This is a genomic window from Frigoribacterium sp. MEB024 (assembly GCF_000878135.1).
GTDB lineage: Bacteria > Actinomycetota > Actinomycetes > Actinomycetales > Microbacteriaceae > Frigoribacterium.
In genome coordinates, this window is sequence record NZ_JXQZ01000135.1 from 1 (window position 1) to 54,559 (window position 54,559).

The window sequence follows — 54,559 nt, forward strand, 5'->3', positions numbered from 1 at the left end:
GCCGTGACCGCACTCCCACCCCGGGGCATCTCCGCCGGCCCCGCCCCGCCGGGCCCGGCCCGGCCCGGCCCCGCCCCGCCCTACCCCGCCCGCTCGTCTGCGGTCGGCAACTCCGGAGTTCGGTTGCGTCGCGCCTCCTGCGGGACGTTCCGGTGGTCGTTCTCCTGAGTTGCCGACGTGGGCGGGGTGACGTCGGGCTGCGAGGGGCGTGACCCGGCCCGGTCCGGCACGGCCCGGCCCGGCCCCGCCTGGCACGGCCCTGCCCGCTCGTCTGCGGTCGGCAACTCGGGAGTTCGGCTGCGCCGCGCCTCCTGCGGGCCGTTCCGGTGGTCGTTCTCCTGAGTTGCCGACGTGGGCGGGGTGACGTCGGGCTGCGAGGGGCGTGACCCGGCCCGGTCCGGCAGGCACGGCCCGGCACGTCCCGGTGGCGGTGGCGGTGGCGGTAATGGTCGGGTTCGGCTCGCGATGCCGCTCGTCTGCGGTCGGCAACTCCGGAGTTCGGTTGCGCCGCGCCTCCTGCGGGCCGTTCCGGTGGTCACTTTCCTGAGTTGCCGACGTGGGCGGGACGGCATGGGGAAGAGCCGAGGTCCCCTCCGGCGGGCGACGAACGGGCGTGCCCGCCGACGCCGGCCGCCGCAGCGGCACCGCATCGACGGGCACGCCCGTCAGAACGCAGGAGGCGCGGTGAGCGCCCCCCTGGCGCTCGTCAGTGGGTCGACGGCTCCGTCTCGATCTCGGAGCGGTCGCCCGACCAGAGGGTGTGGAACGTGCCCTCCTCGTCGACGCGCTGATAGGTGTGGGCGCCGAAGAAGTCGCGCTGTCCCTGGATGAGCGAGGCGGGCAGACGTTCGGACGCGAGCGAGTCGTAGTACGACAGCGCCGAAGCGAACCCGGGCACGGGGATGCCCGAGAGGGCGGCCTTGGCGACGACGCGGCGCCAGGCCTCTTCGCCGTCGCGGACGGCCGCGGCGAAGTAGTCGTCCTCGAGCAGGGTCGCGATCGACGCGTCCTTCTCGTAGGCGTCGACGATGCGGTTGAGGAACTGTGCGCGGATGATGCAGCCGCCGCGCCAGATCTTGGCGATGGCGCCCTTGTCGATGTCCCAGTCGTACTCGTCGGCACCGGCGATGATGGCGTCGAAGCCCTGGGCGTAGGCGACGATCTTCGAGGCGTAGAGGGCCTTCTGCACGTCGTCCTCGAAGCCGTCGCCGGCCTCCTGGATCGTGGGTCGCCCCTGCAGGGTCTTCTGCACCGCCGCGCGCTGGGCGGGTTTCGACGACACGGCGCGGGCGAAGACGGCCTCGGCGATGCCGCCGACCGGCACGCCCAACCCGACGCTGTTCTGAACGGTCCAGACGCCCGTGCCCTTCGAGCCGGCCTGGTCGACGATGGAGTCGACGAGCGGGCCGTCGGTCTTGGCGTCGGTCTGGCGCAGCACCTCGGCCGTGATCTCGATCAGGTACGACTCGAGCTCGCCCTTGTTCCACTCCTCGAAGACCGAGGCGATGGCGGCGGGCTCGTGGCCGCCGACCCGGCGCAGCAGGTCGTACGACTCGGCGATGAGTTGCATGTCGGCGTACTCGATGCCGTTGTGGATCATCTTGACGAAGTGGCCCGCGCCGTCGGCTCCGACGTGCGTGACACAGGGTTCGCCCTCCGCGACCGCCGCGATCGACGCCAGGATCGGGCCGAGCGTCTCGTAGGCCTCCTTCGAGCCGCCGGGCATGATGGACGGACCCTTCAGGGCACCCTCCTCGCCGCCCGAGATGCCGGCACCCACGAAGTTGAGTCCGCGCTCCTTGAGGGCGGCCTCGCGTCGGCGCGTGTCCTGGAAGTTCGCGTTGCCGCCGTCGACGATGATGTCGCCCTCGTCGAACACGTCGGCGAGCTGGTCGATGACGGCGTCGGTGCCGCGACCGGCCTGCACCATGATGATCGCGGTGCGCGGCTTCTGCAGCGAGGCCGCGAAGTCCTCGATCGACTTCGAGGGGACGAACCCCGCGTCGCCGTGCTCGTCCATCAGGGTGTCGGTGCGTTCGGGGGAACGGTTGTAGACCGCGACCGTGTTGCCTTCGCGGCTGGCGAGGTTGCGAGCCAGGTTCGAGCCCATGACGGCCAGGCCGACGACTCCGATGTTCGCCTTGGCGGTGGACTGCGCTGCTGCTCCGTGTTCGGTCACGGTGCCTCCTTCTCGGTCGATGGTGATCGCAGACTATGCCTCGGTGCCGAGCGTCCGACAGGCACCGTCCGTACCCCTCCCGGACGGCTCGCCTAGGGTTGACGCGACCGTGTTCCCGATCGAAGGCCGTCCGTGACCGACCAGCCCCACCCCGCTCCCGTCCCGCCCGTCGTCGTGATGGGGGTCTCCGGATCGGGCAAGTCGACCGTGGGCGAGCTGCTGGCAGAAACCCTCGGCATCCCGTTCGTCGACGCCGACGACCTGCACCCCGAGGCGAACCGCCGCAAGATGGCCGAGGGGCACCCGCTCGACGACGACGACCGGTGGCCGTGGCTCCGCATCGTCGCCGACCGCATCACCGCCGCGGGCGACGACTCGGTCGTCGTGGCCTGCTCGTCGTTGAAGCGGGCGTACCGCGACGTCCTGCGCGAAGGCGACCCGCGCCTCCGGTTCGTGCACCTGACCGGCGTGCGCGACCTCGTCGCCCGTCGCCAGCGGGAGCGCAAGGGGCACTTCATGCCGCCCGGGCTGATGGAGTCGCAGTTCGCCACCCTCGAGCCGCTGGCCGACGACGAGGCCGGGTTCGAGGTCGACGTGCGTCCCGGCCCGGACGACGTCGTGGCGACGGTCGTGGCCCATCTCGAGGCCGTGCGACGAGGCGAGCTCGAACACTGATCGTGCGCCCTCTCGGGCGGACGGACCAACTGACCGTGCGCCCTCGCGGGCGGACGAACCAGAGGAGGCGCGGGTTGGCGACACGCCCGGCCGACGTGTAACCTGGGCAGCTGAACCTCGGCGAGGGGTGCTCCGGCACCCGTGATCGACGCGGTAGGCAGGCGCTCGGTGCTCAGGCACCACTCGTGCAGCGGTGATCGTCCTTCGGGCGGCGCCCCTCGGGTTGCGGGTCCTTCCTCACGCGATGCGCGTTCGAGTTGACACCGACCACACACCCCCGGGCCGTCCGCGGCCCCTGCAAGGAGACGACATGTCCGACCAGAACACCCTCAGCGCCCTCGTGCGCACCAGCTTCGGCAAGGGCGCGGCCCGCAAGATCCGCGCGAACGACCAGATCCCCGCGGTCATCTACGGCCACGGCACCGACCCCCAGCACGTCACGCTGCCCGGTCACGAGACCATGCTGATCACGCGTCGCGCCAACGCCGTCATCACGCTCGACATCGAGGGCACGAACCAGCTCGCCCTCGTCAAGGACATCCAGCGCGACCCGGTCAAGCAGACCATCGAGCACATCGACCTGATCGTCGTCCGCCAGGGCGAGAAGGTCACCGTCCAGGTCCCCGTGCACGTCGAGGGCGAGTCGGCTCCCGGCACGATCCACGTCGTCGAGCTCAACGTCGTCGAGCTCGAGGTCGAGGCCACGCACATCCCGCAGAGCGTCGTCGTCTCGATCGAGGGCCTCGAAGAGGGCGCCCAGATCTCGGCCGCCGACCTCGCCCTGCCCAAGGGCGCCACCCTGGTCAGCGAGCCCGAGACCCTCGTGCTCGCCGTCTCGGTGCCCCAGCTCGACCTGACGACCGACGCGGTCTCCGACGAGGACGGCGAGGCCGCCGAGGCCGAGGGCGACGTCGACTCCATCGAGGACGAAGAGCGCTCCGAGTAACACGGCGCACCCCGAACACCCTGCCGGCGCAGACCCACTGAGAGAACGACGACCACGACGATGGCACTCGACGACCAGTGGCTCGTGGTCGGGCTCGGCAACCCCGGGCCCGGCTACGCCGGCAACAGGCACAACGTGGGGCAGATGGTGTTGGCCGAACTGGCCGACCGTCTGTCCGCCGGCTTCAAGAACCACCGCACGAACGCGACGGTCGCCGAGGGGCGTACCGCCCCCGGCGGCCCTCGCTTCGTGTTGGCCAAGCCCGCCACGTACATGAACGTCTCGGGCGGTCCGACGCAGGCGCTCCTGCGGTACTACGACCTCGACGTGTCGCGGCTGATCGTCGTCCACGACGAGCTCGACATCGACTTCGACGTCGTCCGGCTGAAGCACGGTGGTGGCCACGGCGGCCACAACGGCATCCGCGACATCATCGCCGCCACCGGCTCGAACGAGTTCACCCGGGTGCGGGTCGGCATCGGCCGTCCCCCCGGCAGGCAACCCGCCGCCGACTTCGTCCTCAAGGACTTCTCGTCCACCGAGCGCAAAGAGCTGCCGTTCCTGATCGGTGACGCGGCCGACGCCGTCGAGATGATCGCGACCGACGGGCTCACGGCAGCCCAGCTGAAGTTCCACACCGCCAAGAGCTGACCGGCTCGCCGGATGCCGACCGCCGCGGGCCCGGTGCCGGTGTCGCCGTCAGCGAACCCCGGCCGCGGTGTCGGTGGTGCCGCGTAACATCATGCGGGTGATACTCGCGGGCTTGATCCAGGCGCTCTCGCGCGCCTCCACCTTCTCTGCCGCCCTCGACCGGGCCGCACGCAGCACCGACTTCTCGGTCGTCGACGGCCTCCGCGTCCCGTTGCTCGCGGGGCTGCTCGACCGTCGCGAGGGTCCGCAGGCGATGCTGGTCGTCACCGCCACGGGCCGCGAGTCCGAGGCGGTCCGGGGGTCGCTCGACAGTTACCTGCCCGAGGCCGAGATCATCGAGTTCCCGGCGTGGGAGACCCTGCCGCACGAACGCCTCAGCCCCAGCGCCGAGACGGTCGGCAAGCGCATCCACGCCCTGCGACGCCTCGCCACGTGGCAGCGCGAGGCGGCCGAGGCGCCCGGCTCCGTGCGGCCGATCGTCGTCGTCGCGGGCGTGCGTGCCGCTCTCCAGCCGCTCAGTGACAACCTCGTCGAGCTCGACCCCGTGCGTCTCACGGTCGGCGAACGCGGGCACGACCTCTCGGGCATCGCCGTGCACCTCGTCGACCTGGCGTACGCCCGGGTCGACATGGTCACCCGTCGGGGCGAGTTCGCCGTCCGGGGTGGCATCCTCGACGTCTTCCCCCCCACGGCCGAGCACCCCGTCCGCGTCGACTTCTTCGGCGACGAGGTCGATCAGATCCGTCGCTTCTCGGTGGCCGACCAGCGCAGCCTCGACGGCGAGGTCCCCTCGGTCGAGCTGCCGCCCAGCCGCGAGATGCTGCTCACCGAGGCGGTCCGCCAACGGGCACGAGAGATGCAGCACGAGTTCCCCAGCCTCTCCCAGATGCTCGCGAAGATCGCCGAGGGCATCCCGGTCGAGGGCATGGAGAGCCTGGCGCCCGCGCTCGTGCACCGGCTGGTGCCGGTGACGCACTATCTGCCGGCCGGCGCCTCCGTCGTCGTCCTCTCGCCCGAGCGGGTGGTGTCGCGCGCGCAGAGTCTGGCCGAGACCAACCGCGAGTTCCTGTCGGCCGCCTGGAACGCCGCGACCGCCGGTGCCGAAGCGCCGATCGACCTCGACTCGGGCGACTTCCTCAGCCTCCGCGACCTGCGCGAGGCGGCCGGCGACAGGTCCTGGTTCACGATGAGCGGCTTCGACTCGGGCGAGGTCCTGTCCGACGACGAGGCCGTCGCGTCGGCCGGTGACTACGTGCGGGTCGACGCCGCCGTCGTGCCGAGCTTCAGCGGCCACGCCGAGGGAGCCCTCGAGCACGTCGTCGAGCGCGTGCGTGACGGCTGGTCCGTCGTCGTCACGGCACGCGGCGTGGGCCTCGTCGAACGGGCCCGCGACGTGCTCGCCGAGCGCGAGGTCGCCGCCCGACTCGAAGAGAACCTGCCCGACAGGCTCGAACCCGGCGTCGTCCACCTCGTGGCCGGTGGCGTCGAGGCCGGATTCGAGCTGTTCGAGTCCAAGATCGCCGTCCTCGGCGAGTCCGACTTCTACGGCCGTTCGGCCAACTACGACTCGCGCCAGGTCAAGAAGCTCGCCACCCGACGCAAGAACGTCGTCGACCCCTTGCAGCTCAAGCCGGGCGACGTCGTCGTGCACTCGACCCACGGCATCGGCAAGTTCCTCGAACTCACGAGTCGCGAGGTGTCGAGCGGCGGGAAGAACGCCGTCAAGCACTCCCGCGAGTACCTCGTCCTCGAGTACGCACCCTCGAAGCGCGGCTATCCCGGCGACAAGCTCTACGTCCCGACCGATCAGCTCGACCTGCTCAGCCGTTACGTGGGTGGTGAAGCCCCGTCGCTCAGCAAGATGGGCGGCGGTGACTGGGCGGCCGCCAAGGGCAAGGCGCGCAAGGCCGTCCGCGACATCGCCGTCGAGCTCGTCAAGCTGTACTCGGCCCGCATGGCGAGCAAGGGTCACGCGTTCCCACCCGACACCCCCTGGCAGCGCGAGCTCGAAGAGGCCTTCCCGTTCGCCGAGACCCCCGACCAGCTCACGACCATCGACGAGATCAAGGCCGACATGGAGCGCCCGATCCCGATGGACCGCCTGCTCTCGGGTGACGTCGGCTACGGCAAGACCGAGGTGGCCGTCCGTGCCGCGTTCAAGGCGATCCAGGACGGGAAACAGGTCGTGATGCTCGTGCCGACGACCCTGCTCGTGAAGCAGCACTTCGACACGTTCACCGACCGCTTCGCCGGGTTCCCCGTGCACCTCCGCAGCCTGAGCCGGTTCCAGACCGCGAAGGAGTCGAAAGAGACGATCGCCGGGCTCGGTGACGGCACGGTCGACATGGTCATCGGCACGCACCGGCTGCTCAGCGAGAGCATCTCGTACAAGGACGTGGGCCTCGTCATCATCGACGAAGAGCAGCGTTTCGGCGTCGAGCACAAGGACGCCCTCAAGAAGCTCAAGACGAACGTGGACATCCTGGCCATGTCGGCGACCCCGATCCCGCGGTCGCTCGAGATGGCCGTGACGGGCATCCGCGAGATGTCGACCCTGGCCACGCCGCCCGAGGACCGCCACCCGATCCTCACCTTCGTCGGCCCCGAGAGCGACCGCCAGAAAGCCGCGGCGATCCGGCGCGAGTTGCTGCGCGAGGGACAGGTGTTCTACGTGCACAACCGCGTGTCGAGCATCAACCGCATCGCGGCGCAGATCGCCGAGCTGGTGCCCGAGGCCCGCGTCGCCGTCGCCCACGGTCAGATGGCCGAGTCGACGCTCGAGCAGGTCATGGTCGACTTCTGGGAGCGCAAGTTCGACGTCCTCGTCTCGACCACCATCATCGAGACCGGCCTCGACATCGCCAACGCGAACACGTTGATCATCGACCGGGCCGACAAGTACGGCCTGAGTCAGTTGCACCAGCTCCGAGGTCGCGTCGGCCGAGGCCGGGAGCGCGGCTACGCGTACTTCCTCTACGACGCCGACAAGCCGCTCAGCGAGACCGCGCAAGACCGGCTCGAGACGATCGCCGCCAACAACGAGCTCGGCGCGGGCATGCAGGTCGCCCTGAAAGACCTCGAGATCCGCGGCGCCGGCAACCTGCTCGGCGGCGAGCAGTCCGGGCACATCGCCGGTGTCGGCTTCGACCTGTACCTGCGCATGATCGGCGAGGCCGTCAGCTCGTTCCGCGGCGACGTCGCCGAGGGACAGACCGAGCTGCGCCTCGAACTGCCGGTCGACGCCCACGTGCCCGAAGAGTACGTCGAGAGCGAGCGACTGCGCCTCGAGGCCTACCAGAAGCTCTCGACGGCGAGTTCGCCCACCTCGACCGACGAGCAGATCGATTCGGTGCTCGACGAGCTCACCGACCGCTACGGCGAGCCCCCGGCGCCCGTGCTGGCCCTCATCGAGGTCTCGCGTCTGCGCCGTGCGGCCCAGAAGGCCGGGCTCAGCGAGGTGGTCGTCATGGGCAGCAACCTGCGCGTCGCGGGCATCGACCTGCCCGACAGCATGCAGGTGCGCCTGCAGCGCATGTACCCGGGTGCGCGGTGGTTCGCGCAGGCGAACGCCGTCAGCGTGCCCTTGCCGCGCGCTCACGGGCAGTCGCCGAGCGACGACGAGCTGATCGTCTGGGTCGAGCAGCTGCTGTCGGCGATCTACTCCGCCCCGGTCGCCCGTCCGGCGACCGACACGGCCGCGGCGAACTGACCGTGTCGGCCCGGCGGGCGGGCGGCGCCCCGGACGACCAGGCGCGGGGCGGCCTCGAGCCCGGGGCAGGTGTCCGGCTCGACGAGCTCGTCGGCGTGGTCGACGCCCTCCTCGCCGACGAGGGCGGGTGCGCCTGGAACAGGGCGCAGACCCCTCGATCCCTCGTGACCTATCTCGTCGAAGAGACCTATGAGCTCGTCGAGGCGATCGAGGACGGCACCGTGGACGACCTCCGGGAAGAGCTCGGGGACGTGCTCTACCAGGTGGTCTTGCACAGCGCTCTGGCTGCGCGCGCCTCCTCGGGGTCGTTCGAACTCGCCGACGTCGTCCGCGACGTCGCCGAGAAGGTCGTCCGGCGTCATCCTCACGTGTTCGGGGCGGACCGGGCCGACGGCGTCGACGACATCGTCCGTCTCTGGTCGGCGGCGAAGGCGGTCGAGAAGTCGCAGCGGACGAGTGCCTACGACGGTGTCCCGGTCGGGCAGCCGGCTCTCGCCCGGGCTCAGAAGCTCGACGCGCGTCGGGCCTCCGCGGGCGCGGCACGGCCTGCGTCGGATCATGCGCCGACGGTGACGTCGAGCACGGACGTCCCCGTCGCCCGGGCCGGGTCGAGTGAGCTCGCGTGGGGCAGGGCGCTGCTCGCCCGGGTCGACGAGGCCACCGATCACGGCATCGACGCCGAGCGTGCCCTCCGGGCGGCCGTGCGCGAACGCGAGACACTGCTTCGGCGAGATGAGGCGGGACCAGCCCGAGAAGGACGGGCCGAGGGGTGACGGGCCCGAGGGGAACAGGCCGAGAACGGATCGTCCGAGAACGGATCGTCCGAGCACGGGGCGTCTGACGCAGCCCCGGTCGAGCAGGTGCCCCCTCAACCCGAATGAGGGGGCACCTCGGCGTCGCCTGCTCAACCCGAATGAGCGGCGAGGCCGGCGCTCGTCCACCAGCGGATCGGCCCGAGGGGCAGCGACCCGGCGGAGATCGAGTGTTGTCCTCAATGTAGAGGGTGATTGCTGACATGTCAAAAGACGACATGTCGGTCTACTCGTCGTCCGGTTCGACGGTGTTCGGCGGGGCAGCGAGACCGTCGATCGGCCGACCGGTCGGCCACGGCAGACGTCTGTTATGGTCCACTACGACGACGGCGACCGCGCAGGGCGAGTACGACTCGTCGGCACGAAGGAGCGGCACCATGCCTCGCAAGCCTGACCCCACCCGCAAGCCCGAACTGCTCGGTCAGATCCTCGAGCACCTCCGGGGTCGCTCCCTCGCCACCGTGTCCTTCCGAACCCTTGCCGAGGCCCTCGGGGTCAGCACGTACGTCTTCGTCTACCACTTCGGCAACCGGGCCGAGCTCGTCGCCGAGATCGTCCGTGCCGTCGTCGCCCGCAACGACGGACTGCTCGCGGTCGCGGTCTCCGAGCTCGATCGTGAGGCGTTCGGCAAACACCTGGCGAAGGTCTGGCACGACGTCTCCACCGAACGGGGACGCGACCTGCATCGCCTCGAGCTCGAGGCGGCCCTGCTCGAGACCGTGGCGGGCGAGGCCGATGGCACTGCGCGCGGGACCGTCGGCCGGTGGGTCGACCACGTCGCCGACTGGCTCTCGGCGAACGGAGTCGCGGCAGCCGAGGCCAAGGTCGCGGCGCGGGTCTTCGTCGACGCGTTCTTCGGTCTGCAGTACGACGCCATCGTCTCGGGTGACGGGCGTCGAGCGTCTGCGGCCTACAAGGAGTCGGTCGAGACCCTGGTCTCTCGCGTTCCTCGCGACTGACCCAGCCTGGCGTGGGTCTCGGTCGGGGTCTCCGGTGAGGCGGAGCCGGGCCGAACGCATGGCGCCCGACCCGGCCCGGGCCCTCACCGCAGGGAAGGGAGGGCCTCGAGGTGTGACCGGCACGCAACCCGATTCGCGCCGACCACCCGAGAAAACCATAACGTAGAATGTGACATGCCTGCAACTCGGCACGACCTCGGGGGCTCGGCGTCTCTGGGATGATGTCCTCATGCCGACCCCCGTCAACCCGCCGCGCGGCATGCGCGACCACCTGCCCGCCGACAAGAGGCGCCGCGAGGGCGTCCTCTCGGTCATCCGGGGCGTCTACCGCTCCTACGGCTTCGACGAGATCGAGACCCCCGTCGTCGAAGAGAGCTCGCGCCTCCATTCGGGTCTGGGGGGCGACAACGAGAAGCAGGTATTCGCCGTGCTCCGGCGCGGCCTCGACCTCGACGACCTGCGGTCGGCCGAGAGCGTGCTCGGACTCGCCGATCTGGGGCTCCGTTTCGACCTCACGGTGCCGCTCGCACGCTTCTACGCGTCACACCGAGCCGAGCTCCCGACGGTCTTCCGCTCCGTGCAGATCGCTCCGGTGTGGCGGGCCGAGCGTCCGCAGAGGGGGCGCTACCGCCAGTTCGTCCAGTGCGACATCGACGTCCTGGGCGAGGCCGGGCCCCTGGCCGAGATCGAACTGATCCAGGCCACGACCGCCGTGCTCGACGCCCTCGGTCTCACCGGGACGACGATCCGCGTGAACGACCGCCGCATCCTGCTGGCGATGCTCGCGCACTGGGCCGTGCCCGAGGCGCTCACCGACCAGGCGCTGATCGTCGTCGACAAGCTCGACAAGATCGGCGTCGACGGAGTCGTGGCCGAACTCGTCGACCTCGGCGTCACCACTCCCGGTCTCGGCGAGGCGCTCACCCAGCTGGCCGACGCGTCCTGGGCCACCGGCGAGGCCGACGACGCTCCGTGGCTCGACCGCGCGGCCTTCGCCGACCTGGTCGCGCTGCGCGAGGCACTGCCGGGATCGACCCTCGAGTTCGATCCGACCCTGGTCCGTGGCATGGGCTACTACACGGGCACGATCTTCGAGATCGCCCACCCCGACGTGCCCTACTCGCTCGGCGGTGGCGGTCGCTACGACGGCATGATCGGCCGCTTCCTCGGCAGCGACGTGCCCGCGGCCGGTTTCTCACTGGGATTCGAACGCCTCGTCGACCTGGTGACGCTCGAGGCCGACGGCGACGAGGGTCTCGCGCTGGTCTACGACAAGAAGGTCGAACCGGTCGAGCTGCTCGCCCTCCAGCGTGCGCTCCTGGCGGGCGGTGAGCGACGCGTACGCCTCGAGAAGAAGGCCAAGAACTTCACCAACCAGCTCGACGGCCTGGCGGCGGCGGGCTTCGGCCGGTTCGTGACCGTGCGCGGGGGCGAGTCGGTCGCCGACCTCGAGGTCCGCACGATCGGCTGACCGCCTCCCACCGCTCCTCGCCACGAACCAGAGCAGGAGGCGCGGCTAAGCTGGGCCGCGGACCTCGCGTCCCCAGACGAACGACTACTAAGGAGCTCTCCAGTGGCAGCAATCGACGCCGTAGGCGCCCGCGAAATCCTCGACTCGCGGGGCAACCCCACCGTCGAGGTCGAGGTCTTGCTCGAGGACGGCACGGTGTCGCGTGCGGCCGTCCCCTCGGGTGCATCGACCGGGGCCTTCGAGGCCTACGAGCTGCGTGACGGCGACAAGAGCCGTTACCTCGGCAAGGGCGTGCTCAAGGCCGTCGCCGCCGTCATCGACGAGATCGGCCCCGAGGTCGAGGGTCTCGACGCCACCGACCAGCGCCTGATCGACCAGGCCATGATCGAGCTCGACGGCACCGACAACAAGAAGCGCCTCGGCGCGAACGCCATCCTCGGCGTCTCGCTGGCCGTGGCCCGTGCGGCGGCCGACTCGGCCGACCTGCCCCTGTTCCGCTACCTCGGCGGGCCGAACGCGCACACGCTGCCCGTCCCGATGCTCAACGTGATCAACGGCGGTTCGCACGCCGACAGCAACGTCGACATCCAGGAGTTCATGATCCTGCCGGTCGGCGCGTCCTCGTTCGCCGAGGCGCTGCAGTGGGGTGCCGAGACTTACCACGCCCTCAAGAGCGAGCTCAAGGCCAAGGGCCTCTCGACCGGACTGGGCGACGAGGGTGGCTTCGCGCCGAACCTGGACAGCAACCGCGCCGCGCTCGACCTGCTGGTCGAGGCCATCACCAAGGCCGGCTTCACCCCCGGCAAGGACCTCGCCCTGGGACTCGACGTGGCGTCGAGCGAGTTCTACTCCGACGGCAGCTACACCTTCGAGGGCGAGAAGCGCGACTCGGCCTTCCTCGCGAACTACTACGCCGACCTCGTCGCGTCGTACCCCCTCGTCACCATCGAGGACCCGCTCGACGAGGACGACTGGGAGGGCTGGGCCCACCTGACGAGCGAGATCGGCTCGAAGACGCAGATCGTCGGTGACGACCTCTTCGTCACGAACCCCGAGCGCCTCGCCAAGGGCATCAAGGCCGGCGCCGCCAACTCGATCCTCGTCAAGGTCAACCAGATCGGCACGCTGACCGAATCGCTCGACGCGGTGGCGCTCGCCCAGCGCAGCGGCTACACGACCGTCCTCTCGCACCGTTCGGGTGAGACCGAGGACACCACGATCGCCGACCTCGCCGTCGCGACCGACGCGGGCCAGATCAAGACCGGCGCACCCGCCCGCAGCGAGCGCGTCGCGAAGTACAACCAGCTCCTCCGCATCGAGGAAGAACTCGGCGACGCCGCGGTCTACGCCGGGTACAGCGCTTTCCCGCGCTTCTCCGCCTGACGCGACCCGCGCCTCCTCGGGGCCCGTCCTGCTCGTGCGGGGCGGGCCTCCGTCGTTCCCCAGAGACGTCGTTTAGGCTCGTCGCATGCCCCGTGAGACCGCGAACCGCCGTGTGCCGGTGACCCTGCCGACCGGCGAGACGCCGACGGGCCACTGGCTGCGCTCCATCCGGTTCTCGGGATTCAGCGTGCTCATGCTGGTCATCCTCGTCATGTTCGTCGTCATCCTCGCCCCCTCGCTGCGCACCCTGATCCAGCAGCAGCAGCAGATCGCCGCCCTTCAGGACGACGTCCGGCAGCAAGAGCAGTCCGTCGACGAGTTGAAAGAGGACGTCGCGCGGTGGAGCGACCCGGCGTACATCGAGGCGCAGGCGCGTGATCGCCTGCTCTACGTCTATCCCGGCGAGTACAGCTACCTCGTGATGGGCGACGACGCGGCTCAGACCCCCGGCACGGCTCCGGGCACCGGTACGACGATCAGCGATTCGCTGCAGACGCCCCAGGTCGACTGGGTGGCGGCCATGACGGCCTCGGTGCTCGACGCCGGCCTGAGCGACGAACCCGCGACCGAACTCGTGGCCCCCGACATCAGCGGCAGCCAGGTGCCCGCCCCGACCTCCGAGCAGACAGGTGGCACGCCGTGACCACGCCCCCCTTCGACCCCGTCACCGACCACGACGTCCGCGTCGTGACGGCCCAGCTCGGGCGCCCCGCGCGCGACGTGATCGGCATCGCCGCGCGGTGCGTCTGCGGTGCACCCACCGTCGTGGCGACGAGGCCTCGTCTGACCGACGGCACGCCCTTCCCGACGCTCTACTACCTGTGCCACCCCGGTGCCACGGCTGCCGTGTCGACCCTCGAGGCCACCGGGGTGATGGCCGAGTTCACCGACCTCCTCGAGTCCGACCCCGCGCTACGGAGCCGGTACCAGGCCGCCCACGAGGCCTACCTGGCCGACCGTGAGGGCATCGAGCACGTCGACGAGATCGATCACGTCACGGCGGGCGGCATGCCCGAGCGGATCAAGTGCCTGCACGCCCTCGTCGGCCACTCGTTGGCCGCCGGGCCGGGCGTCAATCCGTTCGGAGACCTCGCCCTCGAGCGCGCGTCGTGGAGTCCCGACGTGTGCCGGTGCCCCGACTTCCTGGCCGACGACCAACCGTCCGTCGCCGCTTCCGCGATCCGCGGGGGAGCCTGACGCGCGTGCGCCGTTCCGGGGGGTTCGTGGTGGCGATCGTGCTGGGGGCCCTGGTCGCGGCCGTCGTGCCGGCGTCGGCCGCGTCGGCCGATCAGGTGCGAGACGCCGAGTACTGGCTCGCCGACTACGGCATCCAGCGGGCGTGGCAGACGACACGTGGTGCGGGGACGACCGTGGCGGTGATCGACACCGGTGTCGATTCGTCGGTGCGTGAACTCCAGGGCGCCGTCGTCGGCGGCACGGACGTCTCGGGGCTCGGCTCGCCCGACGGCCAGACGCCGGTCGGCGAGGACCCCAACCACGGCACGCTGGTCGGATCGATGGTCGCGGGCCGCGGCACCGGGTCGGGCGACGGTGTGATCGGTGTCGCGCCCGAGGCCGACCTGCTCTCGGTGTCGGTGGGCTTCGGCTCGACGGCCGTGGACTCCGACGACCAGATCGCCCGAGCCGTGCGCTGGGCGGTCGATGCCGGGGCGGACGTCATCAACATGTCCCTCACCCGCAACACGCTCGACTGGCCGACCAGTTGGGACGACGCCTTCCTCTACGCCATGCAGCACGACGTCGTCGTCGTCGCGGCGGCCGGCAACCGCGGCAGCGGGACGACCGAGGTGGGTGCACCGGCGACGATGCCGGGCGTCCTGACCGTCGCCGGGGTGGACCGGCAAGGAACGGCGAGCTTCGACGCGTCGAGTCAGGGCATCACGATCGGCGTGGCCGCTCCCAGCGAAGACCTGGTGGGTGTCGGTCCCGGCGACGTCCACTACAGCTGGAGCGGCACGAGCGGGGCCACCCCCCTCGTCGCGGGCATCGTCGCGCTCGTGCGCAGTGCCCACCCCGAGCTCGACGCCGACGACGTCATCAACCGAGTGGTGGCGACGGCCGCCCCGAAGGGCACCACGACCCCCGACCCCCTGTACGGCTACGGGCTCGTCGACGCCGCGGCGGCCGTCACCGCCTCGGTGCCGACGGTCGCCGAGAACCCGATGGGCGACCTGGCCGAGTGGATCAGGGTGCACCGGCGAGCGGACGTGCCGGCGCCGTCGGCGCAGGCGTCGAACCCGGCCGTCGAGGCGCCCGTGCCGACGCCGGTGACCGATCCGGGGCAGCCGTTGGCGGTCCTGCTGCCCACCGTCGAGACCATGAGGTCCACGGGCATCCCCTTGATCGTGTTCACGGTCTTCGGCGGAGCGGCCGTGCTCGTCGCCGTCGGCGCGGTCCGCCAGTTCAGGCGTGCGCGGCGGTCGGGGTAAGGTCGTCTGCGACACCCCCACCTCAAGGAGACATTCGCCGTGCCCAAAATCCTGATCGTCGGCGGCGGCTACGCCGGTTTCTACACCGCCTGGAAGCTCGAGAAATGGCTGCGCGCGGGTGAGGCCGAGGTCACGATCGTCGACCCGTTGCCCTACATGACGTACCAGCCGTTCCTGCCCGAGGTGGCCGCCGGCTCGATCGAGCCGCGCCACGCGGTCGTCGCCCTCCGACGCCACCTCAAGAAGACGAACGTCGTCACGGCGAAGGTCACCGGCGTGGACCACGCTTCGCGGACCGCCACCATCACGCCCGAGGTGGGCGACGCCTGGACGATGCAGTACGACCAGATCGTCATGACGGCCGGTGCCGTGTCCCGCACCTTCCCGATCCCGGGCGTGGCCGACGAGGCCATCGGCCTCAAGACCATCGAAGAGGCCGCCGCGATCCGCGACAAGGTGCTCACGAACTTCCAGAAGGCGGCGAACCTGCCGGCCGGTCCCGAGCGAGACCGTCTGCTCACGGTCGTCGTCGTCGGCGGTGGCTTCGCCGGCATCGAGGTCTTCGCCGAACTGCGCAGCTTCGCCAGCGACCTGCTCAAGAACTACCCCGACCTCACCATCGACGACACGCACTTCCACCTCGTCGAGGCGATGGGCCGCATCATGCCCGAGGTCTCGCTCGAGACGAGCCACTGGGTGCTCAAGAACCTCGCCGAACGCGCCGCCACGGTCCACCTCGACACGCAGCTGCAGTCGGCGGTCGGCGGCAAGATCGAACTCTCCACCGGTGAGTCGTTCGAGTCCGACCTCATCGTCTGGACGGCCGGCGTCATGGCCAACCCGATGGTCCGCGGCACCGACTTCCCGCTCGAGCAGCGCGGACGCATCACCGTCAAGGCCGACCTGCGCATCGTCGACGGCGAGACCGTCGTCCCCGACGCCTGGGCCTGTGGCGACGTCGCCGCCACCCCCGACCTCACCGGGAAGGGCGTGGGCGGGTTCTGCGTCCCGAACGCCCAGCACGCCGTCCGCATGGGCAAGCGCCTCGCGAAGAACATCGTCGCGTCGCTCCGTGGTGAGGGCCTCGTCGACTACAAGCACGAGAACCTCGGTGCCGTCGCCGGCCTCGGTCTGAACGTCGGGGTCTTCCAGAGCGGCAAGTTCGCCATGAAGGGTTTCCCGGCCTGGGCCGCCCACCGTGGGTACCACGGCATGGCCATGCCGTCGTTCGAGCGCAAGTTCCGCGTCGTGGGCGGCTGGTGGAACAACTTCTGGTTGGGGCGCGACATCGTGTCGCTCGACAACCGTGAGCGTCCCCGCGCGGCCTTCGAAGAGTTCGCCTCGCGTCCCAAGCCGGCCGTCGAGGCGCCCGCCGAGGCGACCGCTCCCGCATCCGTCGGTGCCGGCCAGCCCGCCGGCGAGGCCGGTCCCGCGTACGCGAACCCGGTCGAGGACGACGGCACGGCGAAGAAGGGCACGGCCGAAGGGGTCGAGGCCGCTGCGAAGGCTCCTCGCAAAACTCCCGCCCGCAAGCCCGCCGCCAAGAAGACGGCGACCGGCGAGACCGCGGCAACCGACGGAGCAACCGCCTCCGAGTGACCCTCGAGCACGTTCGAGACGCCCGCCCGCTGCCTGCAGCGTGGCGGGCGTCCGCGTCTCGTAGGCTGGTCGTTCGGGCCCCCGTAGCCCAATCGGCAGAGGCAGGCGACTTAAAATCGCTTCAGTCAGGGTTCGAGTCCCTGCGGGGGCACCTGCCACCCGTGGCTGCACGGGGCACCTGCCCCCGAGGCGGCACGAGGACCTGTGCCCTGAGGCTGGGGGCCCGCCCGCGCCTCCGTCCCCTTGTGGAACGCAGCCTCTCGTCGTCGACCCCGCCCGCGCCTCCTGATGTCGGCCGCGCCTGTCGCCCCGCCGCGCCCTGATGCGCCAGCCCCCGCCTCTCCAGCGCCGCGCCTCGCCGTCGCCTCCGCGCGCGTCGGCAACTCAGGAAATCGGCATGCTGGTGGGCGTGCAGCGCCCGCCGCTGTGTCGTTCTGCTGAGTTGTCGTCTGCGGTCGGGGCTCTGTCCGGCGGCCGGGACAACCGTCTCACCCGCTTCGCCGCGCCGCTCCCGCCCCGGCCGCCTCGCCTCGCCTCGCCTCGCCTGGCCTCGCCTCGCCATGCTCTGCCTGCGGGTCGTCGGCAACTCAGGAGATCGGCGCCTTCGCGGGGCCGGCGAGCCTGTTCGTGCGTCGTCCACCTGACGTGCCGACGACGGCGGTCGCAGGAGGCGCGGCGCGACCCGGGACTGCAGTCGGGGGCATCGCAGTCAGGGGGTGGCAGTCGGCAGGATCACCGTCGGCCGGACCGCAGTCGGCGGTCTGGCGCCCGGCCGGGCCACGGCACGCGTGGCCACCGCCAAGGGGCGCGTCGGGTCAGGCGTCGTCGGGAGGGATCTCGACGAACGACGTCCAGAGCCACACGGCGAGGCAGAGCCCTGCCGTGACGGCGGCGGCCACGACCGCCCCTCCGACGGGGAACGACGACGAACCGCCCGTCAGCACGGCGGCCGCCGCAGCCACGCCGACCACGCTGAGTCCGACGTGCAGCGGGCGCGACCAGGCCCAGATCCGCCGACCCGGCAGGGAGCTCACGGGGACGAGTGTCAGCACGAGGGACCCGAGCCCGGTCAGGCAGACCGTCGCGCTCGTCTCGAGGGCCAGCTCGGTGACGAACCCCCCGGTGGCGGGCAAGGCCCCGTGGACGGCCCAGGCCGCGGCCGACACGGCCACCAGGGTGACGACCTGGACGAGCGCCAGCAGCCCGGCCTCGCGATCGTCCACCGCGTCGGTGCGGCCGTGGCGCGCCGGCGACCGGGGTGCTGCGGCGAGGCTGCCGACGAGCACCACGCCGAGCACGAGGGGCGGGTCGAGGCCGAGCAGCCGCGTGACCGCGCACGCGACGACGGCGACGAGAAGGAGGCGCGGTGACATGCGGACGTGCCCCTCGCGTTCTCGGGCACGCCCCATCAGCCGGGTGGGGACGACGACGACGAGCAGGTTGACCAGGGCGACCCCGATGACGATCCCGGCGAACAGGCGCGCGTAGCGGACCTCGTCGTCGAGGCCGGCCGCCAGCGCGACCACGGCGGCTCCGGCGGTGACGGTCAATGCGGCGGCGAGGCGGGGGTCGAGCGTGGCGGTCGAGAACGAGGTGGGGAGCTCGCGGCGACGATTGCGGCCGGTGAGCCGTGGGCCACGAGGCACCAGTCGGCCTCTGAGTGCCGTGGCCAGCAGTCGTGCCGGGGCGACGACGAGCAGCACGAACGCGGCTGCCAGGCCGAGAGCGAGCAACCACCCCGTGCCGCCCATCGTCTGGCCGAGCGAGGGCAGGTCGCGGCCGAAGGTCGTCGCGACGGCCCAGGAGTCGGTCGTCGGCGTGGCCGCCTCGGGCCGGCCCCCGCCGCCGTCGCTCGGTGTGCCTCCCGAGCCGTCTCCGGGCACCGTCCCCCCGGGCGTCCCGGGAGTCGGCTCGGTCGGGACGGCAGGACCCCCGGATGCGCCGGGCCCCGGTGTCGGTGCCGGTGCGGCCGAGGACGACGGAGGCGCGGGTTGCGCGGCCGACGACGTCACCGTGATCGAGATGCCCGCGCTGGGCGGCCCGACGTTCACCGACGAGTCGATCTGGGCGGCCTGGACCACGTGCTCTCCGTCGGAGACAGCGGCGTCGGAGGACGTGCAGCCCCATGCGCCGTCGGCGACGGTGGCCTGGCAGACGGGGGTGCTGTCGACGTACGCGGTGACGGTCGCGCCGTCTTCTCCCGTCCCCGAGAAGGTGAGGGGTTGCGTGGCGAATCGTTCGCCGGCCCGGGGCGAGAGGACGGCCGGCGCGGCGGGTGGGTCGCGGTCGATCGTGACGGTGACGCCGGTGGAGGTCGAGGACCGGGGCACGGCGGGAACGGATCCCGAGGACTGGGACGCGGTGACCGTGTACCGGCCGGTCGGCCAGGTCGTCGACGGGAGCACCGCCGACCAGGCCCCGGATGCGTCGGCCGTCACCGAGACCGGCGCCGCGCCTCCGTCGAGGGTCACGCGAGCACCCGCGAAGGCGGTGCCCGCGACCTTGCCGCCGACAGCGGGTCCGCCCTGGACCGTCGGCGGACCGAGCACCGAGAACGGAGCGCTGATCGCGTCGCCGACCACGGCCGAGTTCGTGACGTCGCGGACCGTGAGGGTCTGGTCGGCACCGTCCTCGAGTGTCACCGTGCACGACCAGGGGACGCCGGTCGTGCCTCCGGTGGGCAGGGTGACCTCGCAGAGGGCCCGACTGGGGACGCGGGGGTCGAGCACCCTCACGGTGGCTCCGGACGTGCCCGTGCCGCCGACCACGACGGCGTTCACGTCCTGATCGCCGACGTCGCGGATGGTCGGTGTGACCGGAACGGGACCGGGCTGGCCGTTCGACGGGACGGGTGTGGGTGTGCCCGAGGGGTTGCCTGCGGCATGGGCGCCGACGCCGACCCACAGGACGAGCGAGAGACCGAGCACGACCGCCGCGAGGGTCGACACGATGCGTCGCCCGCGTCGCGGCACGACCAGGAGCCGTTCGTCGACCGAGGTCGACGGACGCGTCGGATGCAGGGTCGGCGACTCGAACACTGTCACCCATTCAGCACGTTCTCGGGGTACAAGTCAATCCGTTGCGCGGGGGAGATGCCCGGCGGAGCGCCCGTCGGGAGTCTGCTCCGAGATCTCCCGACGGGCAGGGAGCCCACATGCAGCGCATTTATAGTGTCCAACGGGCTCCCGACGACCCGACCCAGGTCGCGGGCGACCATCCGGCGCCCGCCGTCATCGGTCCACCACCTAGGAGTGACACGTCATGCAACCGGCCACGATCGGCATCTTGGTAGCAGCAGGGATCATCGTCCTGCTCGCGGTCATCATCGGCATCTACCTCTGGGCCACCTACAACTCGTTGGTGACCCTCAAGGTGCGCGTCGACGAGGCGTGGAGCGACATCACGATCCAGCTGAAACGCCGGGCCGACCTGATCCCCAACATCATCGAGGCGGTCAAGGGATACGCCTCGCACGAGTCGTCGGTGTTCCAGAACGTGACAGCGGCCCGTGCCGAGACCATCGGGGCCGGCACACCGGCCGAGGCGTCGGCTGCCGAGGGGCACATGCAGACCGCCCTGAAGAGCATCTTCGCCGTGGCCGAGGCCTACCCACAGCTCCAGGCGAGCCAGAACTTCTTGCAGTTGCAGTCCGAGTTGGTCGACACCGAGGACAAGATCCAGGCCGCCCGCCGCTTCTACAACGGCGGCGTTCGCGAGTTCAACACCAAGAACCGCGTCTTCCCCAACTCCCTATTCGCCAAGCGGCTGGGTTTCAGCGAGCGGGACTTCTTCGAGGTCTCCGAGCCGTCGGCGATCGCCGAACCGCCGCGCGTCCAGTTCTGATCCAGCCCGAGTCGTCCTCGACACCGTGTACTCCGCGATCTCGCGCAACAAGCGCAACACCGTCTTCATCGTCCTGATCTTCCTGGTGATCGTCGGGGCTCTCGGGTTCGCCGCGAGCGCCATCTGGAACAACGGATCGATCGGTTTCCTGGTGCTCGGCGGTGCCGCGGTGTACGCCGTGATCCAGTACTTCGCAGCCAGCGGGCAGGCACTCTCGATGAGCAACGCCCAGCAGGTCGACGGTGTGACGGCTCCGCGGCTGTACCGCACGGTCGAGAACCTCAGCATCACGATGGGCATGCCGATGCCCAAGGTCTACGTCGTGGTCGATCCGGCCCCCAACGCCTTCGCCACGGGGCGCGACCCGGAACACGCCGTGGTCGCCGCCACGACCGGCCTGCTCGAGATCATGGACGACAGCGAGCTCCAGGGCGTGATGGCTCACGAGCTCGGCCACGTGAAGAACTACGACATCCGTGTGTCGACGATGGTGTTCGGCCTCGTCGTGGCCGTGGGATTCCTCGCCGACATCCTGTTGCGCATGTCGTTTTTCAGCGCGTTGTCCGGGGGGAACCGCAACTCGAACAACAACGGTGGGGGCGGCGGGAACCCGGTCTTCCTGGTGCTCGGTCTGGTGGCCATGATCATCGCGCCTCTCGCCGCGGCGGGTGTCCAGGCCGCCGTCTCGCGTCAGCGCGAGTACCTCGCCGATGCCACCGGGGCGTTGACGACGCGGTACCCCGAAGGTCTCGCCCGAGCCCTCGAGAAGCTCGGTGCCCAGGGGCGGCCCATGCGGCAGCAGAACACCTCGATGTCGCACCTCTGGATCAGTGATCCGATGAAGCCCGGCATGATGGACCGACTCTTCAGCACGCACCCTCCGCTCGCCGATCGCATCCAGCGTCTGCGACAGAACGCGGGGACCTTCTAGTCGAGGCGGCGGACCGCGGCGTCGGCGTCTGACTCGGCGTGGCCGGCCAGGGGCGCTCGGAGGGCTCCTGCCAGGTCCCCGCGGTCGGCGACCTCGACCGCGCCCAACCCTTGCCAGGCGGCTGCCCGGCGCAGCGTCGTCGCGAGCCGCTCGACGTCGATGGGGAGGTCGCGCTCACGCCACGCCGACTGCACCCGCAGGACGCCCGCCTGACGATCGCTCTTGAGGTCGACCCGCCCCACGAGCTGGTCGTCTTGCAGGACGGGCAGCACGTAGTAGCCGTGCACTCGCTTCTCGCGGGGGGTGTAGATCTCGATGCGATAGCGGAAGCCGAAGAGGCGCTCCGCCCGGGGCCGGTGCCAGACCACGGGGTCGAACGGCGACAGCACGGCGTCGGCCTCGAGTCGACGGGGTACGCGGGCGTCACGGTGCAGCCACGCGGTCGCACCCCAGCCCGGAACGACCACGGGCTCGACGACTCCTTCGTCGTGCAACTCGCGCAGGGTAGGCGCGACGTCCGCGACCTTGAGGCGGAAGTAGTCGGCGAGGTCGGCGGCCGTCGCCACCCCGGAGGCGCGGGCCGCGTGGGCGACGAGGCGCCGGTGGGCCTCGTGACGGTCGACGTCGACGGCCAGGATCTCGGCCGGCAGCACCTGTTCGGGAAGTGCGTAGACGCGCTCGAATCGACGGCGACCGGCGCTGACCAGGGCGCCGGTGCGGAACAGCGATTCGAGACCGCGCTTCACGTCGCCCCACCCCCACCACGGGCCCGTCCGGTCGGGCTGGGGGAAGAGGGCGGCGTCGGCCTCGACCAGGCTGGCAGGCAGAGGCCCCTTGTCACGGATCTCGTCGAGCAGCCAGCGTTCCATGCGCGGACTCGTGGACAGCCACGACGAGGCGTCCCCCCGCCACTTCACGTCGTAGTCGCGCATGCGCCACCGCAACAGGGGCCAGGTCGACACCGGGACGATGGCCGCCTCGTGGGCCCAGTACTCGACGTACCGCCCGCGGGGAGCGAAGGTGAGACGGTCGAGGGTCGCGCGGTCGTACGCGCCCAGGCGTGCGAACGCGGGCAGGTAGTGGCTGCGCTCGAACACGTTCACCGAGTCGATCTGCAGCAGTCCGAGACGATCGACGAGGCCGTTCAACTGCCGCGTCCCCGGGCGGGCCTGACCGCCGACGGGCCTCCCGAAGCCCTGGGCCGCCAGGGCGACTCGACGGGCCTGGGCGGGGGAGAGCTGCTGACGGGGCACGCGGACGACTGTAGCCACGGCCACCGACGGTTGCCGCGCCTCCTGCCGTCGACCGGTCCCCGTCGACACATGCGCGCAACGGCATGTGGAGGGGTAGGTGACCGGCCCCGCAGGGCCATAAACTGACGCGATGATCTGGCGGAACCGCCCCACGCGCGGCGACGAGGTGCAGGGCGACGTCACGAGCGGTAGCGCGGCCGGTGTCGTCGCCGATCCGTCGGTGCCGCGGGGCATGGTCATCGCCGGGGCCTGGTCCTGGCGCATCCTGCTGATCGTGGCCGTGGCCGGCGTGTTCATCTGGCTGGTCACCCAGCTGCGGGTCATCGTCATCCCCTTCCTGGTGGCCCTGCTGATCTCCGCCCTGCTCGTCCCGCTGTCGGGGTGGTTGCAGCGGCACGGCTGGCCCAAGTGGCTGGCGGTCGTGTCGGTCCTGGTCGGGTTCTTCGTCTCGGTCTCCGGCCTCCTGCTGCTCGTCGTGCTCCAGATCGTCGACGGCTGGCCCTCGTTGCGTGATCGGTCGATCGCCTCGTACGGCGACTTCAAGGCCTTCCTGCTCACCTCGCCCTTGCACCTGACCGAGGCGCAGATCAACGGGTACGTGTCCGACGCCGTCGCGGCCGTCCAGCAAGACAGCCAGCCGCTCGTGCGCGGTGCCCTCTCGGTCGGGTCGACGGCGGGGCACGTGGGTGCGGGGCTCGTGCTCGGGCTCTTCGCGACGATCTTCCTGCTCATCGGAGGGGCCGAGATCTGGCGATGGGTCGTCAGGCTCTTCCCCCGCGTCTCGCGTCCGGCGATCGACGGGGCGGGCCGTGCCGGGTGGCTCACGCTGACGAACTTCGTCAAGGTGCAGATCTTCGTCGCGTTCGTCGACGCCGTGGGCATCGGGTTGGGGGCGTTCTTCCTCGGCCTGCCCCTGGTGGCGCCGATCGCGATCGCGGTGTTCCTCGGGTCGTTCGTTCCCGTCGTCGGCGCCGTCGCGACCGGGGCCGTCGCCGTCGTCATCGCCCTCGTCTACAACGGCTGGGTCGTGGCCCTGCTCATGCTCGCCGTGGTGATCCTCGTGCAGCAGATCGAGGGGCACCTGCTGCAGCCGTTCGTCATGGGCAGCGCCGTCAAGGTGCACCCGTTGGCCGTCGTCTTCGCCGTCGCGGCCGGCACCCTGGTCGCCGGGATCCCCGGCGCCCTCTTCGCGGTCCCGTTCGTGGCCGTGCTGAACGTCATGATCACCTACGTCGCGAGGGGCACGTGGCGAGAGAAGCCGCGACCCGTCGAGCACGACGTCACGCAGCCCGGAGGCCTCACCGATGTCTGAACGCACCCTGGCCGGTCCCACCCTCGTCGAGATCGAGGAGGCGCGCGACCGCGTCTCGCAGGTCGTCCGCGTCACCCCGATGGAGACCTCGCACTACCTCGCCGAGGTGCTCGGCTCGCGGGTGCACCTCAAGTGCGAGAACCTGCAGCGCACCGGGTCGTACAAGATCCGAGGCGCCTACAACCGCCTGACCCAGTTGAGCGACGACGAGAAGGCGCGCGGGGTCGTCGCCGCCTCGGCCGGCAACCATGCACAGGGCGTCGCCCTGGCGGCCCGTGAACTCGGCATCGTGGCCACGATCTTCATGCCCGTCGGCGTGGCCCTGCCCAAGCTGCAGGCGACCCGGCACTACGGCGCCGACGTCGTCCTCCGAGGGCACACGGTCGAGCAGTCGCTGCGAGCCGCGCAAGAGTTCGCCGACACGACCGGCGCCGTCTTCATCCCCCCGTTCGACCACGCCGACGTCGTCGCGGGCCAGGGCACGCTCGGGCTCGAGATCCTCGAACAGGTGCCCGACGTCGACACCGTGATCGTGCCCGTCGGCGGGGGTGGGCTGGCAGCCGGTGTGGCCAGTGCCCTGAAGCAGAGCGCGGCACGCATCGGGCGCGACGTCCGCATCATCGGCGTGCAGGCGGCCAACGCCGCCCCCTATGCCGTCTCGATGAAACTCGGCGTCCGGACCGACATCGACGCCCAGCCCACGATCGCCGACGGCATCGCCGTGGCGAAACCCGGCGTGCTCAACTTCGAGATCATCCGCGACACGGTCGACGAGATCGTCACGGTCAGCGACGACGACACGGCCCGGGCGATGCTCGTGCTGCTCGAGCGTGCGAAGCTCGTCGTCGAGGCCGCGGGTGCCGTGGGCATCGCCGCCATCCTCACCGAGCAGGTGCGCGACCTCGGCACGACCGTGGTGATCCTGAGCGGCGGCAACATCGACCCGCTGATGATGGAGCGCGTGATCGGTCGTGGCCTCGCGGCCGCCGCCCGCTACGTCAAGCTGCGCATCGGCATGCCCGACCGCCCCGGCCAGCTGACCCGCGTCAGCGAGGTGCTGTCCGACGCCAACGCGAACGTGGTCGAGGTGCTGCACACCCGCCACGGTCGTGGGCTCCAGATCAGCGAGGTCGAGCTCGAGCTCAGCGTCGAGACGCGCGGCCCCGACCACGTCGAAGAGGTGCTGCAGCGGCTCCGCGACGCCGGGTACGAGCCTAACGTCGACTTCTGAGCCGCCCCTCCCCGACGTGACGCGGTCCTCCCGACGCGACGGGCGCCTCCTGACGTGACCTGCGCCTCCTGACCCTGCCCGTTCCTCCTGGCGCGACGCGCGCCTCCTGACCCGGCCCGTGCCTCCTGCGGACTCGTGTCCCGGTCGGCAAGTCAGGAGAACGACGACCCGCAGGGCGCGGGACGGGCGTTCCGCACGTCGTCCTCCAGAGTCGCCGACACCCGCGTCGGCAGTCGCCGCCAGCAGGCCCCGGGGACGACGAAGGCCCCCGCTCCGATCGAGCGGGGGCCTTCGAGTCGGTCGACCTACGGCTGGTAGGTCTCGACGTTCGTGATCGAGACCGAGATCTCTTTGCCGTTCGGGGCGGTGTAGCTGGTCGTCGTGCCGACCTTCAGACCGTTGATGGCCTGTCCCAGCGGGCTGGTCTCGCTGTAGACCGACAGGTCGCTGCCCGCGGCGATGATCTCGCGGTTGCCGAGCAGGAACGTGCTCTCGTCGCCGGCGATGGTCGCCGTGACGACGGTGCCGGGGCCGACGATGCCGTCGGCGGCCGTCGAGTCGCCGACCGTCGCGTGCTTCAGCAGGTTGATGAGCGTGCGGATGCGCGCCTCCATCTTGCCCTGCTCGTCCTTGGCCGCGTGGTAGCCGCCGTTCTCCTTCAGGTCGCCCTCTTCGCGGGCGGCCTCGATGCGTGACGCGATCTCGCGACGTCCCTCGCCGCTGAGGGTGTCGAGCTCGGCCTGCAGACGGTCGCGGGCGTCCGTCGTGAGCCAGGTGGTCTCGTTGTCAGTGCTCATGGTGTCTCCGTTTCGTGCGGCGGCCGAACCCGGTCGGGCGTATCGAGCCGAGGAGGCGCGGTGCCGGGAGCCGGGGCGAGGTCGCCCACCGAAAAAAGGAGACCGGCCGAGTGGCCGGTCTCGTCGTGCGATTCCGAGCAGTCTAGGGAAGCCAGCACCGGTAGATCAAGCCCGTGACCGCCCGTTCCGACGTCGCGAGCGAGGTCGTGTAGGTCACCGAACGCCGCTCGGAGGCGGGCAGGTGCACGATCTTCCAGCCGACGACCGCGAAGCCGCTGTTCTGGGCCTCGACCGCACAGTCGACGGCCTCGCCCGTGTCCGCGGTGACCGTGTACTGGACCTCGACGGCCCGATCGGAGGTGACCTGGTAGCCCACGTCGGCGGATTCGAGCTGCGACGAGGTCCCGTCGAAGGCGGCGAAGACGACCCACGCCGCGAAGACGACGACGAAGGCGACGGCGACGGACAGGCCCACGACGAGGCGTCTGCGGCGACCCCGCGGCGAACGCCCGTACCGTGCGTCGAGGCGCGACGAGGGCGAGGTGACACGGGGCGTGGACGTCACGCGGATCTCCGTCCGATTAAGCTGTCCCCAGGGTAGCAACGTCTGCCCGGCACACATTGCGAGGAAGAATTGACCCTGCGCCTGCTGGCGGTCCACGCCCACCCCGACGACGAGTCCAGCAAGGGCTCGGCGACCTACGCCTACTACCGCAGCTTCGGCGTCGACGTCCTCGTCGTCAGCTGCACCGGCGGCGAGCAGGGGTCGATCCTCAACGAGCAGCTCGAGGCCCGTGCTCACGCCGAGCGCGACATCGCGGGCCTGCGCGTGCACGAGATGGCGGCCGCCCAGGCGGCCATGGGCATCGAGCACCTCTGGCTCGGCTACGCCGACTCGGGGCTTCCGGCCGAGGGAGAATCGGTCGCGGTGAACTCGTTCTCGACCATCCCGCTCGAGATCAGCGCCGAGCCGCTCGTCGCGATCATCCGCCGGTTCAAGCCGCAGGTGCTGGTGACCTACGACGAGAACGGCGGGTACCCGCACCCCGACCACATCCGCACGCACGAGATCTCGATGGCGGCCTACCGCGACGCCGCCGACCCCGAGCGTTACCCGGCGACCGGCGACGCCTGGCAGATCGACAAGGTGTACTACGACCGCATGTTCAGTGCCGGACGCATCGGCGCGATGATCACGCACCTGCGCGAGAGCGACCCCGAGTCGCCCCTCATCGAGTCGTTGACCGAGATGCTGGCCCGCTTCAGCGACCGTCCCGACCTGGCCACGACCCGCGTGCCGGTCTCCGACTTCTTCCCCGTGCGCGACGCCGCCCTCCGGTCGCATGCCAGTCAGGTGCCGCTCGACAGCGCTTTCTTCTTCTGGCCTCACGACCTGCAGGTGGCCGCCTGGCCCACCGAGGACTTCCAGCTGGTCGAGTCGAACGTCGAGTCCGACGTGCCCGAGGACGACCTGTTCGCGGGCGTCGTCGACCCCGACACCGGCCTCGTCGGAGTGCAGCGATGAGCGCGCTCTCCGACTCGGTGCTCACGGTCACGACCCGTCTGCTCGCCCAGCCGCAGACGCCCGATCCGACCCTGCCGCCGTCGACCATCCCCGACGAGGCGGTCACGCCCGGCGTCTGGGGTTTCGTCGCCATCGCGTTCGTCGCGATCGCGACGGTGCTGATCGTCGTCGACATGACCCGTCGGGTCCGACGCACCCGCTACCGAGGCGAGGTGCGCGAGCGCATCCAGGCCGAGCGTGACGAGGCGACCCTGGCCGCCGCGGCTCTCGACGACGAAGAACTCCCCGGAGACGCCGACCGACGGGCTCGCCCCGTCGAGGGCGACCTCGACGACGACGCCGACCGCAGGAGGCGCGAGGGCGACTCGTGACCGACGCGACCGGTGCCGGGGCGGCGACCCGCGCCTCCTCGGCTCGGGTGACCTCGCCCTAGAAGGTCGGTGGGTCCAGGGCCACGAGCAGGATGCCCGTCCAGTGGCAGAGGTACGCCAGCACCGTCATGGTGTGGAACAGCTCGTGGAATCCGAAGTGCCCCGGTACGGGGTTCGGCCTCTTGATTCCGTAGAACACGGCGCCCGCGATGTAGAGGGCGCCGCCGACCAGCACGAGCACCATCATCGCGACGTTCGCGTCGAGCAGGTCGACGATGAAGCCCAACGCGCCGACACCCAGCAAGACGTAGAGCGGCACGTACAACCAGCGTGGCGCGTTCAGGAAGAACACCCGGAAGAGGATGCCCAGCACGGCGCCCGTCCAGACGAGCACGAGCAGCGTGACGCCCTTGGACGGCGGCAGGGCGATGACCGCGATCGGCGTGTAGGTGCCGGCGATCAGCAGGAAGATGTTGGCGTGGTCGAGGCGCTTCAGGAAGCGTTTCGCGTTCGGGCTCCACGGGAAGCGGTGGTAGGTCGCCGAGATGCCGAAGAGCAGGAGCGACGTGGTCATGAACACGGCACAGGCCCAGGTCGCCGCCACGCCCTGCGCGAGGACCAGGAGCACCACTCCGGTCGCGATCGCGACCGGGAAGGTGGCCGCATGGATCCAGCCGCGCCAACTCGGTTTGCGCTCGATGCCGGGGTAGGCGAGGGCGTCGTCGAGCAACGGCAGGTTCGGGATGTCGGCCCCCTCGAATCGGTCGGCCCGGTCGACCTCGTCGGCCTGGAGGCCCGCGCGATCTCCGTCGGTGTGGCTGCTCATGGGGCCGAGCCTAGGGGAGCGTCCGAGAAGGCGGGCTGAGAATCGTTTGCTCTGTGGAGAGCCCGCCGTGGGCTACCGTAGCCCTGTGAAAAAGCGCCGTCCTTCTCCCCTCGCCAGGGGAGTCCTGTACGGCCTCTACCAGAACCGCATCCGCCGCAGCCTCGACGGTCAAGAGTTGCCGCACCACGTCGCCATGATCGTCGACGGCAACCGGCGCTGGGCCAAGCAGCGCATGCTCGAGACCGCCGCCCACGGGCACCGCGCGGGTGCGGCGAAGATCAGCGAGTTCCTCACCTGGTGCGACGACCTCGGCATCAAGGTGGTCACGCTGTACCTGCTCTCCGCCGACAACCTCGGCAACCGCCAGTCCGACGAGTTGACCGAGCTCTTCGGCATCATCGGCGACGTCGCCGACGAGCTCTCGCGTCAGCGGGACTGGCGCGTGCAGCACGTCGGCGCGACGGACGACCTGCCGCCGGCGCTCTGCTCGGCCCTCCGCGAGGCCCAGGCCCGGACCGCCGACAAGACGGGGCTCCACGTGAACCTCGCCGTCGGCTACGGCGGGCGCCGCGAGATCGCCGACGCCATGCGCAGCATCGTGCGGGCGCACGACGCGGCGGGCGGCACGCTCGACGCCCTGGCCGAGGTGCTCACCCCCGAGCTCATCGCCGACCACCTCTACACCGGCGGCCAACCCGACCCCGACCTCGTCATCCGCACGTCGGGCGAACAACGGTTGAGCGACTTCATGCTGTGGCAGAGCGCCCACAGCGAGTTCTACTTCGTCGAGGCCTTCTACCCCGACCTGCGCGAGGTCGACTTCCTGCGTGCCGTGCGCGACTTCGCCCTCCGGCACCGCCGCTACGGCAGCTGATCGGGGCGCGGCTGCCGGCTCGGTGACCGGGCTGGTGTCGGCAACTCCGGAGTTCGGCTGCACCGCGCCTCCTGACGGGGTTCGGGTGTGCCGTTCTCCTGAGTTGCCGACGGCCTGATCGACGGGCGCGGGCGGGGGTGCGAGCGTGGGCGCAAGCGCTGGCGCCGGTGTGGGGTGGGCGGGAGCGGGCTGGTGTCGGCAACTCCGGAGACGGGCTGCACCGCGCCTCCTGAGGGGCGTCGGGTGTGCCGTTCTCCTGAGTTGCCGACGGCTCGCCGACGGCCGCGCACGCGCCTGCGCCGACGACGGGACGAGGAGGCGCGGGTCGGCGAACCACGGACGGCACTACGGTGGACCAGTCACCGCCGCCTAGGAGAACACCGTGAAGACCATCGACGACCTCGCCTCGGGTTTCACCGACGAACCCGGATACTTCGACTTCGCGAAGTGGGGACCCATCTCGAGTGCCGTCGCCGACGAGCAGCGCTCGCTGGTCGAGGTGCAGGCCCGGGCCCGCTTCGGGTCGGAGATCGCCCTGACCGAGCAGGCGGGGCGCGTCGGACGGGCGATCTCGTCGATCGTCGGCTTCGCACCCGACCACGTCGTCTTCCAGCCGAACACGAGCGCGGGGCTCACCCACACGCTGTTCGGTCTGACCGGACAGGTGCTGATGTCGCCGCGGGACTACCCGAGCATGCCCATCGCGGCGACGCGATCGGCCGAGGCGCTGCGCGTGCTCGAGCCGGTCTGGATGGACCTCGACCACGACGTCGTGACGCCGGCCGTGGTGCAGCGCCACCTCACCGACTCGGTCACCGCCGTCGCCGTCAGCCTGGTGGACTACCGCACGGGGTACCTGGTGGACCTCGAGGGCATCCGCCAGGTGATCGGCGACCGGTTGCTGATCGTCGACGCGATCCAGGGGTTCGGCGTGGTCGACGCGCCCTACGCCGTGGCCGACGTCGTCGCGTCGGGCGGCCAGAAGTGGGTCCGGGCCGGGTGGGGAACGGGGTTCCTGGCCTTGAGCGATCGGGCCCTCTCGGCCTTGACCCCGGTGTTCAGCGGTGTCGCCGGCAGCGACCTGGCCCTCGGCGGTTCGTACCACGAACGGCAGCCGACCCGTCCGGGTGCCGCGGCCTTCCAGCTGACGAACCCCGACCCGATCGCCCAGGCGCGGTTCGCCACGGCGCTCGAGGACCTCGCCGACGTGGGCGTCGCCGCCGTCTCGCGAGCCGTGGCCGAGCGGGCCACCCGGGTGATCGACCTCGCCGACGAGTTCGCCGTGCCCGTGGTCTCACCCCGCGACGAGGCGGAGCGCGCCGGCATCGTCGTGCTCGAGCCGGCCCTCGACCAGATGACGACGCTGACGGCCGCATTGATCAATCACGGGGTCACGGCGACCGTCCGCGACACGACCGTCCGGCTGAGCGTGCACGTGTCCACGGGCGACGAGTCGTTCGAGATGCTGCGGGGCGCGTTCACCTCGTTCGGCACGACCGTCTTCTACTAGGCGGGTCCGCCCTGCGGGGTGGGGCTCGGCACCCAGCACCCTCGACCGCCACATGAGGGTCGTTCACCTGATCGTCACACGACACGGTGGCGTCGATGATGCGGATATCGGAGGCGCGTCGTAGGTTCGTCACATCGGGCAAGGAGCCCGATCGAGACGGCCACGAAAGTTCGCCTCGCAACTGCTCCGCGGCCGTCTCTGCCGAAGGTACCCGGGTGCCCAGCCGCCCGAGGACGGAGTGGTCGTGACCGCGTCGAACATCACCTCAACCGAACGCAACACCCCATCAGCCACGGGGGGTGACCAGGCGGTCGCCCAGCGCACCTACGTGCTCGACACCTCGGTGCTGCTGTCCGATCCGCAGGCTCTCTTCCGCTTCGCCGAACACGACGTGGTGCTGCCCGTCGTCGTCGTCAGCGAACTCGAGGGCAAACGTCACGACCCCGAACTGGGCTACTTCGCGCGTCAGGCCCTGCGCCTCCTCGACGACCTCCGCGTGAAGCACGACCGTCTCGACTTCCCGGTGGCCGTGGGCGACGGGGGTTCGCTGCGAGTCGAGCTGAACCACTCGAACATGTCGGTCCTGCCCTCGGGCCTGCAGTTGAACGACGCCGACTCGCGCATCCTCGCCGTCGCGTCGAACCTCGCCGCCGACGGGCTGGCCGTCACGGTGGTGTCGAAAGACCTGACCCTCCGGGTGAAGGCCGCATCCATCGGGCTCGCCGCCGAAGAGTACCGGGCCGAGCAGGTCGTCGACAGCGGGTACACCGGGCAGGCCTCGATCGACGTCTCGAGCGAGCAGATGGCCTCGTTCTACGAGTCCGAGAAGATCTCCGCTCGATCGCTCGCGGACGTCCCCGTGAACACCGGGGTGGTCCTGCACTCGGATCGTGGTTCGGCGCTGGCGCGGGTGTTCGCCCGCGGCGAGGCACGTCTCGTCCGCGGCGATCGCGACGTCTTCGGGCTGCACGGCCGCTCGGCCGAGCAGCGTCTCGCGATCGACCTGCTGCTCGACCCCGAGGTGGGCATCGTGTCGCTGGGCGGCAGTGCCGGCACGGGCAAATCGGCCCTCGCGCTCTGCGCCGGCCTCGAGGCCGTGCTCGAGAAGCAACAGCACAAGAAGATCATGGTCTTCCGCCCGCTCTACGCGGTGGGCGGCCAAGACCTGGGGTTCCTCCCGGGCGATGCCGGCGAGAAGATGAACCCCTGGGCGCAGGCCGTCTTCGACACGCTCGGGGCCATCGTGTCCCAGAACGTCCTCGACGAGGTGGTCGAGCGGGGCATCCTCGAGGTGCTGCCCCTGACGCACATCCGGGGACGATCGCTGCACGACGCGTTCGTGATCGTCGACGAGGCCCAGTCCCTCGAGCGCAACGTGCTGCTGACCGTGCTCAGTCGCATCGGCCAGAACTCGCGGGTGGTGCTGACCCACGACGTGGCGCAGCGCGACAACCTGCGCGTCGGCCGGCACGACGGGGTCGCCTCGGTCATCGAGACGCTCAAGGGCCACCCGCTGTTCGGCCACGTGACGCTGACCCGCTCCGAGCGGTCCGCGATCGCAGCCCTCGTCACCGAGATGCTCGAGTCGAACGATCTGATGTAGCAGGGACCGCAGGAGGCGCTGGTCACCCGACCCGCGCCTCCTGCCGGTTCGGGCGGTACGGGGTGCGCTCGGGGTGAGCGGGGCAGGGGTGGCGAGCCGCGCGCCGCGTCGGCAACTCCCGAGATCGGCGCGCTGACGGTTGCCAGCGCCGCACCTGGACCTCGTTCTCCGGAGTCACCCGCGGTGCTCGCGGTCTCGTCGTGCTCTGCCGTCCGCGACGGGCCCTTGCGGGGCGTTCCGAACGCCGCGGGGCTGCGGCCTGCCGAGTCGGCAATTCAGCACGTCGGCAGGGTTCGAGGGCGGATGGAGGTTCGCGGGCCTCATTCTCCGGACTTGCCCACACGGGTGGGCCGGGCAGGGCGGGCCGGGGCCGGCCCGGCCGCCGACAGGAGCAGCTTCGGACGGAGGCAAGGACCCTCGGAGTGGAGGTTGGCGGGGAGCTCGTGTGCCGGTGAACCCCTGAGCCGCGTGCGGAACGCCCCGGCCCCAGCTCGTGCGACACCCTTCTTCTCCACCGGTGGGCTCTCACGCACCGCCGAGGAGGCGCGGGCCGCGTCACCCTGTCGGCATGCAGCAGATCGCGACCCACGTCAGGAACGCCGGCGGCGTGCTCCACAAGCGGGATCTCGTCGCCCTCGGAGCCACCGACCGGATGCTCACCGCAGCCGTCCGCTTCGGGCACGTGCATCGGGCCCGCCGAGGCTGGTACACGACGTTCCCGCCGGGTGACGTGAGGCACGAGGCCGTGCGCATCGGGGGCAGGTTGACCGGGGCGTCGCTTCTGGCCCTGCTCGGGGCGTGGATGTGGACGGCTGCTCCCACCGTCAGCGTCGTGGTGCCCCCCGGGGCGTCACGACTTCGGCCACGGCGTGGCGCGACGGTCCGGTGGCGGTACGACGGGCGAGTGCCCCCTCGTCCGTCACCAGGGACAACGCCCCGTCACCCCGACGACGACGACCACGCGGTGGACGACGCACACCGGGCGGCCTGGGCGGTGCCCCTTCGAATTGCGCTGGTGGACGCCGTCGTGGCCGCACCTCTCGACGAGGCGGTCGCCATGCTGGACTGGGCGCTGTCCAGCGGTCACTTCTCGGTCGTCGGACTGCACGAGGCCTTCGCGGAGGCTCCGGCTGACGTGAGGGGCATCGTCGACTGGGCCGATGCCCGGAGCGAGAGCTTACTCGAGAGCGTCATGCGGGTGACCTTCGTCCATCTGGGGCACCGGGTCGACTCCCAGACCAGAGTCGGCCCGGGCGATCGTCGCCGCATCGACGTCGTCGTCGACGGCGTCGTCGCTCTCGAACTCGACGGCCGCAGCTGGCACGGCGACACGTTCGACTCGGATCGTCTGAAGGACCTGGCCATCACGATCCAGGGTCGGACCGCCCTTCGAGCCAGCTACGAGATGGTGCGCGACCATCGACCGCTCGTCATCGAGGCCGTCCACGCGGTGCTCGAAGATGCCCGACGGCCTCGACGCCGTCTCGTCGCGCCCCGCGGACGTGCCCGCCGTCCTGGTGTCCGGCGCACACGGGGGCGACGACCGTGGCATCTGGTTCGACCGGCTCGGGAGCGCGTCTCGCCTTGGGGTCCACCTGGGCCGGTGACGGCTTCGACGTCGGGAGCGACATGACCTCGTCCGACGGTCCGGAGGACGGGACGATGTCGTCGGACGGACCCCGCTCGTCGGACGGACCCCGCTCGTCGGACGGGGGAGCACCTCGACGCAGTGGCGGGCCGCTGCCGGAGCGAACACAGGCTCGCGAAGCAGTCGCCGTGGCTGCGCTGTCGGCGGTCGCGGTTGCTGCCGCGGCGGCCACGCCTCACGCCGTTCCGCTCTCGGGCGCGGGCGCCGACGCGGGGACGGTGACGCTCGTCGGCTTTCTCGGAGTCGCGGCCGTGACACCGGCCCTGGTCCGGATCGACCTCGCCGAACGTCGACTGCCCAACGTCCTCGTCGGAGCGGCCGCGGGTGCGTGGGGGGTGTCGACGGCTCTGCGCGTCGCCGGGGGTGACTCCGCCGAGGCGGCGACGAGCCTGGCCCTCGCCCTGGCCGCGGCCGGGTTCGGTCTGCTGGCCGCCCTCGCGGGTGGCCTGGGCATGGGGGACGTCAAGCTCGGGGCCGTCCTGACCGGGCTCCTGTCCACGAGTGACCCGACGGCTCTGCTGGGTTTCTGGGGCCTCGCAGGAACTCTGGCCATCGGCGTGGCCGGCATTCGGACGTTCCGCACGAGGCGGCGACGGTCACGCTCGCATCCGGCGGCGGACTCGGCACGCGCCGGTCGGGGTGTCCCCTTCGGGCCATGCCTGCTCGCGGCGTTCTGGTGTGTGGTGGTCGTCCGTTCGGGCAGCGTCGGCATCGATGCCGTCGTGACGCTTCTGTGAGGACCGTGCCGCGGTCCAGCCACGGCCACACGACGAGGACGAGGACGAGCACGAGAAGTGGCCGTGACGCCGAGGAGGTGCGTGTCCGTCGCCCACGGGCGCGCACCTCCTCGACGTGCTGCGGGCGCGACGACCGGTCGGGACGCCCGGGTCGGGGACGCCCCGGTCGGCGACGCCCGACGGGCTGCCGCCGGGGGCGGCGACCCGGGCTCGGTGCCGCACGTTGGACGCAGCCCGGCAGGGTGGGGCAGGGCGCCCCGCCGGCCGGGGCGCAGCCCGGCAGGGTGGGGCAGGGCGCCCCGTCGCGCTGGGCTCAGCCCGGGTGGGTCATGCTGAGCACGTCGAGGGCGGTGTCGAGCTGCTGCTCGGTGACCTCGCCCCGCTCGACGAACCCGAGATCGACGACGGCCTCGCGAACGGTGAGCTTCTGGGTCACCGCGTGCTTGGCCACCTTCGCCGCGGCCTCGTAGCCGATGACCCGGTTGAGCGGCGTCACGATCGAGGGAGACGACTCGGCGAGGGCACGGGCGTGCTCGACGTTGGCCTCGAGCCCGTCGACGGTCTTGTCGGCCAGGGCACGGGTGGCGTTCGAGAGCAGGCGGATCGACTCGAGCAGCGCCGTGCCCATCACGGGGATCGCCACGTTGAGCTCGAAGGCTCCGGACGCGCCGGCCCAGGCGATCGTCGCGTCGTTGCCGATCACGCGTGCCGAGACCATGAGCACGGCCTCGGGGATGACCGGGTTGACCTTGCCGGGCATGATCGACGAACCGGGCTGCAGATCGGGGATGTGCAGCTCGCCGAGGCCCGCGTTGGGACCCGAGCCCATCCACCGGATGTCGTTGTTGATCTTCGTGAGGCTCACGGCGAGCACTCGCAAGGCACCGGAGGTCTCGACGAGCGCGTCGCGCGCCCCCTGCGCCTCGAAGTGGTCGAGCGCCTCGGTGACGGGCAGGCCGCTGTCGTCCGCGAGGACGGCGATGACCCGTTGCGGGAAGCCCTGGGGCGTGTTGATGCCGGTGCCGGTGGCCGTTCCGCCCAGGGGCACCTCGGCCACGCGGGGCAAGGCGCTCTGCACCCGTTCGATCGCGAGACGGATCTGCCGTGCGTAGCCGCCGAACTCTTGACCGAGCGTGACCGGAGTGGCGTCCATGAGGTGGGTGCGGCCGGCCTTCACCACGTCGGCCCAGGCCGAGGCCTTCTTCTCGAGGGCGATCGCCAGGTGGTCGAGGGCGGGGATCAGGTCGTGCAGCAGGGCACCCGTGACGGCGACGTGCACGGAGGTCGGGAAGACGTCGTTCGACGACTGCGATGCGTTGACGTGGTCGTTGGGGTGGACGGCGACGCCGTCGACCGTTCCGGCGAGGGTGGCGAGCACCTCGTTCATGTTCATGTTCGAGGACGTGCCGCTGCCGGTCTGGTAGACGTCGACCGGGAACTGGTCGTGATGGCTGCCACCGATGATCTGGTCGGCGGCCGAGACGATCGCGGCGGCGACGGGTCGGTCGATGATGCCCATCTCACCGTTCACCAGGGCGGCCGCCCGCTTGATGCGAGCGAGCGCGACGATCTGCGCAGGCTCGAGTCCGGCCCCGCTGATGGGGAAGTTCTCGACGGCACGCTGCGTCTGGGCACGGTAGAGGGCCGATGCGGGCACCCGCACCTCGCCCATCGTGTCGTGCTCGATGCGGTACTCGGTCTCGGATGTGGTCACGACGTCGTGGTCCTTTCCTCGGGCCCTGCCGGGCTGCTGCGCCCGTCGAGGGCGCGGGGCGTCGGAGCGTTCGCCCCGACTCGGTTCAGAGTCGGCCGACGACGACCGAAGGGTCGACCCGCCCGTTGGCGAGGTCGTAGTTCGCGCCGACCACGGCCAACTTACCGTCCGCGACGGCGGACGCGATGAGGGCGGACCGGTCGACGAGCGTGCGGACGGACGCCTCGATGTGCAGCTGGCCGACCGTGCGGGGGTCGAGGTCAGCACCGTTCTCGAGGTCGATCTGCGCCTGCTCGACCGACGGCATGATCATGTCGATCAGCCCACCCAGGAACTCCGACCCGGGAGCGGCGTCGGAACCGATCGAGTCGATGGCCGAGGCGACGGCACCGCAGCTGTCGTGGCCGAGGACCACGATGAGGGGGACGTGGAGCACCGAGACGGCGAATTCGAGCGAGGCGATGACGGTGTCGCCGACCACCTGGCCGGCGTTGCGGACGACGAAGAGGTCACCGAGACCGACGTCGAAGATGATCTCGGCGGCGAGTCGCGAGTCGGCACAGCCGAAGAGGGCGGCCACCGGTTCTTGTCCGGCGGCGAGGGACGATCGGCGGTCGCTGTCCTGGTGAGGGTGATGCGGTGCCCCGTCGACGAAGCGGTGGTTGCCCTCCACCATGCGGCTCCACGCGGTACCGGGAGCCGAATCCTCGGTGGGGTGGGTCGTCGGAACGTCCGTCGAGGCGGAACCGGAGGGGGAGCTGGAGGCTGAAGGGGTGTCGGCGGGGTCGTGTCGGGTCACGTCATTCGCTTTCTTGGCTGGAGATCTGTTCGGCCAGGGAGGTGGCCAGGACGTCGAACTCGGCGTCGTCGGCCGTGCCGTACAGCACGTACGAGCTGCGGTCGACCGTCGTGGTCAGGGCGTAGGCGTAGTTGCCCGGGTCGTCGGCGTCACGCCGGTCGTAGACGTCCCAGGTGAGACCGCCGATCGACCGGGTCGACGTCGCCGCCGCGTTCTGCACCTGCAGGCTGACCCAGGTCGGGTTGGCGTCGATGCCCTGTTCGAGGCCGATGAACTGCTGGGCGGGCGTGATCAGCCCCACGTACCAGGTCGGCACGTCGTCGCGGGTCGTGGACCGGACCTCGGCGGCGTTCGAGCTCCAGCCGTCGGGCAGCGGAGGCGCGGCCAGGGGGGCGTCGACGCTCGCCTGGGCCTGTGAGGCGACCTGGACGTAGTCGATCTCTTGCCGGTTCACGGTGCCGCTCGGGCGGACCACGACGAGAACGAGGAAGAGCACGATGCCGAGCGAGGCGACAATCGACAGGGTCAGGTTGATCGCCGTCTGGTTCGCGTAGTGCTTGCGCGTGTTCTCGGCCTTGCGCGCCGCGGTCTCGTCGGGGGTCTCGGGCCGGCCGAGCTCGGCGACGACGCGGGGCTCCCGAGGGCGTCGCGGGCCCCGGGGGCCGCCGTCGGAGGGGGAGGTCATTCGGCGGACACCTGGCGGCGGGCCGCCTCGAGGCGCTCACGCGCCCCCATCAGCCATTCCTCGCAGCGCCGGGCGAGTGCCTCGCCGCGTTCCCAGAGGGCCAGCGAGCGTTCGAGGGTCGATGCGCCCTGCTCGAGTTCGTTCACGACGGACACGAGCTCGTCGCGGGCCTGCTCGTAGCTGAGCGAGGAGACGTCGGGCGGGGTGCTGGTCGGGGTGGTGTCCACGGGACGATCCTAACGAGGGGTGGTGACCGAGGTCGTGACGGACGCCACGGGCGAGGACTCGCTCGCCGCAGCGGAGCCTGGGGAGGAGGCGCCGGTGCTGACGGCGCCCACCGCGCCTCCGTCGGTGGTCACGACGAGCCGCGTCTCGGCGGGGGCCTCGTCGGGGGACCGCAGGACGCTGCCCGACGGCAGCTGGACGATCGCGTAGCCGCGACGCAGCGTGCCCTGCGGCGACAGGGCGCGCAGCTGTGCCGTCAGCTCGGAGACCCGGGTGTGCGCCCTCTCGACGGCCCGCCCGACGAGTTCTTCACCCCGGGCCACCGCCCGGACGACCTCGTCGGCCCGGACGTCGACGAGGGTCTGGGGTGAGGCGAGCACGGGCCGGCTGCGGATCTGTTCGAGGCGGTCGATCTCGGCGGCGACCAGCGACGTCAGCCGCACGCCGATGCGGGTGCGCGCCTGTTGGACGCGTGACAGTTCTTCTGTCACGTCGGGGACCACCCGCTTGGCGGCGTCGGTGGGCGTGGACGCGCGCAGGTCGGCGACGTCGTCGAGCAGCGGCCGGTCGGCCTCGTGTCCGATGGCGCTGACGACCGGCGTGGTGCAGGCCGAGACGGCGCGGACGAGTCCTTCGTCGCTGAAGCCGAGCAGGTTCTGGAAGTCGCCGCCGCCTCGGGCGACGATGATGACGTCGACCTCGTCGTCGGCGTCGAGACGCTGGATCGCCGCCGTGACCTCGCCGACCATGCGGTCGCCCTGCACCGCCGCGTGCACCACCCGGAACGAGACCGAGGGCCATCGCAGCTGGGCGTTGCGCAGGACGTCCTTCTCGGCGTCGCTGTCCTTGCCGGTGACGAGGCCGATGCACCCGGGGAGGAACGGCAGGGCCCGTTTGCGTTCGGGGGAGAAGAGCCCCTCGGCCGCGAGCTGGCGGCGGAGGCGTTCGAGACGTTCGAGGAGGTCGCCGATCCCCACGTGGCGCATGTCGAAGACCTGCATCGTGAGGCTGCCGCCCTTGACCCAGTAGTTCGGCTTGACGGCGGCGATGACGCGGTCGCCCTGCTTGAGGTCGGCGGGCACGCGCGACTTCACGCTGGACCAGATGGAGAACGACACGGTGGCGTCCTGTTCGAGGTCGCGGAGCTTGCCGTAGACGTTGCCCCCGGAGACGTTCCACTGGGTGATCTCGCCCTCGACCCAGGCCGTGCCGAGGCGGTCGATCCAGTCGCGCACCTTGCTCGCGAGGAGCCCGACGGGCCACGGGGACTCGGCGGTGGGGGGAGGGGGAACGATCGTCATGGAGCTCCGTTCGAGGGGTGGTCGACACCGGCAGGACGAGCGACGGCCAGGGGCGATCGATCGATCGCGCTGCCGCTCCCAGTACGCGACCAGTCGGGCACACCTAGACTCGTCGGGTGAGCCACATCTCCAACGGCGCCCTCGCCATCGACCTGCCGACACCGCGTGTTCCTGCGGTGCGGAACAGGCTAAAGGATACCCCCGTCAACGGACGCAAGCGGGTGCTGCTCGCAGCACCTCGCGGGTACTGCGCCGGCGTCGACCGAGCCGTCATCGCGGTCGAGAAGGCGCTCGAGCACTACGGCGCCCCCGTCTACGTCCGCAAGCAGATCGTCCACAACGTCCACGTCGTCGCGACCCTCGAGAGCCAGGGTGCGATCTTCGTCGACGAGGTCGACGAGGTTCCCCAGGGGTCGCACATCGTCTTCAGCGCGCACGGCGTCTCGCCGGCCGTCGTGAAGGGTGCGGCCGACCGCGAGTTGCAGGCCATCGACGCGACCTGCCCCCTCGTCACCAAGGTCCACCGCGAGGCCGTGCGCTTCGGCAACCAGGGCCGGCACATCATCCTGATCGGCCACGCCGGGCACGAAGAGGTCGAGGGCACGATGGGTCACGCGGCCGACCGCACGACCCTCGTGCAGAACCCGGCCGAGGTCGACGACCTCGTCGTCGCCGATCCCGACAACCTCGTCTGGCTGTCCCAGACCACCCTCAGCGTCGACGAGACGATGGAGACCGTGCGTCGTCTGCGCGAGCGCTTCCCGACCATCCAGAACCCCCCGAGCGACGACATCTGCTACGCCACGCAGAACCGCCAGGTCGCGATCAAGAAGGTCGCCCAGGGTGCCGATCTCGTCATCGTCGTCGGCTCGGCGAACAGCTCGAACAGCGTGCGTCTCGTCGAGGTCGCCCTCGAGCACGGGGCCAAGGCCGCTTACCGCGTGGACTACACGAACGAGATCAAGCAGGAGTGGCTCGACGGTGTCGAGACGGTCGGCGTCACCTCCGGCGCGTCGGTGCCCGAGGTCCTCGTGGACGAGGTGCTGGCCGACCTGTCCGACGCCGGCTACGTCGACGTCCAAGAGGTCGTCACGGCCGAAGAAGACCTGATGTTCTCGCTGCCCAAAGAGCTGCGCAAAGACGCGACGGGCCAGGTCGACGCCCGCGGCCTCGGCGGTCGCACCCGATGACCGACGACCGTCCGAAGCCGCGCTACGGCGAGTACGCGCCCGAGGGCTGGGTGAATCCCGTCACGGCCGAGGCCGACACCGCCGAGGAGGTGCGGGTCGCCGGTCAGGACGCGCGGCCCGCGGTCTCGACCGACGTGCGCCCCGGTGACGAGACCCGCACCGCGCCTCCTGCGCTCTCGACCGGGCAGCGCATCGACCGGGTGGCGACGTTCGCCCTGATCGGGCTGGGCGCCTTCGGGGCCATCCAGGCGATCGCCCGCGTGCCCGGCTACGCGACGACGCAGCTCGCCCAGTTCGAGACGTTCGGGCTCGACCTCTCGGGGTTCGGCTCGTCGGCCGCGCTGCAGACCTTCGGTGTCGTCATGGCCGTGCTGGCCGTGGCGTTGTTCACCGTCTCGACCTGGTGGACCCTCCGGCGGCTGCGCGCGGGGCGTCTCGGATTCGTCGTGCCCCTCGTCGCCGGTGTCGTCTTCGGTCTCGTGCAGGGGTTCGGAGCGGCGGCCATCCTGATGGGCGACCCGGCCTTCGCCGAGGCGATGCAGAGCTTCACGAACGACTACTTCTCGGGATCGAACTGACCCTCGCCGCACGCCTCGACGACGAAGCCCCCGAGCACTCGCTCGGGGGCTTCGTCGTGCGACCAGGAGGCGCGGGTCAGCTCGCCGACTGACCGTACGACCCGAGCTGCTTCGTCGCCTCGACGACGCGGGCGGCCATGGCGCTCTCGGCGACCTTGCCCCAGGCGCGGGGGTCGTACTGCTTCTTGTTGCCGACCTCGCCGTCGACCTTGAGGAAGCCGTCGTAGTTCTTCAGCACGGTGTCGGCGATGGACCGGCTGAAGGCGTACTGCGTGTCGGTGTCGAGGTTCATCTTGACGACGCCGTTCGAGACGGCCTCGGCGATCTCGGCGTCGGACGACCCCGAGCCACCGTGGAAGACGAGTTCGAGGGGCTTCGCGGCCGTGCCGAACTTCTCTTGGATGCCCTGCTGGATCTCGCCCAGCAGTTCGGGACGGAGCTTGACGTTGCCCGGCTTGTACACGCCGTGCACGTTGCCGAAGGTGAGGGCGGCGATGTAGCGGCCGTGCTCGCCGAGGCCGAGCGCCTCGACCACGCGGGTGACGTCACCCACCGTGGTGTAGAGCGCGTCGTTGGTGCCCTCGTGCTGCACACCGTCTTCTTCGCCGCCGACGACGCCGATCTCGACCTCGAGGATGGCGTTGATCGCCTTGGTGCGCTTCAGCACGTCCTGCGCGATCGAGATGTTCTCGTCGAGCGGGACGGCCGAACCGTCCCACATGTGCGACTGGAACAGCGGGTTGCGTCCGGCCCGGACCTCTTCTTCGGAGGCGGCGATCAGCGGCAGCACGAAGCCGTCGAGGGCGTCCTTCGGGCAGTGGTCGGTGTGGAGGGCGACGGTCACGGGGTAGTTCTTCGCGACCTCGGTCGCGAACTTGGCGAAGGCGATGGCCCCCGCGGCACGGTTCTTGACGGTGTGGCCGGCGAAGTAGTCGGCGCCGCCGGTGGTGACCTGGATGATGCCGTCGCTGCCCGCCTCGGTGAGACCCTGCAACACCGAGTTGATCGTCTGCGACGACGAGACGTTGACGGCGGGGTAGGCGAAGCCCTTGTTCTTCGCCTTGTCGAGCATCTCGGCGTACTGCTCGGGGGTTGCGACGGGCATTGAATCTCCTTCGATCACGACTGGTGGCTCGTCCACCCTAGTCAGCGCACGTCTGTTCGTCCTGGTCGCCGGAGCCCGGTCGGGAGGCGCGGCGCGGGTAAGATCCGGAGCATGGCTGACACGGATTCCGGAACCCTCTACTCGCACCCCGACCGCAACCTCGGCATGGAACTGGTGCGGGCCACCGAGGCGGCCGCGATCCGCTCGGCGCCGTTCATCGGCAAGGGCGACAAGAACGCCGCCGACAAGGCCGCGGTCGACGCCATGCGCAAGTTCCTCGGCACGGTGGCGTTCGACGGCGTGGTCGTGATCGGCGAGGGCGAGAAGGACGAAGCCCCGATGCTCTTCAACGGCGAGCACGTCGGCAACGGCTTCGGGCCGGCCTGCGACATCGCCGTCGACCCGATCGACGGCACCAGCCTCACCGCGGCGGGACGCATGAACGCCCTCTCGGTGATCGCCGTCAGCGACCGCGGCAGCATGTACGACCCCAGCGCCGTCTTCTACATGGACAAGATCGTCACCGGCCCCGAGGGCCGCGGCATCATCGACCTCGACCGTCCGATCGGCGAGAACATCACCGCCCTGGCGGCGGCCAAGGGCATCGCCGTCGAGGACATGCAGATCGCCGTGCTCGACCGTCCCCGTCACGCGGACCTCATCGCCGAGATCCGGGCCGTGGGCGCGTCGACCCGCCTGCTGCTCGACGGCGACGTGGCCGGCGGCATCAACGCCGCTCGTCCCGACTCGCGCATCGACATGTGCGTCGGCGTCGGTGGCACGCCCGAGGGCATCATCACGGCCTGTGCGGTGAAGGCCCTCGACGGCCTGATCCTGGCCCGTCTCGCTCCGAAGGACGACGCCGAGCGCCAGAAGGCGATCGACGCGGGTCACGACCTCGACCGCGTCCTGGACCAGGACGACCTCGTCACGGGCGACAACGCGTACTTCGTCGCCACGGGTGTCACCGACGGTGCACTCGTCGCGGGCGTCACGCGCAAGCAGGGCATGATCCGGACCTCGAGCATCGTGCTGCGCTCGCACTCGGGCACCATCCGCCGGGTCGAGGCCGACCACCTCGTGTCGAAGTGGTACGGCGAGAAGGCCTGACCTCCACGCCACCTCACGACACGACGAACGCCCGGCCTCGGCCGGGCGTTCGTCGCATCGGGGGTCAGTCGCGGTCGGTGCTGCCCTCGCCCAGGGCCGACGCGAGCTCGGGGGCGGTGAGCTCTCGGGGTGACTCCTCGACGGTCGTCGGGGTCGCGAGGACCTTGGACTCGTCGAGCATGCTGAGCCGCCGGGCCGACGGGAGGACCGTTCGCTCGAGCGAACCGACGAACCGGTTGTAGTCGGTGACGCCGGCGCGCAGCGACCGGCCGAGCTTGTCCACGTGACCGGCCATGGTCGACAGCCGCCCGTAGAGCTCGCGGCTGAGGTCGAACAGTTCTTTGGCCTCGGCGGTGACGACGTCCTGTTGCCAGCTGAACGCGACGGTCTTGAGCACGGACCAGAGGGTCACGGGCGAGGCGAGGGCGACGCGCTTCAGGAAGGCGTAGTCCATCAGGGCCGGGTCGGCCTCGAGGGCGGACGACACGAGCGACTCGCTCGGGATGAACGCGATGACCAGCTCGGGCGAGGACTCGAGCCCGGCCCAGTAGGTCTTGCCCGCCAGGGCGTCGACGTGGGCCCGCAGTGCCTTGACGTGCTGCCGGACCAGCTGGTCGCGTCGTGCGCCCTCGTCGCCCGTGGCGGATGCGGGGATGGCGCTCGCCTCGAGGTAGGCGGAGAACGGCACCTTGGCGTCGACCGCGATGTTCTTGCCACCGGGGAGGTGCACCACCATGTCGGGCCGGCCGGAGCCGGCGTCCGACGAGATCGACGTCTGCACGTCGAAGTCGACGCGCTCGACGAGGCCGGCGGCCTGCACGACGTTGCGCAACTGGGTCTCGCCCCAGACGCCGCGCGTGCTGTTCGACTTCAGCGCGGAGGCGAGCGACTCGGCCGTCCCGCGGAGCCGTTCACCCGATTCGGCGGCGGTGCGCAGCTGCTCGCTGAGGGCGCCGTATTGGAGGGTACGTTCGGCTTCGAGTTCGGCCACCTTCTGCTGGACGGCCTGCAGGCTCTCGGCCACCGGGCTGAGCGCGACGAGCACCTGGCCGTCGGTGCGCGCCCTCTCGGCCTCGGCGATGCGGACGTCGCGGAGGCGGTCCTGGAACTCGCGGAGGCGGTCTTCTTGCTGCGCGATCTGTCGACGGTACTGGTCGTCCTGGCCCTCGAGGCGCTCGCGCGACGCGTCGGCCACGGCGCGGGCAGCGGCGAGGTCGGACGACAGGCGTGCCGTCGCCTCGGCCGCGCGGGTGCGGGCGACGAGTGCGCCGACGGCGACGCCGAGGACGAGACCGAGCAGCAGGGCGAGGAACAGCGCGAGCGGAAGGGGCATGGCGGAAGTGTGGCAGCGGCCACCGACACCGACCGGGAGTCGACGCGGTGGGGTCGGGGATGCCCGACGCGCCTCACGGCGTCGGGCTGGCGTGGGAGAGGCACCTAGCCGAAGGCCATCGGGCGTCGGTCGGCCCGGGGCACGGCGGGCGCCGTCCGCGCCCCGGCCGGCTGCAGCACCTTCACCTTGACCGAGGCGATCGTCGCGAGCTCGCCGAGGTCGGAGGCGCCGTGGAACAGCGCGGCGTGGGCGACGATGGCCGCGCAGGCCTCGGCGTCGGCGAGGGCGTCGTGGTGCGAGAAGGCGTCGAACCCTGCGGCCGTCGCGGCGACCGGAAGCCGGTACGAGTCGAGCGAGTAGGTCTTGCGGGCGACCTGCAGGCTGCAGAGGTACGACCACGGGGGAGGGGTGAGCCCGGTGGCCGCGCAGGCGGCCTTGATGACGCCCATGTCGAAACCGGCGTTGTGGGCGACGAAGACGTCGTCGCCGGCGAAGTCGGCGAGCAGCTCGAACTGCTCGGCCCAGCCGAAGGCGCCGATCACGTCGCTCGCGACGATGCCGTGGATGCGGGTGTTCCACTCGGAGAACTCGTCGTGCCCGGCCGGCGGCTGGATCAACCAGCCGACCTTGTCGACGACGACCCCGTCGCGGACCTTGACGAGGCCGACGGAGCAGGCACTGGCGCTGCTCGAGTTCGCGGTCTCGAAGTCGATCGCGGTGAAGTCGATGGGCATTGACTCATGCTCTCACGCGCCTCCGACACCGCCTCCCCAGGCACGGTCGGATGCCGTTCCGTCCCCAGCCGGCGCGACGCCGACGGCACGGCTCGGCAGGCCCGGTACGCTTGACCCTCGTGGCTCTCACTATCGCGATCGTCGGACTGCCCAACGTCGGCAAGTCCACCCTGTTCAACGCCCTGACCAAGAACCAGGTGCTGGCGGCGAACTATCCGTTCGCGACCATCGAGCCCAACGTGGGCATCGTCAACCTGCCCGACCCGCGCCTCCAGGTGTTGGCCGGTCTCTTCGGCAGCGAGAAGATCCTGCCCGCACCGGTGTCGTTCGTCGACATCGCCGGCATCGTCAAGGGGGCGAGCGAGGGCGAGGGGCTCGGCAACAAGTTCCTGGCGAACATCCGCGAGGCCGACGCCATCGCCGAGGTCGTGCGTGGCTTCGACGACCCCGACGTCGTGCACGTCGACGGCAAGGTCGACCCCGAGAGCGACATGGGCACGATCAACACCGAGCTGATCCTCGCCGACCTCGAGACGGTCGAGAAGGCGCTCGTCCGGTACGAGAAAGAGCTGCGGCTGAAGCGCGTCGAGCCGATCGTGCACGAGACGGCCGTGGCCGCCAAGGAGGCGCTCGAGCGCGGGGAGGCGCTCTCGGCCACGAGCATCGACCTCGAGCCGATCCGCGAGCTGGGACTGCTCACCGCGAAGCCCTTCATCTACGTCTTCAACGTCGACGAGGCCGTCCTCACCGACGAGGCGCGCAAGGCCGAACTGCAGGCCCTGGTCTCGCCGGCCGAGGCGATCTTCCTCGACGCGCAGGTCGAGTCCGAGCTGATCGGCCTCGACGACGAGGACGCCGCCGAGCTGCTCGCGTCGCTCGGCCAGGACGAGTCCGGTCTCGACCAGCTCGCCCGCATCGGCTTCGAGACGCTCGGGCTGCAGACCTACCTGACGGCGGGCCCGAAAGAGACCCGCGCCTGGACGATCGGCAAGGGCTGGAAGGCCCCGCAGGCCGCCGGGGTCATCCACACCGACTTCGAGAAGGGCTTCATCAAGGCCGAGGTCATCTCGTTCGACGACCTCGTCGAGACCGGCTCCATCGCCGAGGCCCGTTCGGCCGGCAAGGCCCGCATCGAGGGCAAAGAGTACGTCATGCAGGACGGCGACGTGGTGGAGTTCCGCTTCAACAACTGACACCCCGGGCTCGGGGGCGAGCGCCACTCATCTACTCTCAAGCATGAGCCAAACGGATTTCACGCCCACCGGCACCACCTCCGGCGCCCCCGCACTGCTGCGCCTCGGCGTCCTGGCCACCTCGCGCAAGCCCGACGAGCGGCGCCTGCCGATCCACCCCGCCCACCTCGACCGCATCGACGCCGATCTGCGCGCGAACATGACCCTCGAGCGCGGCTACGGCCTGCGCTTCGGCATCCCCGACACCGACCTCGAGCCCCTCGTCGCGATGGCCGACCGCGAGCAGATCGTCGCGGACAGCGACGTCGTCCTGCTGCCCAAGCCCCAGGCCGCCGACCTCGAGGGCCTGCGCGACGGTCAGACCCTCTGGGGCTGGCCGCACTGCGTCCAGGACCGCGAGATCACCCAGCTCGCCATCGACAAACGGCTCACCCTCATCGCGTGGGAGGCCATGAACCACTGGCAGTCCGACGGCGGCTACGCTCTGCACGTCTTCCACAAGAACAACGAACTCGCCGGCTACTGCTCGGTGCTGCACGCCCTCCAGCTCTGCGGCTCGACCGGCGACTACGGCCGTCGCCTCAGCGCCGTCGTCATCGGCTTCGGTGCCACCGCCCGCGGTGCCGTCACGGCCCTCAACGCCCACGGCATCCACGACGTCCGCGTGCTGACGAACCGCAACATCGCCGCCGTCGGCTCACCGATCCCGTCGGTCGACATCTTCCAGTTCGAGCACGACCCCGAGACGCCCGGCGCCAGCACCGTGAACACCCCCGACGGGCCGGTCGCCCTCGCTCCGTTCCTCGCCGCCGCCGACATCGTCGTCAACTGCACCCTCCAGGACCCGAACGCCCCGCTCACCTACCTCCGCGAGACCGACCTCGACGCCTTCCGCCCCGGCAGCCTCATCGTCGACGTCTCGGTGGACGAGGGCATGGGCTTCGACTGGGCCCGGGCCACGACCTTCGCCGAGCCGCTCGTCACCGTCGGCGCGACCACGAACTACTACGCCGTCGACCACAGCCCCTCACTGCTCTGGAACTCCACGACGTGGGAGATCAGCGAGGCCCTCCTGCCCTTCCTCCGCACCGTCATGGAGGGGCCGACCTCCTGGGCGGCGTCCGACACCATCCGCCGCGCCGTCGAGATCGCGGAGGGGCGGGTCGAGAACGAGGCGATCCTCGAGTTCCAGCACCGCGCCTCCTCGTATCCGCACGCACCGCTCGGCTAGCGCAGGCAGGCAGGCAGGCAGGAACGCAAGGCGGACAGGCCGGGCGGTCTCGGCGGGACCGGGCGTTCGTGAACGCCCGTTCGCCACGAAGCCGCCCGTCCGTCGGGCGGCTCAGACCGCAGGAGGCGCGGCGAGGGCCGCCAGGACGCGCTCGGCCCCGAAGTCCCACGCCTCGTCGACGTCGCCGCCCAGCTGGAAGCCTCCGTTGAGCTCCATGATGACGAAGCCCGCCACCCACGCCGTGAGCGTGCGGGCTGCGTCGAGGGCTCGCTCCGGCCCGACGAGCTGTTCGCCGACCCGGAGGGCGGCAGCGCTCGCCGCGGCGCCGAACTCGCGTCGCGCGGTGGGGACGCCGGGCCCGGGCGTCATGACCAGTTGGAACGCAGCCGGGCGTTCGTGGCCGAAGGCGCGGAAGGCGTCGAGCACCTCGCGGGCCGACCCCGCCCCGTCGAGCCGCGCGGCCAGGTCGGTGAGGGTGGCCTCCGCGACCGACCGCAGCAGCGCCTCCCGGTTCTCGACCCGCTTGTAGAGCGAGGGGGCGCGGACGCCGACCCGTGCCGCCACGGCGGCCATCGTCAGGCCGGCGGGGCCGTCGGCCTCGAGCAGCTCGCGGGCGGCGAGGAGGATGGCGTCGAGCGAGGTGCGGTCCGGTGTGGGCATCCGTCGAGTATAGCTATTGACAATAGCCATGATGGCTAAGTACCGTAGCCATCATGGAACTCGCCCCCTCCCTCCACCGCATCGGCAACGACATCGTCGCCGCCTACCTCGTCGTCGTGCCCGAGGGCGTGACCGTGATCGACGCCGGCCTGCCCGGCCTCTGGTCCGAACTCGTCACCGAACTCGCCTCGGTCGGACGCACCCTCGACGACGTGAAGGGCGTCGTCCTGACCCACGGCGACTCCGACCACGTCGGCTTCGCCGAACGGCTGCGCCGCGACCACGGGGTGCCCGTGTACGTCCACGCGGCCGACGCCTCGCGGGCGAAGGGCGGACCGAAGCCGAAGAACGGCATGCCACCCATGAAGCTCGGCCCCCTGCTGGGCTTCGCCGGGTACAGCCTGCGCAAGGGCGGGGCGAAGACCGCCTGGCTCACCGAGGTCGTCGAGGTGCACGGCGGCGAGACGCTCGACCTGCCGGGCTCACCCCGGATCATCCCGATGCCCGGACACTCCGAGGGCAGCATCGCCGTCTTCGTCCCGGGCGTCGACGCCGTCTTCGTGGGTGACGCCCTGACCACGCGACACGTGACGACCGGCCACGTCGGGCCCGCACCGGCTCCGTTCACCGACGAGCCCGAGCAGGCGCTGGCGTCGCTCGACGCCCTGCTCGACACCGGTGCCACCTGGGTGCTGCCCGGCCACGGCGCCCCCTGGGACGGTGGCGTGGCCGCGGCCGTCACCGCCGTGCGCGCCGCCGCCCGCTGACCCGACGGAGCAGAACGGGCCTGTTCGGGAGACCCGGGCGTCGTCGACCGCCCGGATGCCGCGAAGTCGCCCGTCATCGGCGTGGGCGTCGGTCCGCCCCGACCGGACGTCGTCGCCGCGCGCCGCCGATCGCCGACGCGTCGGCCCGGGCTCAGACCCCGACCGGCACCTCCGCCGGCGTCACCCGCACCAGCACCGCCTTCGACACGGGCGTGTTGCTGCCGATCGACGCGCTGTCGAGGGGCACGAGCACGTTCGCCTCGGGGAAGTACGCGGCGGCGCACCCGCGGGCCGTGGGGTAGGCGACGATGCGGTAGTCGCGGAGCACCCGCTCGACGTCGTCGGTCCAGACCGTCGACACGTCGACCTTCTGGCCGTCGACGAGCCCGAGGTCGTCGAGGTCGAGCGGGTTGACGAACACCACGTGCCGACCCTTCTTGATGCCGCGGTAGCGGTCGTTGAGGCTGTAGATCGTGGTGTTGTACTGGTCGTGCGAGCGCAGCGTCTGCAGCAGCAGCGTGCCCTCGGGGCGTTCGACGTGCTCGAGGTCGTTGACCGTGATCATCGCCTTGCCGGCCTTCGTCGCGAAGGTGCGCGAGTCGCGCGGCCCGTTCGGCAGCACGAAGCCGTCGCGGCTGCGGACCCGCTCGCTGTAGCGCTCGAAGCCCGGCACGACCCGGCTGATGTGGTCGCGCAACGTGTCGTAGTCGTCCTCGAAGCCCTTCCAGTCGATCTCGAGGTCGGCCCGGTCGCCGAGCGTCGCCCGCGCCAGGCGACTGACGATCGCGACCTCGCTGAGCAGGTCGGGCGCGACGGGCGGCACCTGGCCGTGGCTGCCGTGCACCGAGCACACGGTGTCCTCGACCGAGACGAACTGCGGCCCGGCCGCCTGCACGTCGATCTCGGTGCGGCCGAGCGTGGGCAGGATGAGCGCCTCGGCGCCTACGACGGCGTGCGACCGGTTCAGCTTCGTCGACACCTGCACGGTCATGTCGGTGCCGCGCATCGCGGCCTCGGCGAGCTGGGTGTCCGAGATCGCGGCCACGAGGTTGCCGCCCATGCCCATCCAGAACTTGATCCGCCCCTCCTGCATGGCCTTGATGCCCTTGAGGGCGTCGACGCCGTGCTCGCGCGGCGGGTCGAAGCGGAACTCCTTCTGCAGGGCGTCGAGGAACTCGTCCGAGACCTGCTCCCAGATGCCCATCGTGCGGTCACCCTGCACGTTGCTGTGCCCGCGGATCGGCGAGGCGCCGGCGCCCGGCTTGCCGATGTTGCCGCGCAGGAGCAGCAGGTTGATGATCTCCTTGATGGTGTCGACGGCCTTGCGGTGCTGCGTGATGCCCATCGCCCAGGTGATGATCACCCGGTCCGAGGCCAGGTAACGGTCGGCCAGCTCGTCGATCTCGGCGCGGTCGAGCCCGGTCGCGAGCAGCACCTCGTCGTCGTCGACCTGCGCGATGTGCTCGCGGAAGGCCTCGAGCCCGACGGTGTGCTCGGCCAGGAACTCGTGGTCGAGCACCGTGCCGGGGGCCGCGTCCTCGGCCTCGAGGACGCGCTTGGCGACGGCCTGCAGCAGCGCCATGTCGCCACCGAGCCGGATCTGCAGGAACTGGTCGGCGATCTCGGTGCCGCGACCCGCGACGCCCCGCGGAAGCTGCGGGTTCTTGTAGCGACGCAGGCCGGCCTCGGGCAGCGGGTTGACCGCGACGATCTTCGCTCCCTTCAGCTTGGCGTCCTCGAGGGCCGTCAGCATGCGCGGGTGGTTCGTGCCGGGGTTCTGGCCCAGGATGACGATCAGGTCGGCCTGTTCGAAGTCGTCGTAGGCGATGGTCGACTTGCCGATGCCGACCACCTCGGCCATGGCGAGGCTCGTCGACTCGTGGCACATGTTCGAGCAGTCGGGCAGGTTGTTCGTGCCGAAGGCGCGCACGAACAGCTGGTACGCGAACGCCGCCTCGTTCGAAGTGCGGCCCGAGGTGTAGAACGACGCCTCGTCCGGGCTGTCGAGGGACCTCAGCTTGTCGCCGACGATGCGGAACGCCTCGTCCCACGACACCTCGCGGTAGTGGTCGCTGCCGGCCGGCTTGTGCACGGGCTTCGTGAGGCGGCCCTGCATGCCGAGCCAGTACTCGGTCTTGTCGAGCAGGTCGGTCACCGAGTGCTCGGCCCAGAACGTGTCGGGCACGAGCACCGGGTTGGCCTCCCAGGTGACCGCCTTGGCGCCGTTCTCGCAGAACTCGGCCACCTTGCGGTGGTTCGGGTCGGGCCAGGCGCAGCTCATGCAGTCGAAGCCGTCCTTCTGGTTCAGCGACGTCATGAGCTTGACGGTGCGGGCCAGCCCGAGCTGCTTGATGGCCGGGTCCATCGAGTGCAGCACGCCGGGCACGCCGGCGGCCCACTCGCGCGGGGGGCCGACCTCGATGTCGGCGTCGGTCACGTCGGAGACGGGCGGTTTCTCGGTCACGGTCTGGTTCCGATCGTCAGGGGGACGGGCGAGGAGGCGCGCGTCGCGCCACCGGGGGAGTCGAGGGAGGACGAGGAGGCGCGGGCCGCCTCGCCGGGGACGCCCACGTCGGCCGCGGGCTCGGTCCCGTCGGGCTCGCCGAGTCGGTCGGGCCGTGAGTACACGACCATGGACCGCCCGCGGAGGAACCCCACGATCGTGACGCCGAGCTCGGTCGCGAGGTCGACGGCGAGCGACGACGGCGCCGACACGGCGGCGAGCACCGGGATGCCGGCCATCGAGGCCTTCTGGGTGAGCTCGAACGAGGCGCGACCCGAGACCATCAGGACGGTCCCGGTCAACGGCAGCCGCGCCTCCTTGACGGCCCAGCCGACGACCTTGTCGACGGCGTTGTGCCGGCCGACGTCCTCGCGGAGCACGAGCAGCTCGCCGGTGCGGCCGTCGAAGAGCGCCGCGGCGTGCAGCCCGCCGGTCTTCTCGAATACGTCCTGACCCTCGCGGAGGCGGTCGGGGAAGGTGGCGAGCAGTGCGGGGTCGACGACGAGGGGGTCGTGCAGCACGTCGTGCTGCGACGTCGTGCGGACGGCGTCGATCGAGGCCTTGCCGCACAGCCCGCACGAGCTGGTCGTGTAGAACGCCCGCTCGAGGCTCGGGTCGGGCGCCGGCACCCCGGGCGCGAGCGTGACGTCGAGCACGTTGTACGTGTTGAGCCCCTCGGCGGTGGCCCCGGCGCAGTAGCGGGCGGCGAAGAACTCGTCACCGGTCGAGATGACGGCCTCGGACACGAGGAACCCCGCGGCCAGGTCGAAGTCGTGACCGGGTGTGCGCATGGTGATGGCGAGCGAGGTGCCGCCGACGCGGATCTCGAGGGGTTCCTCGACCGCGAGGGTGTCCATGGTCTTGCGGACGCCGGCGCTGCCGTCGTCACCGACCGTGATGCGGGTCACCGGTTTGCGGGACGTGATGCGTGCCATGGGTCAGGTCTACCCCTCGAACCCCGGAATCGAAAGCCGGCGGGGTCCGCGCCTCACCACGGGAGGCCGAGCGAGGGGACGACGTCGCCCGCCCGCGCCCCGCCCTCGGGCACGACGAGCAGCCCGTCGGCGTCGGCCAGGCCGCGCAGCATCGCCGACGACTGTCGCTCGGTCGGCACGGCTCCGTCCGTGGTCGCCCGGTACGCCTGCACGAGCGCGCCGGGTCGGGGGTGGGCCACGTCGACGGCGAGCGTGACGGACCCGGGAGGCGCGGGTCGCCTCCCGAGGAGGCCGTCCACCACCGCGGTCCCCACGACCACGAGCCCGACGTAGGCGGCCATCGGGTTGCCGGGCAGGCACAGGTAGAGCGTCCCGCCCCGCCGCGCGACGACCAGGGGCTGCCCCGGACGCATGGCGAGACCGTCGATGATCAACTCGGCGCCCAGCCGGTCGAGGGCGGCGCGCACGTGGTCGGTCGGGCCGTGGGCGGTGCCTCCCGTCGTCACCACGAGGCGACTGCCCGGGCGGTCGAGGGCGGCGACGGTGGCGTCGAGGTCGTCGGCCACGCGCGTCGTCGTCGCGGGCGCCGTCCCGAGGGCCTCGAGGAGGCGCGGCACCGGCACCGAGAACACGTCACGGACCGTGCCACGCGCGGGCACGCCCTCGGCGACGACCTCGTCGCCGAGCACGGCCACGGCGACCGACGGCCGCACGACCACGGACACGTCGTCGTGCCCGCCGAGGGCCAGCACGGCCACGCGGGGCGGGGTGAGGAGGGCGCCTGCGGCGAGCAGAGCGTCGCCGAGGTCGATCTCTTCCCCGGCCCGACGGACGTGCGACGGGCGGCGCGGGTCGTCGTCGGCCGTGAGGACGTCGTCGGCGACGTGCCCGGACTCCGAGCGCAGCACGCGGTCGGTCCCGGTCGGCACGACGGCCCCCGTGGTCACCGGTCGGGCGATCCCGGGGGGCAACTCCTCGGCATCGTTGGCGACCCGGCCCGCGACGATCGACGGGCCGAGGCGCCACGGGCCCTCGCCGGCGACCGCCCAGCCGTCCATCGCCGAGACGTCGGAGCCGGGCACGCGCGCGAGGCTCGTGACGTCGTCCGCCACCGTGCGACCGACCGCGTCGGCGAGCACGACGGTCTCGAGGTCGCGGGGCAGGGCCCGTCCGGCGTCGGCCGCCTCGGCGCGGGCGACCC

The 54,559-nt window shown here is 71.0% G+C and carries 47 protein-coding genes and 1 tRNA gene; 30 read left to right on the forward strand and 18 right to left on the reverse strand.

Translation table 11 applies throughout. The annotated features are described in order from the left end of the window. Positions 1 to 706 precede the first annotated feature (706 nt). Positions 707 to 2,110, reverse strand: a complete 1,404-nt coding sequence (gene gndA, locus SZ60_RS15980) for an NADP-dependent phosphogluconate dehydrogenase (protein ID WP_043597872.1) — start codon at positions 2,108 to 2,110, stop codon at positions 707 to 709. 201 nt (positions 2,111 to 2,311) lie between these two features. On the opposite strand from gndA, the gene SZ60_RS15985 reads away from it, so the two are divergent. The 13 genes from SZ60_RS15985 (at position 2,312) to SZ60_RS16045 (ending at position 16,985) form a co-directional block, all read left to right on the forward strand. Continuing rightward, positions 2,312 to 2,854 carry a gluconokinase gene (locus SZ60_RS15985; RefSeq protein WP_231567199.1) on the forward strand — a complete coding sequence of 181 codons (543 nt, stop codon included), beginning with the start codon at positions 2,312 to 2,314 and terminating at the stop codon, positions 2,852 to 2,854. Between the two features lie 310 nt (positions 2,855 to 3,164). Next, the gene (locus tag SZ60_RS15990; protein ID WP_043597793.1) at positions 3,165 to 3,800 is read left to right on the forward strand and encodes a 50S ribosomal protein L25/general stress protein Ctc; all 636 of its coding nucleotides are present in this window, start codon (positions 3,165 to 3,167) and stop codon (positions 3,798 to 3,800) included. 60 nt (positions 3,801 to 3,860) lie between these two features. Continuing rightward, positions 3,861 to 4,451: an aminoacyl-tRNA hydrolase gene (pth, locus tag SZ60_RS15995; RefSeq protein ID WP_043597796.1), complete on the forward strand. Its 591-nt coding sequence runs from the start codon at positions 3,861 to 3,863 to the stop codon at positions 4,449 to 4,451. A 97-nt stretch (positions 4,452 to 4,548) separates the two neighbouring features. After that, a complete protein-coding gene (gene mfd, locus SZ60_RS16000; protein ID WP_043597878.1) occupies positions 4,549 to 8,160 on the forward strand; it encodes a transcription-repair coupling factor in 3,612 nt (1,203 codons plus the stop codon). Between the two features lie 2 nt (positions 8,161 to 8,162). Then, a complete protein-coding gene (locus SZ60_RS16005) occupies positions 8,163 to 8,933 on the forward strand; it encodes a MazG nucleotide pyrophosphohydrolase domain-containing protein (protein ID WP_043597797.1) in 771 nt (256 codons plus the stop codon). A 416-nt stretch (positions 8,934 to 9,349) separates the two neighbouring features. Continuing rightward, on the forward strand, positions 9,350 to 9,931 hold the full coding sequence (locus SZ60_RS16010) for a TetR/AcrR family transcriptional regulator (RefSeq protein ID WP_043597881.1): 582 nt from the start codon (positions 9,350 to 9,352) through the stop codon (positions 9,929 to 9,931). A gap of 229 nt (positions 9,932 to 10,160) precedes the next feature. Next, positions 10,161 to 11,402 (forward strand): histidine--tRNA ligase, encoded by a 1,242-nt coding sequence (gene hisS, locus SZ60_RS16015; protein ID WP_043597799.1) that lies wholly within the window; start codon positions 10,161 to 10,163, stop codon positions 11,400 to 11,402. A gap of 102 nt (positions 11,403 to 11,504) precedes the next feature. Further along, a complete protein-coding gene (gene eno, locus SZ60_RS16020; protein ID WP_043597801.1) occupies positions 11,505 to 12,785 on the forward strand; it encodes a phosphopyruvate hydratase in 1,281 nt (426 codons plus the stop codon). 85 nt (positions 12,786 to 12,870) lie between these two features. Then, complete coding sequence (locus tag SZ60_RS16025) at positions 12,871 to 13,428, forward strand: septum formation initiator family protein (RefSeq protein WP_043597803.1); 558 nt, start codon at positions 12,871 to 12,873, stop codon at positions 13,426 to 13,428. After that, a complete protein-coding gene (locus tag SZ60_RS16030) occupies positions 13,425 to 13,982 on the forward strand; it encodes a DUF501 domain-containing protein (protein WP_043597805.1) in 558 nt (185 codons plus the stop codon). The genes SZ60_RS16025 and SZ60_RS16030 overlap by 4 nt, the downstream gene beginning before the upstream one ends. Before the next feature lie 5 nt (positions 13,983 to 13,987). Further along, complete coding sequence (locus tag SZ60_RS16035) at positions 13,988 to 15,235, forward strand: S8 family serine peptidase (RefSeq protein ID WP_231567200.1); 1,248 nt, start codon at positions 13,988 to 13,990, stop codon at positions 15,233 to 15,235. Between the two features lie 39 nt (positions 15,236 to 15,274). Further along, the gene (locus tag SZ60_RS16040) at positions 15,275 to 16,834 is read left to right on the forward strand and encodes an NAD(P)/FAD-dependent oxidoreductase (RefSeq protein WP_082060232.1); all 1,560 of its coding nucleotides are present in this window, start codon (positions 15,275 to 15,277) and stop codon (positions 16,832 to 16,834) included. A gap of 77 nt (positions 16,835 to 16,911) precedes the next feature. Then, positions 16,912 to 16,985: transfer RNA gene (locus SZ60_RS16045), tRNA-Leu, on the forward strand. A 664-nt stretch (positions 16,986 to 17,649) separates the two neighbouring features. Here SZ60_RS16045 and SZ60_RS16050 read toward each other — a convergent pair. Further along, positions 17,650 to 19,878, reverse strand: coding sequence for a hypothetical protein (locus SZ60_RS16050; protein WP_156155647.1), 2,229 nt, complete (start codon positions 19,876 to 19,878; stop codon positions 17,650 to 17,652). A 217-nt stretch (positions 19,879 to 20,095) separates the two neighbouring features. On the opposite strand from SZ60_RS16050, the gene SZ60_RS16055 reads away from it, so the two are divergent. Further along, on the forward strand, positions 20,096 to 20,677 hold the full coding sequence (locus tag SZ60_RS16055; protein ID WP_043597810.1) for a LemA family protein: 582 nt from the start codon (positions 20,096 to 20,098) through the stop codon (positions 20,675 to 20,677). 25 nt (positions 20,678 to 20,702) lie between these two features. Then, a complete protein-coding gene (locus SZ60_RS16060; RefSeq protein ID WP_043597813.1) occupies positions 20,703 to 21,608 on the forward strand; it encodes a M48 family metalloprotease in 906 nt (301 codons plus the stop codon). Here the strand turns inward: SZ60_RS16060 and SZ60_RS16065 are convergent. Beyond that, a complete protein-coding gene (locus SZ60_RS16065; protein ID WP_043597816.1) occupies positions 21,605 to 22,861 on the reverse strand; it encodes a winged helix-turn-helix domain-containing protein in 1,257 nt (418 codons plus the stop codon). The two genes, SZ60_RS16060 and SZ60_RS16065, sit on opposite strands and share 4 nt — an antisense overlap. 130 nt (positions 22,862 to 22,991) lie before the next feature. Between SZ60_RS16065 and SZ60_RS16070 the strand changes: the two genes are divergently transcribed. Continuing rightward, positions 22,992 to 24,173 (forward strand): AI-2E family transporter, encoded by a 1,182-nt coding sequence (locus SZ60_RS16070; RefSeq protein ID WP_082060234.1) that lies wholly within the window; start codon positions 22,992 to 22,994, stop codon positions 24,171 to 24,173. After that, the gene (gene ilvA / locus SZ60_RS16075) at positions 24,166 to 25,404 is read left to right on the forward strand and encodes a threonine ammonia-lyase (protein WP_043597819.1); all 1,239 of its coding nucleotides are present in this window, start codon (positions 24,166 to 24,168) and stop codon (positions 25,402 to 25,404) included. The genes SZ60_RS16070 and ilvA overlap by 8 nt, the downstream gene beginning before the upstream one ends. Before the next feature lie 305 nt (positions 25,405 to 25,709). Here ilvA and greA read toward each other — a convergent pair whose 3' ends face one another. Beyond that, complete coding sequence (greA, locus tag SZ60_RS16080) at positions 25,710 to 26,201, reverse strand: transcription elongation factor GreA (protein ID WP_043597822.1); 492 nt, start codon at positions 26,199 to 26,201, stop codon at positions 25,710 to 25,712. 142 nt (positions 26,202 to 26,343) lie between these two features. After that, the gene (locus SZ60_RS17010; RefSeq protein WP_043597824.1) at positions 26,344 to 26,766 is read right to left on the reverse strand and encodes a DUF4307 domain-containing protein; all 423 of its coding nucleotides are present in this window, start codon (positions 26,764 to 26,766) and stop codon (positions 26,344 to 26,346) included. Between the two features lie 69 nt (positions 26,767 to 26,835). Here SZ60_RS17010 and mca point away from each other — a divergent pair, with 69 nt between their 5' ends. Both mca and SZ60_RS16095 read left to right on the forward strand, forming a co-directional pair. Then, positions 26,836 to 27,726, forward strand: coding sequence for a mycothiol conjugate amidase Mca (gene mca / locus SZ60_RS16090; protein WP_197073590.1), 891 nt, complete (start codon positions 26,836 to 26,838; stop codon positions 27,724 to 27,726). Further along, positions 27,723 to 28,097 carry a hypothetical protein gene (locus SZ60_RS16095; RefSeq protein ID WP_137847380.1) on the forward strand — a complete coding sequence of 125 codons (375 nt, stop codon included), beginning with the start codon at positions 27,723 to 27,725 and terminating at the stop codon, positions 28,095 to 28,097. The genes mca and SZ60_RS16095 overlap by 4 nt, the downstream gene beginning before the upstream one ends. Before the next feature lie 58 nt (positions 28,098 to 28,155). Here the strand turns inward: SZ60_RS16095 and SZ60_RS16100 are convergent, their stop codons facing one another. Next, entirely contained in the window at positions 28,156 to 28,923 is a 768-nt protein-coding gene (locus SZ60_RS16100; RefSeq protein WP_082060236.1) for a hemolysin III family protein, read from the reverse strand. An 85-nt stretch (positions 28,924 to 29,008) separates the two neighbouring features. Here SZ60_RS16100 and SZ60_RS16105 point away from each other — a divergent pair, with 85 nt between their 5' ends. The 5 genes from SZ60_RS16105 (at position 29,009) to SZ60_RS16715 (ending at position 35,295) form a co-directional block, all read left to right on the forward strand. Further along, positions 29,009 to 29,797: an isoprenyl transferase gene (locus SZ60_RS16105; protein ID WP_043597826.1), complete on the forward strand. Its 789-nt coding sequence runs from the start codon at positions 29,009 to 29,011 to the stop codon at positions 29,795 to 29,797. Positions 29,798 to 30,179: 382 nt separating this feature from the next. Beyond that, a complete protein-coding gene (locus SZ60_RS16110; protein WP_043597828.1) occupies positions 30,180 to 31,307 on the forward strand; it encodes an aminotransferase class V-fold PLP-dependent enzyme in 1,128 nt (375 codons plus the stop codon). A gap of 259 nt (positions 31,308 to 31,566) precedes the next feature. Continuing rightward, positions 31,567 to 32,910 carry a PhoH family protein gene (locus SZ60_RS16115; RefSeq protein WP_043597901.1) on the forward strand — a complete coding sequence of 448 codons (1,344 nt, stop codon included), beginning with the start codon at positions 31,567 to 31,569 and terminating at the stop codon, positions 32,908 to 32,910. Between the two features lie 964 nt (positions 32,911 to 33,874). Beyond that, entirely contained in the window at positions 33,875 to 34,543 is a 669-nt protein-coding gene (locus tag SZ60_RS17340) for a hypothetical protein (protein WP_156155648.1), read from the forward strand. 143 nt (positions 34,544 to 34,686) lie between these two features. Continuing rightward, entirely contained in the window at positions 34,687 to 35,295 is a 609-nt protein-coding gene (locus SZ60_RS16715; protein ID WP_156155649.1) for a hypothetical protein, read from the forward strand. A 313-nt stretch (positions 35,296 to 35,608) separates the two neighbouring features. On the opposite strand, the gene SZ60_RS16130 is transcribed toward SZ60_RS16715, so the two are convergent. From SZ60_RS16130 to xseA, 5 genes are all read right to left on the reverse strand, one after another. Beyond that, positions 35,609 to 37,009: a class II fumarate hydratase gene (locus SZ60_RS16130; protein ID WP_255349717.1), complete on the reverse strand. Its 1,401-nt coding sequence runs from the start codon at positions 37,007 to 37,009 to the stop codon at positions 35,609 to 35,611. Between the two features lie 85 nt (positions 37,010 to 37,094). Further along, positions 37,095 to 37,685 carry a carbonic anhydrase gene (locus tag SZ60_RS16135; protein ID WP_043597835.1) on the reverse strand — a complete coding sequence of 197 codons (591 nt, stop codon included), beginning with the start codon at positions 37,683 to 37,685 and terminating at the stop codon, positions 37,095 to 37,097. 124 nt (positions 37,686 to 37,809) lie between these two features. Further along, positions 37,810 to 38,493, reverse strand: a complete 684-nt coding sequence (locus tag SZ60_RS16140; protein ID WP_043597837.1) for a DUF4245 domain-containing protein — start codon at positions 38,491 to 38,493, stop codon at positions 37,810 to 37,812. After that, positions 38,490 to 38,720: an exodeoxyribonuclease VII small subunit gene (locus tag SZ60_RS16145; RefSeq protein WP_043597840.1), complete on the reverse strand. Its 231-nt coding sequence runs from the start codon at positions 38,718 to 38,720 to the stop codon at positions 38,490 to 38,492. Before SZ60_RS16145 ends, SZ60_RS16140 begins: the two co-directional genes overlap by 4 nt. 9 nt (positions 38,721 to 38,729) lie before the next feature. Continuing rightward, on the reverse strand, positions 38,730 to 40,019 hold the full coding sequence (gene xseA, locus SZ60_RS16150) for an exodeoxyribonuclease VII large subunit (protein WP_043597842.1): 1,290 nt from the start codon (positions 40,017 to 40,019) through the stop codon (positions 38,730 to 38,732). 116 nt (positions 40,020 to 40,135) lie between these two features. Here xseA and SZ60_RS16155 point away from each other — a divergent pair, with 116 nt between their 5' ends. Together SZ60_RS16155 and SZ60_RS16720 are read left to right on the forward strand one after the other, a co-directional pair. Further along, positions 40,136 to 41,209 (forward strand): 4-hydroxy-3-methylbut-2-enyl diphosphate reductase, encoded by a 1,074-nt coding sequence (locus tag SZ60_RS16155; RefSeq protein WP_082060238.1) that lies wholly within the window; start codon positions 40,136 to 40,138, stop codon positions 41,207 to 41,209. Continuing rightward, positions 41,206 to 41,787, forward strand: coding sequence for a DUF6264 family protein (locus SZ60_RS16720; RefSeq protein ID WP_052505476.1), 582 nt, complete (start codon positions 41,206 to 41,208; stop codon positions 41,785 to 41,787). Before SZ60_RS16155 ends, SZ60_RS16720 begins: the two co-directional genes overlap by 4 nt. 76 nt (positions 41,788 to 41,863) lie before the next feature. Here SZ60_RS16720 and fbaA read toward each other — a convergent pair whose 3' ends face one another. Beyond that, positions 41,864 to 42,892, reverse strand: a complete 1,029-nt coding sequence (gene fbaA / locus SZ60_RS16165) for a class II fructose-bisphosphate aldolase (protein WP_043597847.1) — start codon at positions 42,890 to 42,892, stop codon at positions 41,864 to 41,866. 111 nt (positions 42,893 to 43,003) lie between these two features. On the opposite strand from fbaA, the gene glpX reads away from it, so the two are divergent. Then, positions 43,004 to 44,002, forward strand: a complete 999-nt coding sequence (gene glpX / locus SZ60_RS16170; RefSeq protein ID WP_043597850.1) for a class II fructose-bisphosphatase — start codon at positions 43,004 to 43,006, stop codon at positions 44,000 to 44,002. Positions 44,003 to 44,066: 64 nt separating this feature from the next. Here glpX and SZ60_RS16175 read toward each other — a convergent pair whose 3' ends face one another. Further along, positions 44,067 to 45,335 carry a DNA recombination protein RmuC gene (locus SZ60_RS16175; RefSeq protein WP_043597853.1) on the reverse strand — a complete coding sequence of 423 codons (1,269 nt, stop codon included), beginning with the start codon at positions 45,333 to 45,335 and terminating at the stop codon, positions 44,067 to 44,069. Positions 45,336 to 45,439: 104 nt separating this feature from the next. Further along, positions 45,440 to 46,069 (reverse strand): exonuclease domain-containing protein, encoded by a 630-nt coding sequence (locus SZ60_RS16180; RefSeq protein ID WP_043597855.1) that lies wholly within the window; start codon positions 46,067 to 46,069, stop codon positions 45,440 to 45,442. Positions 46,070 to 46,188: 119 nt separating this feature from the next. On the opposite strand from SZ60_RS16180, the gene ychF reads away from it, so the two are divergent. Both ychF and SZ60_RS16190 read left to right on the forward strand, forming a co-directional pair. Further along, positions 46,189 to 47,262 carry a redox-regulated ATPase YchF gene (gene ychF, locus SZ60_RS16185; RefSeq protein ID WP_043597911.1) on the forward strand — a complete coding sequence of 358 codons (1,074 nt, stop codon included), beginning with the start codon at positions 46,189 to 46,191 and terminating at the stop codon, positions 47,260 to 47,262. Positions 47,263 to 47,305: 43 nt separating this feature from the next. Continuing rightward, the gene (locus SZ60_RS16190) at positions 47,306 to 48,493 is read left to right on the forward strand and encodes a N(5)-(carboxyethyl)ornithine synthase (protein ID WP_043597858.1); all 1,188 of its coding nucleotides are present in this window, start codon (positions 47,306 to 47,308) and stop codon (positions 48,491 to 48,493) included. A 111-nt stretch (positions 48,494 to 48,604) separates the two neighbouring features. Here SZ60_RS16190 and SZ60_RS16195 read toward each other — a convergent pair whose 3' ends face one another. Continuing rightward, the gene (locus SZ60_RS16195; RefSeq protein WP_043597860.1) at positions 48,605 to 49,153 is read right to left on the reverse strand and encodes a TetR/AcrR family transcriptional regulator; all 549 of its coding nucleotides are present in this window, start codon (positions 49,151 to 49,153) and stop codon (positions 48,605 to 48,607) included. Positions 49,154 to 49,206: 53 nt separating this feature from the next. Between SZ60_RS16195 and SZ60_RS16200 the strand changes: the two genes are divergently transcribed. After that, positions 49,207 to 49,920: an MBL fold metallo-hydrolase gene (locus SZ60_RS16200; protein WP_043597863.1), complete on the forward strand. Its 714-nt coding sequence runs from the start codon at positions 49,207 to 49,209 to the stop codon at positions 49,918 to 49,920. Between the two features lie 151 nt (positions 49,921 to 50,071). Here SZ60_RS16200 and SZ60_RS16205 read toward each other — a convergent pair whose 3' ends face one another. The 3 genes from SZ60_RS16205 to SZ60_RS16215 form a co-directional block, all read right to left on the reverse strand. Continuing rightward, positions 50,072 to 52,384, reverse strand: a complete 2,313-nt coding sequence (locus SZ60_RS16205; protein WP_043597866.1) for an FdhF/YdeP family oxidoreductase — start codon at positions 52,382 to 52,384, stop codon at positions 50,072 to 50,074. Beyond that, entirely contained in the window at positions 52,381 to 53,358 is a 978-nt protein-coding gene (fdhD, locus tag SZ60_RS16210) for a formate dehydrogenase accessory sulfurtransferase FdhD (RefSeq protein WP_082060239.1), read from the reverse strand. Before fdhD ends, SZ60_RS16205 begins: the two co-directional genes overlap by 4 nt. 53 nt (positions 53,359 to 53,411) lie before the next feature. Further along, positions 53,412 to 54,559: molybdopterin molybdotransferase MoeA (locus tag SZ60_RS16215; RefSeq protein WP_043597869.1), on the reverse strand; the 1,148-nt coding region annotated here is incomplete at its 5' end.

Coding starts and splice junctions, on each gene's coding strand:
- gndA (WP_043597872.1), bottom strand. CDS start 2,110: ATGGGCTCGAACCTGGCTCGCAACCTCGCCAGCCGCGAAGGCAACACG.
- SZ60_RS15990 (WP_043597793.1), top strand. CDS start 3,165: ATGTCCGACCAGAACACCCTCAGCGCCCTCGTGCGCACCAGCTTCGGC.
- pth (WP_043597796.1), top strand. CDS start 3,861: ATGGCACTCGACGACCAGTGGCTCGTGGTCGGGCTCGGCAACCCCGGG.
- SZ60_RS16010 (WP_043597881.1), top strand. CDS start 9,350: ATGCCTCGCAAGCCTGACCCCACCCGCAAGCCCGAACTGCTCGGTCAG.
- hisS (WP_043597799.1), top strand. CDS start 10,161: ATGCCGACCCCCGTCAACCCGCCGCGCGGCATGCGCGACCACCTGCCC.
- SZ60_RS16025 (WP_043597803.1), top strand. CDS start 12,871: ATGCCCCGTGAGACCGCGAACCGCCGTGTGCCGGTGACCCTGCCGACC.
- SZ60_RS16055 (WP_043597810.1), top strand. CDS start 20,096: ATGCAACCGGCCACGATCGGCATCTTGGTAGCAGCAGGGATCATCGTC.
- SZ60_RS16070 (WP_082060234.1), top strand. CDS start 22,992: ATGATCTGGCGGAACCGCCCCACGCGCGGCGACGAGGTGCAGGGCGAC.
- ilvA (WP_043597819.1), top strand. CDS start 24,166: ATGTCTGAACGCACCCTGGCCGGTCCCACCCTCGTCGAGATCGAGGAG.
- greA (WP_043597822.1), bottom strand. CDS start 26,201: ATGAGCACTGACAACGAGACCACCTGGCTCACGACGGACGCCCGCGAC.
- SZ60_RS16095 (WP_137847380.1), top strand. CDS start 27,723: ATGAGCGCGCTCTCCGACTCGGTGCTCACGGTCACGACCCGTCTGCTC.
- SZ60_RS16100 (WP_082060236.1), bottom strand. CDS start 28,923: ATGAGCAGCCACACCGACGGAGATCGCGCGGGCCTCCAGGCCGACGAG.
- SZ60_RS16135 (WP_043597835.1), bottom strand. CDS start 37,685: ATGGTGGAGGGCAACCACCGCTTCGTCGACGGGGCACCGCATCACCCT.
- SZ60_RS16140 (WP_043597837.1), bottom strand. CDS start 38,493: ATGACCTCCCCCTCCGACGGCGGCCCCCGGGGCCCGCGACGCCCTCGG.
- xseA (WP_043597842.1), bottom strand. CDS start 40,019: ATGACGATCGTTCCCCCTCCCCCCACCGCCGAGTCCCCGTGGCCCGTC.
- SZ60_RS16720 (WP_052505476.1), top strand. CDS start 41,206: ATGACCGACGACCGTCCGAAGCCGCGCTACGGCGAGTACGCGCCCGAG.
- fbaA (WP_043597847.1), bottom strand. CDS start 42,892: ATGCCCGTCGCAACCCCCGAGCAGTACGCCGAGATGCTCGACAAGGCG.
- glpX (WP_043597850.1), top strand. CDS start 43,004: ATGGCTGACACGGATTCCGGAACCCTCTACTCGCACCCCGACCGCAAC.
- SZ60_RS16175 (WP_043597853.1), bottom strand. CDS start 45,335: ATGCCCCTTCCGCTCGCGCTGTTCCTCGCCCTGCTGCTCGGTCTCGTC.
- SZ60_RS16180 (WP_043597855.1), bottom strand. CDS start 46,069: ATGCCCATCGACTTCACCGCGATCGACTTCGAGACCGCGAACTCGAGC.
- SZ60_RS16190 (WP_043597858.1), top strand. CDS start 47,306: ATGAGCCAAACGGATTTCACGCCCACCGGCACCACCTCCGGCGCCCCC.
- SZ60_RS16195 (WP_043597860.1), bottom strand. CDS start 49,153: ATGCCCACACCGGACCGCACCTCGCTCGACGCCATCCTCCTCGCCGCC.
- SZ60_RS16200 (WP_043597863.1), top strand. CDS start 49,207: ATGGAACTCGCCCCCTCCCTCCACCGCATCGGCAACGACATCGTCGCC.
- fdhD (WP_082060239.1), bottom strand. CDS start 53,358: ATGGCACGCATCACGTCCCGCAAACCGGTGACCCGCATCACGGTCGGT.